This is a genomic window from Phaeobacter sp. JH20_02, from assembly GCF_048056915.1.
GTDB classification, from domain to species: domain Bacteria; phylum Pseudomonadota; class Alphaproteobacteria; order Rhodobacterales; family Rhodobacteraceae; genus Phaeobacter; species Phaeobacter bryozoorum.
Window position 1 is genome coordinate 56311 of sequence record NZ_JAYMVP010000014.1, and the last position, 53448, is coordinate 109758.

A 53448-nucleotide genomic window follows, 5' to 3' on the forward strand; every position below is an offset into this window, starting at 1 on the left:
ATACTTAAGTACCTGCGAGATGTGAATTTCCATTCGAACGGAAATCCAATGGGATGGAGAGTTGCTTCCCACTTTGCCTCCCGCTGCCGAAACAATCTCACCGTCTCCCCAACTGTTAGAAACGGACTGATAGTAGGGTGAAAACGCCATGACCTTTTTAGCAACGGATTGATAATGGACAGAGTACGGGGCCAGTATATTCTTGGTCTTCACCTCTCCCTTTACAACAACCTCTTTAGTCCCAACAACTTTGCGCTTCTCACGAAAATAGTATGTGTTCATGCCATTATGCCGCGAGACAAAGTCAATCCTCGGTCGCCAACCCTGTGTGATGATGATTTCATCGTTCCGAATAGGATTGATGGAACCGTAGTCTCCGTAGCAGATCCCACCATGCGTCTTTTTGATTTCTTCATACAGGAACACCTCTTCGACCCGGAAGATGTCGTGCTCCTCGTCCCCTACGTCAGTAACTGACTTGGGGAAGGACGTGGCGAGGACAATTATCTCAGCGCCCTGCAGCTCTGCGTAGATCGAATTGATCACTTGAGTTGTGCGTTTCGCATGAACTAAGCCATTGCCAGGGCGAACATACTCATGATCCAAGATCACAAAGAAACGTCCACCCTTGTTCATAAAGGCATCAATTTCAGGCTTGAGGGACACAAGGTCGAATAGAAACTCGTCATCTTCAGTAACCGCAACCCTATACGCGATTTCATCAAAAGCGCCAGAGAACGCGGAAAACTGCGACTTCAAGTCAGCAACATAAGCCGCCTCATCGTCCCCCTCCGAAGGGTTTACAATGAGTGTCGGCCTAAGGTTTAGGCCTTCTTTTTGGCGCTCAAGAACGAAGGATGTCCAGTTGCTGTAACCATTCGATGAACTTCCAAGTGCTTCAATCTCTGCACAGCTCAGGCTCGGTTCACGGGTGAGATCAAGGAAAAACCATTCACAGTCGTCCATTAACTCCAGAGATGTTTGCCAGTTTCGCTCGAAACCGTACACGCCGAAGGTTGACAGAAGCTGCTCGGCTGTAAGCGGTTTGCCAGCCTTGTCCTTTCCAGCATTCCTTTTTTTCTTACCCCGTGAAAGCTCAACAACCGGCGTAACGGCTGAGCGTCGTTTTGCGCTCAGGTTCCGCCAAGCCCTTTTCTCAGCGTCAGCCGTCTTGAATAGAAGGAAATAGTTCTCGTCCAAATTAGACACCATGACCTTTCAAACCAAGATTTTTTGCCCGATAACGAAGTGCCAAGGGGGACACACCGAAACGCTTGGAAATCTCCGAAACATCACCTTGAGTGCGACGCACTTCCTCGCGAAAATGGTCTTCCGGCATCAATATCGCCGCCGCAAAAGAGTTTGCTTGGTACTCCAAGTGATTACGCTCATCCGAGCGATGGAGAATTCGCTCCCCCTCGGCCAATCCGTTCAGATTTTCCCTGTGCAGTTGATAGTGAGCAAACTCATGAGCCATTGAAAACCTCTGCCTTGTTCGGCTGTGTTTTGAGTTCACGCCGATTTCGAAGTGGTTCGGTTTTGTTTCTTTAATGTAAGCATCAATACCATCGGGAAGCGTCGTCTTTTTCAGGGTTAGAAACTCATTTCTCTCAATGAGCTTCTCAATATCCAGCTCAACTCCATCAATCAGGTCATGTCGGATGCAATATTGAATAACCCGCTCGGTGGTGTCGAGCGCGTCCACTTCAAGATCAGGCAACGCAGGTACGGGTCGAGCAATAGGCCGCTTTGGAGCTTTTCTCATTCGTAAATCTTCCCGTTTTCCTGATCCGCGTCATCACCCTCAAGGTATCTTTCAAATTCAGCTTGGAGCTGCTCAACATCTCCCCGTAGGCCGTCATATCCAGGCACCAACTTCTCATATACCTGCCTTTGCAGTTCTTCGGTAGCCTTGGCGTCTTCCTTCATCAATTGCTGCAATGCCGCCTTTGCTGCTTCAAGGGAGATTTCCTGCAAAGCATCGCGGATAATGGGGTCCGCGTCCTTTGTCCTAAAGAAGTACGGGATTTCTTTCTCGACCTCTTCAGAAATCGATTGCTTATTCGAACTCCTAATCACCGTAAAAGCCAGCCACGAAACCAACGCTTGGACAGCGACTAGCACTGCAATTAGTGTCGAATAGAACCCACTTACCGCAGCGAGATAAGTCTCTTCGTCCCAGCCTGTACCGTAGAAGCAGTAGGTAAAGCTGTCATAATATCGTGTCTTCGGAACCTCTCTACAGGCCGCATCGGACAAGAAAGATAAGTCGACAATGTGCGTCGCGAAAACGACAAGGATGCCCACAAGAACAACGGCGGTCGAAATGGCTACAAGTAAATAGCCCCAGAAAATACCAACAGGCTTAGACGGTTTTCCGGCGTAGCTGGTGGGTTCGGTCATGCGGTTTGACTTCCGGTAGTTACTCGTTCTCACGAACTTGGGGCCGCATGCATCGAGACGGCCGAGCTTGCCAAGCCTCGCCAACTATATAGCTCTGATAGAGCAAGCGCACAATCGCATTAGGCGTCACGTCGGTGAGCGAACTGAGTAGATCTTGTTCAAGTTGCTCTACCGCCATGACCTCGAATTTCAATGGAATGCTAAGTTTGGGTAACTCCATGCTTTTGAGCATTCGGGCTGTGACCGGCCATCGACCGCGCCTGGTACCAAGGTCGGCTGTGGGCCTAACACGATGCAGCATCTGGGAAAGAGGCTTCCATGCTGCGATGTGCGTGACTGTCTACAATGGTGAAGGTTTCGACATGGGCAAGCCCCGTAAGCGGGGCCGGGCTGCTGAGGCTCCGCCCTGAATTCTGACCTTGCTGTATTCCTGTGCCAATACGTCTTGGCCTGTCTCATCCTGAGCCATCCCAAGACGTTTGCCACATGGTCGCCTTCACGATCCGCTTTCAGCCCTGACGGGTCTGCATCCCTCTTGCAAGGCGGACGCTGCCGCCGGGCGAAGCCGAGGGGCTTTAGTCTTCGCCACCTGGCATAAGATTCCGAAGGGCTATGCGTCTGGCTTCTGGTCGAACAGAATAACGTGCGCGCCTTCTTCACTGTCAGGGTTGCCTACCAGCACGAACGGCATATCCGACCCGTTCTTCTCGTAGAGACGGCGGTATTTCATCTGGCCGCTCAGCGGATCGCGCACTTGGTCATAGCGAAAGCTGTGCTGAACGCCGTCTTCGATCCAGGCCTTGACGCCATCGGGGGTCACCAGTGCAAGCGGCGCGCCGTCCAGCAAGATTGTCTCGCCAACGTTGAAAATCTCTTTCATCTCATGGGTCTCCTATCGGTCTTCTTTGGCAGCGTTACAAACCGTCGTCGCCTTTGCAACGATCTCTGCCCCGCGTGTTCCCTCTCTCGGTGTCATTGGCCCGGATCACAATCGTGTCCTGCTCCGGTCGCTTGCGAGCATTTTAGGGCTGGAGGCGGTCTATCCCGCGTCCTCATAGGGCTCGTACCTCAGGTTCGCGCCGTCCGCCTGATCAAAGTCATCGGACCATCTGGTACGGCGCATGCCGCAGCTCCATTGGAATACGACGCCGACCTCGACGTCTTCACCGTTTACCGTCGTCCAAATGACTTCGACGGGGTATCCCGCATACTTCTTCATGCTCTTCTCCTGACCTCCATTTGGTCGGAGCCGCAGTAATCAGGTGGCAGGTATCTGCCTGTCCCTATATATGCTTGGCCAACACAAAACGGAGTTTAGTAACTTGCTTTACAGGCCTCTACATATTGCGCTCTTTCTGGGCGCGGCTTCATCGGCTGTCGCTGCCGAGTGGGAGATCGGCTTGTCGCGAGGTCTGGAGACCTATGCTGCGACTGCAAACGACGGGACCTTGCTCTTAGTTTGCGATCCTGACCGTGTCTACAACCCAAACGAGAGCCATGCGTACTTTTTGTCGCGTCACAGCGATGACAAAGCGCCACAACGCATTGTCTTTCTCGCGGCGACCGGAGAGCAGGCTGCCTTTTCAGTGCAGGACGGGATCGCAACGCAACGGGATGCTGATCCTGCCGAATGGGCACAGCTCATCGATATGATCGAGGCGGGCGGTCAGATTGCTGTCGTGACCGCACGCGATGCCTTTACGCTGGATCAGGACGCGCTGCCCGGGCTTCGATGCCGCTGATCTTTTGAGCGAGCTCTTCGATCTCGGAGTGCAGCAGCGCCTTACCGAAGGCGGATAACAGCAGCGTCACCCCATAGACGTTGAGCGGGTCATCAATGCTTGTCTGCAACGCCGCCATATGGGCGGCGTCGAGCCTGATCATCGATTTCATGAAGGGTGCACCAGTGCCTTTGGACTCGGCCAGGCGTGGTCGTGCAGCGGAGGCAACCTCATGCCAGGTCGCGGTGTCGCGCAGGTTTTGCATGCGGGCGCGAACCGCTTTGATCAAGGCACGCCGAACGTAGTCCGGATCAAGGCCAGATCGTTCTGCCAGCGCCTCAATCCGTGCCTGATCCTCAGCTCCGATGCGCACGTAATAGGTTCGAGACTGCCCTTCGGTGCGAGTGCTGCAAGCATCATCCGCCACCGGCTGGGTGGATACCCCCGAGTTGATGCGCGCCGTTTCAGCCGCGGCTGCCTTTTCCCCTTTCCGGGGTTCATTCTTGACCACTGATTTTACCGCTGGGCCTTCTGTCGCGACCGCTTCCGCCGTACTCTGATCGAACGCGGCATATTTCGTGGCGCTCGTGGCGAACTGCCGCGACCGCGTCAGCCTGTCTTCGTTCGAGACAGCGGTCCCGGACCGGTTTGGAATCTTCCTAGCCATTGGCAGCATCCACCACGGCCTCGATGTCGCCAAGGATCTCACTGCACAAGGCGAGGGCGGAGGAAAGATGCCCCGCCTGCAACCGATGACGAAGATCTTGTTCATAAATGTCCCGCACATATCCCAGTGGCCCGGTCAGCGGCATGCGCTGGATCGCGGCGAGATGGGGCACCGGCGTGGGCAGAAGTGGCAGGGTTGAAATCACCTCGAAGACCTCAAGGTCCTGCCGGTGAACCCTGCGTCTTGCCGCATCACGCTCAAGGTCATCGCCTGCGGTCACGAAATCGATCGCGCGTTTGTCCGCGTTCATCAATACCGCGGAAAACAGCGGGGCGGGGTCATCCGGCCCGAGGGTCTCGATCATGCGCATTACCCATGTCAGGGTTTTCAGGGCCGCCACGAAATCCGATTGTACCGGCACGGCCGGCACCAGGATCATGTCGCAGGCCAGCGCCAGTGTTTCGGTGTCGGGATGCTCGCCGGGGCGGGTGTCGATCAGAACCAGATCAACACCTTCAGCCTCAAAGCTGTCCAGCGCGTGGTAAAGGCCTTCAACGGTCTCGGGGGCATCGGCCACGGTCAAGCCCGTGGGCCATGGAAGGCGTGGCAGATCACCGAAGTCGGCGCGCGCGCTTTTTGATTCCCATTCGAGGATCTGCTTGTCAGCATCCGCATCCATGACATGCACACGGCGGCCGCGTGCCAGCATGGCGGACGCAAGCATCTGTATGAGAGTTGTCTTTCCCGAACCGCCCTTCGCGGAGATGGCCGTCACAACAAGCATTCAATGTCTCCATAACGTATATTTTGTGCCGTTATGGCGATGCCTCGGGATGGCGTCCAGACCTTGCGCGATACAGGCGTTCAACCTTTGGGTCGGACAGATGTGCAGCTGCTGTGGCGATGTGCTGTTTCGGCGATCATCTGTGTACGCGTTCGGTCAATCGGTCAGCAGGTCACTCACGCCGACCCTCATTGCAGCGTTCATTCTTTTCTCCATCGCGTCGTTGTGACAATTTCCCAATGCTGCCATCAGCCTTCGAGGTGTCGGGTCACCTGACCATCGACTATCCGTATCAGCGCCGAGGTAGTACGCGCGGTACTGCGCAGGCGTTCCAATCCCACAAGGTCTTCTTCTCCTTCCGGGAAAACCCCTTTGAGCATTCAACGCCAATGAAGGGATATCGTGTCGGCTGCGCCGACGTCATTCCCGCGCCTGTTCAGGATCCGGGCTGGGGTCCCGGATCGCGGCGCGGGGGAGGCGGTGTCCCTTCGGTCTGTTCGTTGTCGCGTGGGGTTTACAGCAGGCATGGCCAAGGCCCTGCCTGCTGATCACCGAAGGTGCGACAACGGACCGAAGGGACGTTGACAGGAACGGTATTGTGTATGACAAAACTTGTGCGGCGACTCATTAGAGTTTTCGTGTTTACAAAAACTATCTAATGATAAATCTTGCCGCCCATGTCGAAACGCCTCTCCACCATAGCCCGACAGGAGGTTCTCCGGCTTGCCGCTCAAGGGCTTGGCGATGGGGAGATCGCCGTGCGTGTTGGCTGCTCCCGACCCACTGTCGCCCGCGTGCGGGCGCGCGGTGTGGTGACGGATCGAACCACAAAGGGCCGCGTGCTGCAGGTTCGGGTGTCCGCCCGTGAGGCCGAAGCATTCGAGGCGCTTGTGGCTGAGACTGGCATGACCACGTCGGGTTTGCTCCGGCACATGATCCGTCTCTCATCCGGCATTGTCGCGTTTCGCCGGGACGAGGTCACGGCGCTCAAGGCGTCGGCCAATCAGCTCAATGCCTTGGCGCGCAATCTTGTCCAGATGCTGAAGCTTGCCCATGCGGGCAAGCTGCGGTGGAACGCGCGCGACGCGGCAATGGTCGGTCGGCTTGCGGATCGGGCCGAAGAGGTTGCCCGGGCCGTGCAGGCTTTGCGCGCGGCCTCGCTGCGCGGGTCCTTCGTCCGGGTGTCCGATTTTCGTGACGTTGGGGAGGGGCAGCGCGATGGCTGAAACACGCACCCTCCAGCAGGCGGTATTGGGCGAGATTCTGCCTCATGTGGGGCGGCGGTCTGCAGCCATGGCAGGCGAAGCGCGCGTATCGTCGGGCCGTCGGCGTGGCACGTCCGGCGGGGCAGTTGCGGTAATGTCCTGGAACGCGCTGCGGGTGCCGCAAAGCGTGGTGAAGCGTGTCGGCACGGGCGGGTGTCATTCGCCAAAAGAGTTACGCCGACAGATGAAATACATTCTGCGCGACGAGGCGCGGGTCGCAGCCTGGTCGAACCAGATCGGCATCGATCGTGTCTTTGGCGAGCGCGGCATGGAAAATGTCATTGCCGATTGGAGTGCTTCCTGGTGCGGGGCCCCGAAACGCGGTCACACCGATCACATCATCCTGTCCTTTCCCAAGGGAACCGAGGCGGAGTTGGCGGAAGACATCTCGCGCGAATGGGCGCAGGAGGTGTTCGGCGGGGATTACCGGGATCGATATCGGTATGTGGCGGCCCTTCATTGCAACACAGATCATGTGCATGCCCATGTTATTGTCGACAAGGTCGGGATGGAGGATGGCAAGTTCCTCTCAATCAGCCGCCATTCCGAGATCAGCTATGACATGATGCGCGAGCTGCATGCGCAGATCGCGGGCGAGCACGGGCTGGTGCTGAACGCCTCTTCCCGTCTGTCGCGCGGCATCATGGAAAACGCTCCGCAGGACACCGATTTGCAAGCGGCCCGCAAGGAGGGACGGGAGCCAGTGGTTGCCCCGCTGGATCCTGAAAGCCGCGCTCTGCGCGAGGCCGAGATACGCAGGCACGCTGAGGGGTATCGGCAGCTGGCGCAACTTGCCGGGATGCGCCTGGAGGCCGACACCCCTCCGGATGGATGGATGGGGCGCATCGCGGAGGGCGCAGAGCTTGCCGCCACCAACTTGATGAAAGGAATACCGGTGAAAGAAGGGTTTGCCGAAGGGGTTGATATCCCCGCTGCCGGAGCGGATGTGATCGGTCGTCTGATCGCCGCCCGCGAGACATTGCAGGCGGAAGCCGACACCGCCTGGAGCGCCATTCAGGACATGGCGCCCGGTGCCGAGAAGGTAGAACTGGAACAGCTCTTTGCCGGGCAGGCCCGCGAAATGGGCACGCTTCTGGGCCGCGACTTTCTTGCGGATCATTCTTCATCGGTGTCGTCGGAGCGCGATCCCTACAGTGTGCAGGGGATTGCGGGGCTGGCTGCACGGGCAGGAGACGAGGGCCATCCGCTCTCGGCTGAGGCCGATGCTGCACTGGGTCATTTCAGAGCGGAATTGGCGCGGGTTCTGGCACCGATGGAGGCACGACTCGAGGAGGCCGACAGCAGCGTCGAAGAAGTTGCTGCCCGTTTCACCGCACCCCATCGCAGCGAGGCGCAACTCGAAGCCTCACGCCCAGTGGACGCACAGGAGCGCGCGGACTGGCTTGGGCTGGAACGCGATCTGCAGGCGCGCGCGCGTGATGTTTTTGCGGGGCTGCACATGGATCGTGATCTTTTGGCGGATCTGGCGCGTCAGGACATTCTCGACGCGGGGCAGGGCAGTCGCCTTGCCGACATCGCCACGCTGGACAAGCTGATCTCCGACGTGCGGCAAGACCTGCGCGACGGGGATATGGATCAGCTGGCAGCGGGCCGGATCGATCCGCTCATGGACCGCATCGAAGACCCTGGTCTGCGACAAGCCGTGTTCTCGGAGTTAAAGGCCATCGCCGCAGTGGATCCGGGTGATGACATTGCCGGTCGCGACAGCGAACCCGCCGCCACCTACCGGACCCGTATCGAGACTTTCGAGCGCGCCGAGGAGCGGGGGCGCGACCGGGACGATACCAGTGGCGATTACGGCCTCTAGAGGATTCAAAACATGCTGCATGCAATGGAAAGCCGTTGGCGGTATCCGATCGCCATCCTGCTCGGTCTCGGTGTTGGCACCTGGATCGGTGCCGCGATCGCCACGCTCTATCTGATGGCGCGATTTGGCGAAGACCTGGGTGGGTTCGATATTTTCGAACTTTGGTTGCTCAATCTGTCTGATCCACGGATCAAGGCAAACCCTGCGGTGGAACATACTGCGTGGCTCATCACGGCACTTCCTGCCCTGCTTCTGGCGGCGACAGGAGCGACATCCGTTCATCGCGGGTCGCTCACCGATTATGATGATGCGCATTTCCAGTCGCGTCCCGAGCTCCGCCGCAACCGTATGTCGGCGTCTCTTTCCCAGAACGGCTTTCTGTTCGGCAAGCTCGGGTCACCTGCGTCCCGCGCGCCTTTCGTGTCGGCCACGCCAGATCGCTTCCCACACGCAATGATGATCGCGCCAACGGGCCGGGGCAAAGGGGTAGGCTTCGTTTTGCCAAACCTTTTGCACTTCCAGGGCAGTGCCGTGATCCTTGACGTCAAGGGCGAGAATTTCGAGAAGACATCCATCCACCGCCAAAAGGCGCTGAACAATCAGGTCTGGTACTTTTCGCCCTATGACTACGTTCAGCCCGAAGGTAAAAACGGGCCTGTCCTGACCCGCACGCACCGGTTCAATCCTCTCCAGCGCATTGCCGATCTGCCCAGCCCCGAGCAGCAATACACCGCCGTAAACACCATGGCGGACTTGTTCCTCATCGTCGAAAGCGTGAACGCGCAGAGCTTTTTCCAGGCCGGACGCAGCCTGTTCGTGGCGTCTTGCCTCTATGCCATCGAGACCGGAAAGCCGACGATCGGTGAGGCGTTGCGGATCATGACTGGCGGCGGCAATAAAAAGGAATTCTACAAACGGGCCGCCATGCAGACCGCAAACCCGGTGGTGGCAGAGATTTTCCTGAGCATGGCCGACGAAGTGGATAAGATTCTCGATTCCTATGTCAGTGTGATCCGCGGGGCCGGATTGGAGCTCTGGCTCGATCCGGCGGTGGACCGGGCAACACAGGCAAGCGATTTCGACTTCGGGACGTTCCGACGAGAGCCACAGTCGCTCTATATTGTCGTGCAGCCGGAGCACCTGAAAACACTGGCCCCCCTGATCCGGCTCCTGTTCGCCGATGCCATCGCATGTTTGCAGCGCGCGCATCCCGGACCGGACGAGCCACATCCCGTCATGTTCCTGATGGATGAATTCGACCAACTGGGCAAACAACCCCTGGTCTTGCAGAGCATCAAGACGATCCGCTCCTATGGCGGGCGGCTCTTTATCATCTCGCAGTCGATCCCCGGTCTTGAGGGCATCTATGGCGAAACCGACCGCCGCGCGCTGCAGGCCGGTGCGGGTGTGCAGATCTACATGACCCCGCAGGATGATCGCACCGCCGACGTGCTGTCCGCAGCCCTCGGCAAGCGCACGATCGTGGGCAAGACCAGATCACAGGCAACCGTGCGCAAGCTCTCGGAAAGTGCAAATATCAGCCGTCGCTCGGAAGAACGGGCGCTGGTATCCCCCGCTGAATTGCTGCGTTTCCCGCTCGACAAGGTCCTAGTCCTGCCTGAGGGGCAATATCCAATCAAGGCGGATCACATCCGCTACTATGCGGACCGGCATTTTGAGGAGATCGACAAAGCACGGCAGGGGCATTCCTTGCCCTATCCTCCTGCTGCAGCGCCAGTCTCGAACAGGCCGAAGAAAATCACCCTCGAGCATTCAGAACCTGCAGCACCCGCGGCGATCTCCATGGGCGACAAGGAATTCGAGACTGCGGTGCAGACCTACACAGGCGCGCTACAGGGATACGCAGAAGCCGCGAGGGCACAGCCAAAGAAAACACGATCTGGTCGTAGGCAACGGAGCTCAGGCTTGGCCGGAACTAGTACAGCCTGACCACTTCTAAATCATTAAACAAATAAAAACCAAGGCTTTAGAAGCGCTTACGATCCTAGTCTGGGCTTAGGTAGTGGATTAAGGTGATGGGGCGGCCGATGGCCGAATGCTTGGAGAAGGGCTGACGCTTGGCTTCGCCCAAGGCTCCGAGTTATTCTTTTTGGCAGTGTAAACAGCTTTGCGCATTTATTTTCAAAGCGTTGCACATTCTGCCGCGAGAGTTAGTGTGACATCATTTCCGAACATATGACCTATGGGGGAACTTTTGCGGATTGTCGACAACACAACCACGCTGCTGGGAGATGATCTGAAAAGCGAGCTGTCCGGCGCGTCGAAATTTCGGGTCGCCGCCGCGTGCTTCTCTATTTACGCATTCGATGCCCTGAAAACGGAATTGAGTGAACTAAAAGAGTTCGAGTTCATTTTTACCACACCGACGTTTACCCCAAACGGTGCGATCGACCGCATCAAGAAGGAGAAGCGTGAGTTTTTCATTCCCAAAGGGCGAGCGGCAGAAACGCTTTCAGGCAGCGAGTTTGAGATTCAGCTTCGGAACAAGATGACTCAACGGGCGGTCGCGCGGGAATGTGCCAACTGGATCCGCAAAAAGGCGCGCTTCAAGTCGAACGTCACATCAGCACCGATGCAGCAGTTCGGACATGTGCAGCGGTCCGAGACCGGTGCGGCCTATATGCCGCTGTCAGGGTTTACCGCTGTTGACCTCGGGTATCAGCGCGGGGATGCGGTCTCAAGCTACACACAGGTCATGGATGAGCCCCAGTTTGCGCAGACCTACCTGAACCTCTTTGACCAGATCTGGAATGATGAGGAAAAGCTGCGAGATGTCACGGCCGAAGTCCTTGAGCACATCGAGTCCGTGTACCAGGAGAATCCTGCCGAACGGGTCTACTTCATGATTCTGTTCAACCTGTTCAGCGACTTCCTGAGCGAGATCGATGAGGACGTTCTGCCTAAGGATCGAACCGGTTATCTTGAAAGTCTTGTTTGGCAGAAGCTCTTCAATTTCCAGCGAGATGCCGCCGTCGGCGTTATCAACAAGCTGGAAACTTATAACGGGTGCATTCTGGCCGACAGTGTGGGGCTGGGCAAAACCTTCACGGCTCTGGCGGTGGTGAAGTATTACGAACTGCGCAACAAGGACGTTCTGGTCCTGTGCCCGAAAAAGCTAGCAGACAACTGGCGCAACTATAATGCAAACCTGACCACCAACATTTTCGCCAAGGACCGGTTTCGATACGACGTGTTGTGCCATACGGACCTTTCACGAACGTCTGGCGAGTCATTCGGGATGCGGCTCGATCGTGTGAACTGGGGCAATTACGATCTGGTCGTCATCGATGAATCCCACAACTTCCGGAACAACGATGTCTACAAGGATCGCGAAACCCGTTACCAACGTCTGATGAACCAGGTGATCAAGGCCGGGGTCAAGACCAAGGTCCTGATGTTGTCGGCGACGCCGGTTAACAATCGTTTCACAGATCTGAGAAACCAACTGGCGCTTGCCTATGAAGGGCATTCAGATGCCCTGAGCAAGAACCTGAAAACCAAGACCAGCGTGGAAGAGATATTTCGTCGCGCGCAGACTGCGTTTAACGTCTGGTCCAACTTACCCCCGGATCAAAGGACGCCAGCCTCCATCCTAAGGGCACTGGATTTCGATTTCTTTGAGCTGCTCGATGCGGTGACGATCGCGCGATCCCGCAAGCATATCGAAACCTTCTACGACACGGCGGACATCGGCAAGTTTCCAACGCGACTGAAGCCGTTGTCACATCATCTGCCGATCACGCACCGTGACGACGTCATCGGCTTCAATGAGATATTCGCCCAGCTGAGCGACCTGAAAATGGCCGTCTATGCACCGGTCAACTATATCCAGCCCAGTCGTTTGAAAAAATACGAAGACCTCTATGACACCAAGACGGAGGGCGGCAAAGGCACGCTGAAACAGGCTGACCGCGAGAAGAGCCTGCAAGCCTTGATGACGACCAACCTGCTCAAGCGGTTGGAAAGCTCTGTCCATGCATTCCGTAAGACCCTTGGCGCGCTGTCCGGCAATATCGGCCGGACGCTGGATGCCATTGCCCAGTTCGAGGCTTCCGGCGGTGCAGCGACGGTCGAGGATTTGGACATCGACCTGGAAGCTGTTGCGGACGAGGATGACGACTTCGCCGATTTCTCTGTAGGTAAGAAGATCAAGATTGATCTGGCAGATATGGACGTCACGGCCTGGAAGCAGGAGTTGTCGGTCGACAAGATCATCATCGATGGCCTGATTGCCGAGATGGAGAAGGTCACGCCCGAAGACGACGCGAAGCTTCAGCATCTAATTGCCGAGATCGCTGGAAAGATGGCCAACCCTCTGAACCCCGGCAACCGCAAGGTGGTCGTTTTCACCGCCTATGCCGATACCGCGAACTACCTGTTCGATCAGCTCGCGCCACATTTCGCCGAGGCGCAGAACATTCACAGCGGCATTGTCACCGGATCGGGCAATCCGCGAACCACGCTCAAGAAATACTATGACTTCCAATCCGTCCTGACGCTCTTTGCCCCCCGTGCCAAGGAGAAGGACAAGATCATGCCCGATGATCCGGCTGAGCTGGACATCCTGATCGGCACCGACTGCATATCCGAGGGGCAGAACCTTCAGGATTGCGACTACCTGATCAATTATGACATCCACTGGAACCCTGTGCGCATCGTTCAGCGGTTCGGCCGGATCGACCGCATCGGCTCGCCCAACACCCAGATCCAGCTGTCCAACTACTGGCCCGACATCAGCCTGGACGAATACATCAACCTCAAGGAACGCGTCGAGAACCGGATGCATATCGTCGACATGGCGGGCACCGGCGAGGATAACGTGCTCACCTCCAAAAGCTCGGACGTCGCCTACCGCAAGGACCAACTTCAGCGCCTTCAGAACGAGGTGATCGAGCTTGAGGACGTGAAGACCGGCATTTCCATCACCGACCTGGGCCTGAACGACTTCCGGATGGACCTGCTCAACTACCTCAAGACCCATGATGACCTGCCGCGCATGCCGCATGGGTTGCACACGGTCATCCCGTCGGACCCCAAGCGCGGCCTGCACCCGGGCGTGATCTTCACGCTGCGCAACATCCATGACAGCGTGAACGTGGGCCAGCAGAACCGCCTGCATCCCTATTACCTGATCTACATCGGTCAGGACGGCCAGATCATCGCGGACCAGACACAGGTCAAACGCCTGCTTGATCTGATCCGGTCGGGCTGCAAGGGCGTCACACAGCCCATTTGCGACTTGTGCACAGCCTTCAACGCGGAAACGCAGGACGGGCGCAAGATGGGCACCTACTCAAACCTGCTCAACGACGCCATCCGCTCGATGATCGAGGTCAAGGAGGAACGTGATATCGACAGTCTGTTCTCGGGCGGGCATACCACGGCCCTGACCCAGACCATCGCGGGGCTGGAGGATTTCGAACTTATCGCCTTCATCGTGGTGCGCGACCCATGACGCTGTATCAATATCCAACTCAGACCGCGCTCAAACGCGTGATCCCCAAGACCCGCATCTATGACGGGGCCGCCGCCAGCACGGCGCTGCGCGAGCGTTTCGTGCGCGAGGTGGATCAGATCACATGGGCGCACAAACTCGCTCCCGAGACGCTGAACCTGCCCGCCACGCCTGCGGTGCCGGAAATTCAGGTGTTCCGCGTCACGCTCAAGGGCGACACGCTGCATGACGACATCCTGCGCGCCATGGATCGCGCCATTCCCTTCCCGCTGATGTTCGAGCTAGTGGCGGGGGACCGCATCCAACCCGCCGCCGCCTATAAACGCCCGTCCGAGGCGGAGCGCGGCAAATGGGTGCTGTCCGATCCCTTGCGGGGGGAGTGGACCGCGCATGACGCCCCCCGCGCGCCCTTGCCGGTGGCGGTCAACATGGGTGTGCTCTATGACAGGATGCTGTCCGCGCTGATGCCGGTGGCGCCGGTGCCGGGCGAGGATGTGGAGAGCCGCCTTGCGCGACTGGCGGCAATCAGGGCAAAAGAGCGTGAGATTGCGCAGCTTCAATCGAAGTTGAAACGCGAAAGCCAGTTCAACATCAAGGTGACCCTGCACGGCCAATTGGCCGAGGCTCAGGCGGCCTTTGACCATATGAAAGACCCGGGAAAAGCGGGCGGGGGAAACCATGAGTGACGAGATTGAAAAGCTGAAAATGCACAGCCCCGACCTGACCGCACAGAACGTGGAGCGGATCGCGGCGCTGTTTCCGGGATGTGTAACGGAAAGCAGGGGGCCGGATGGCACGCTGCGCCGCGCGGTGGATTTTGACCTGCTGCGGCAGGAATTGTCGGACAGCATCGTGGATGGCCCGCAAGAGCGGTATCATCTGGACTGGCCGGGCAAGCGGCAGGCGCTGATCACGGCCAATGCGCCGATTGCGAAAACTCTGCGGCCCGTGCGGGCGGAGTCGGTGGAGTTCGACACCACCCGGAATTTGTTCATCGAGGGCGATAACCTTGAGGCACTGAAGCTGCTGCAAGAGACCTATCTGGGCAAGGTCAAGATGATCTACATCGACCCGCCCTATAATACGGGGAATGATTTTGTCTATGACGATGACTTTGCCGAGAGCACGGCAGAGTTTCTGGCCAAGTCAAATCAGGTGGATGAGGCGGGAAACAGGCTGGTGGCGAATACGCAATCGAATGGGCGGTTTCATTCGGATTGGTTGTCGATGATATTGCCAAGGCTTCAACTTGCTCGAACGCTATTGAAAGATGACGGGGCCATAGTAATCAGCATCGACGATAATGAAGTTCATAATCTTCGACGAATTTGCGATGAAGTTTTTGGAGCAGAAAATTTTGTTGCACAGAATGTCTGGCAGAAGCGATACTCGCGAGAAAATAGAGGCACTATTGGTGATGCACATGAGTATGTCATTTTTTACGCCCGAAACTTGGCTGCATTCGCGGGTTCCTGCAACCGAATAGGTATCACTGATGCCCAGAGGAAGGCATATGGTTTTGACGATGGTGACGGTCGAGGCCCTTGGCGCGGGATTCCAATGACTGCGCAGGGCTTTCGCCCAAATCAGATGTATGAGATCACCTCTCCGTCTGGAAAAGTGTTTACTCCTTCAGATGGACGATGCTGGAGCATGGTCGAATCGGAGTTCCTAAGGTTAAAGTCCGAAGGAAAGATTTATTTTGGTAAAAATAATGACGCCCAACCGAGCGTAATTCGATACTTGAGTGAGAATTTGGGTGTTATCCCGTGGACTTGGTGGCCGCATGACGAAGTAGGTCATACAGATGAAGCTCGAAAAGAAATCCGCTCTATCTTTGGCTCGACTGAGGTGTTTGATACACCCAAACCGACAAGGCTGCTTAAGCGGATACTGACAATCGCAACAAAACCGGACGATCTGACGTTAGACTTTTTTGCTGGTTCTGGTGCTTTTGCTGAAGCCGCAATGAAAATTAACGCGGAAGATGGAGGCAGAAGACGATTTATTCTTGTCCAAATTCCTGAGCCAGTAAATGAGCAGCTTGTTGCTGTTAGTTCTCAGTTCGCCACCATCGCTGAAATCTCCAAAGAACGCATCCGCCGCGCGGGGGCGAAAATCCTCGAAGGGGAGTGTCACCCCGACTGGAACCGCGATGTGGGCTTTCGCGTGCTGAAAATCGACAGCTCGAACATGGCCGATGTCTATTACACCCCCGATGCCACCACTCAGGCCGACCTGCTGACCCGCGTGGACAATATCAAGCCGGATCGCAGCCCCGAAGACCTGCTGTTTCAGGTGCTGCTGGACTGGGGCGTTGACCTGACCCTGCCCATCACCCGCGAGAGCGTCGCGGGCAAGACCGTCTTCACCGTCGCCGGCACCGCCCTGATCGCCTGTTTCGACAACGGCGTGGACGAGACGCTGGTCAAAACCCTCGCCACCCGCCACCCCCTGCGCGTGGTGTTCAAGGACACAGGCTTCAAGGACGACGCGACCAAGATCAACGTCAAACAGATCTTCAAATCCCTGTCGCCCGACACAGACGTCAAAGCCATCTGATGACCCCCGCCGAGTTGCGCCTCAAACTGACCGACCTGATCGCCACCTGGGAAAACGAGGTGGTCGAGTTCAAGGAGGCGTCCAATTCCTATTCCACAGGGGATATCGGGAAATACTTTTCGGCCCTGTCGAATGAGGCAAACCTGAAGGACGTGGACGCGGGCTGGCTTGTGTTCGGGGTGAATAACAAAAGCAGGACTGTCGTGGGGACGGATTACCGGCCCGCCCACGACCATCTGCAAAGCCTCAAGCAGCAGATTGCCGAAGGTGCAGACCCGACAACCACATTCCGGCAAATCCATGAGGTGGATGTGGACGGCAAGCGCGTTGTCATGCTGGAAATTCCGCCCGCCCCAAGGGGTATTCCGATTGCGTGGCAGGGTCAGACCTATGCGCGGGCAGGGGAAAGCCTGAGCGCGCTTGGCTTTGCGAAGCAAGATGAGATCCGCAACCAGACCCTGCACGACGATTGGAGCGCGCAGTTGGTGGACGGCGCCACGCTGGATGATCTGGACCCCGTGGCAGTGGAGCGCGCACGCAGTGACTTTGCCCTGAAGCATCAAAACCGGATCAATGCGGATGAGGTGCGCGGCTGGCCGGTGGCGACCCTGCTGGACCGCGCGAAGGTGACCCAACGCGGACAGGTGACGCGCACGGCGCTGTTGCTCTTGGGGCGTGCGGAAAGCGCCTATCTGCTGTCCCCCCATCCCGCACAGATGACATGGAAGCTGGTCGGACCGGAAACGGCCTATGAACACTTCGGCCCGCCATTCCTGCTGGCGACCTCGCAGCTCTATCAACGCATCCGCAACATTCAGCTGCGCCTGCTCCCTGATGACGAGCTGCTGCCGCATGAGGTGTCGAAATACGACCAGAAGGTGGTGCTGGAGGCGCTGCACAACTGCATCGCCCATCAGGATTACCGCCAGAACCAGCGGATCATCGTGACCGAGCGGCCGGATCGCTTGGTGTTGGAAAACGCAGGGCGGTTCTTTGAGGGCGCCCCCGAGGATTATGTGCGCGGCGACAAGACGCCGAGGGGCTATCGCAACCCCTATCTGGTGCAGGCCATGGTCGAGCTGAACATGATCGACCAGATGGGCTATGGCATTCAGCGGATGTATGAAACGCAGCGCAAGCGCTATCTGCCGATGCCGGATTACGAGGTGTCGGGCGATGCAGTGGTGATGACGGTCTATGGTGGGGTGGTCGATCCGGCCTATACACGCGTTCTGATGGAAAACGGCGGCTTGAAGCTGACCGACGTGCTGGCGCTGGACCGGGTGCAGAAAAGGTTGGAGGTGCCGGATGCGGCGATCCAGGCTCTGAAGCGCAAGGGGCTGGTTGAGGGGCGCAGGCCGAACCTTCGTGTGTCGGCCGCCGTAGCAGCCGCGTCTTCCCGGCAGGCCGAGTATATCAAGACCAGCGCTTTCGATGATCAGCATTATGCCGATCTGGTGCTCAAGTTTTTAAGTAAGTTCGGCAGTGCCTCAAGAAAGGAAATCGACGAACTGCTGTGGGACAAGCTCAGTGATGCGCTGAACGATGCGCAGAAAAAGAGCAAAATAGGCAATATTCTCACTAAGTTACGTGTGGATGGGGTGATTTTCAACGCAGGGTCAAGGACCGCGCCGGAATGGAAGGCATGCGAATGAAACGCGAACACCCTAAGAAAGCATCTAAGAAAGAACAGCCCGATTTAAGAAAGCGACAGTCATGAAAATCAAGTTCAAGTCGCAACCCTATCAGACCGATGCCGTCGATGCGGTGGTCGATTGCTTTGAGGGCCAGCCCCGGCAGGATGTTCAGAAATACACCATCGACCCCGGCGCAGACCGGCAGGCCAAGATGGAGGTGGAGGGTTTTGGCAACGCCCCTGTCAAGCTGCCCGAGGACGTCTTGTTGGAGAACATCCGCAAGGTGCAGCGCGGCGCGATGCTGCCCCCGTCGGACAGCCTGACGCATCACACCGATGACAAGGGCAAGACCAAGCCCGCCAGCTACAAGCCCGGCGCGCAGATCAACCTCGACGTCGAGATGGAGACAGGCACGGGCAAGACCTATGTCTACATCAAGACCATGTTCGAGATGCACAAACGCTATGGCTGGTCCAAGTTCATCATCATGGTGCCCAGCGTGGCGATCCGCGAAGGGGTGGCCAAGTCGATCCAGATGACGGCTGAGCATTTCCAGCAAGAATACGGCAAGAAGGTCCGGGCGTTCGTCTATAATTCAAAGCGGCTGCACGAGCTGGAGAGCTTTTCGTCGGACGCGGGCATCAACGTGATGGTGATCAACGTTCAGGCCTTTAACGCGTCAGGGGCGGATAACCGGCGGATCTATGACGAGCTGGACGATTTCCAGTCGCGCAAGCCCATCGACGTGATCGCCAAGAACCGCCCCATCCTGATCCTGGACGAGCCGCAGAAAATGGAAGGGCCGGCGACGCAAAAAAGCTTACCGCTGTTCAACCCGCTGTTCATCCTGCGCTATTCGGCGACGCACAGAACCGTCCACAACAAGGTGCATCGTCTGGATGCGGTGGATGCCTTCAACAGGAAGCTGGTCAAGAAAATCAAGGTGCGCGGTGTGGAAACCAAAGGCCTGAGCGGGACGAACCCCTATCTGTTCCTGCACCGGATCGAGACCTCAAGCGCCGCGCCGGTCGCCTGGGTGGATATCGAGGTCAAGATGCAGAGCGGGATCAAACGTGTCGCCCGCAAACTGGAACAGGGGCGCAACCTGTTCGATCTGTCCAAGGGGCTGGAGGTCTACAAGGATTTCGTTGTCAGCAATATCGACGCCCGCGATGACACGGTGCATTTCACCAATGGTGATGAACTGCACGCGGGTGAGGCGTCGGGCGATGTGACGGAACGCGACATCCGGCGCATTCAGATCCGCGAAACGATCTCGGCCCATCTGGAACGCGAACAGGCGCTGTTCGCGCGTGGGATCAAGGTGCTGTCGCTGTTTTTCATCGACGAGGTGGTGAAGTATCGTGACTACGACCAGGCTGACGAGCAGGGCGAATATGCCAGGGTGTTCGAGGAAGAATACGCGCAGGCGGTTGACGAGCTACTTGCTGAGTTGCCGCTGGAGAATGTGGAGTATCGCGACTATCTGACCGGGATCGAGGTGGGCAAGACCCATCGCGGTTATTTCTCGATCGACAAGAAGGGGCGGATGACAGACCCCAAGGCTGCCGCCCGTGGCGAGTTGGCGGGCCAATCGACAGAACCCAGTGATTACGATCTGATCCTGAAGGACAAGGAGCGGCTGTTGTCCTTTGAGGAACCCACGCGTTTCATCTTTTCCCACTCAGCCCTGCGAGAAGGTTGGGACAACCCCAATGTCTTCGTGATGTGCATGCTCAAGCACAATGAAAGCCAGAACACCATCTCACGGCGTCAGGAAGTCGGGCGCGGTCTGCGGATCGCGGTCAATCGCAATGGCGAGAGGATGGATCATCCGGTGACCGTGCATGACATCAACGTGCTGACCGTAGTCGCATCGGAGAGCTACAAGGGGTTTGTGACAGCCCTGCAGAAAGAGATCGTCGAGAACCTGTCGGCTCGGCCCAAGCAGGCGGATGCCGAGTATTTTGATGGCAAGACGTTGAAAACCGGCGATCTGGAGTTGGTCTTGGACAAATCGCTTGCCAAAAAGTTGGAGCGCTTCCTGATCAAGAGCGACTATGTCGATGAAGATGGCCACATCACCGCCGCCTATCACGAGGCCCGTAAGTCGGAGGCACTGGCAGAGCTTCCCGAGGAGCTGGAAGCCCATCGCGATGCCGTCTTCGCGCTGATTGACACCGTTTTCAATGGCAGGGCCATCGACGACATGTTCAGCGACGGGCGCACCCCAAAGAGAAACCGGCTGAATGAAAATTTCCAGCGCAAGGAGTTTCAAGAGCTTTGGCGCCGGATAAACCGAAAGGCCGTCTATCAGGTCGAGTTCGACAGCGTCGCACTGGTCCAAAGCTGTATTAACCGGTTGGAAAGCGAACTGCAGGTTGCGCCGCTGCAATATCTGGTGACGGAGGGTGCCTTGTCCGATGACGTGACCGATGAAAACCTTCGGGATGGCAGTGCCTTCGTGCAGGGGAAAATTCGGTCTGAGAGCGGCAAGAGTGCACATTCACGCGTGTCATACGATGTCATCGGATCAATTGCTCAGAATACTGATTTGACACGCAAGACCGTGGGCGAAATCCTGGCCGGGATCCAACCGGCAAAATTTGGTGAGTTTGCCAAGAACCCTGAACAATTCATCGCTGATGCCTCGCACTTGATCCAAGAGCAAAAAGCAACCGCGATCATCGAAAAGCTGACCTACGATGCAGTCGAAGAGCGCTATGATTCCGAGCTGTTCACGGCGGGCGAAACGGGCAACGACTTCAAGAAGGCGACTGAGAAGCTGAAGAACCACGTCTATGATTATGCGATCGTGGATTCAAAGGTAGAGCGCGACTTTGTCAGGGATCTCGATACAAGCGCAGAGGTTGTCGTTTACTCCAAACTACCACGCGGCTTCCTGATCCCGACACCCGTTGGTGACTACAACCCGGATTGGGCGATCGCGTTCAAAGAAGGCGGTATCAAGCATCTCTACTTTGTCGCAGAGACCAAGTCTGACCTCCCCTCGATGAAGATGCGTGAACTGGAACAGACCAAGATCAAATGTGCCCGAAAGTTCTTTGACGAAATCGGTCGACGGATTAATGACAACAGCGTCAAGTATGATGTGGTCACCAGCTACTCTGAACTTATGACGCTGGTGAAAGATGTGGGGTGAAGAAACCGCGGTATCTCCCTCGAGTTTCCTGTTGACGCCAAACAGACCATTTTCCGCTTGCAGATCAGGGTGCCCCGTTAAGCATCATCGCTGTGTGCAGGCCCTCTGTGGCGGACTAGCAGATCCCCTCAAGGATTTGAGCTGCCAGGCACCCACACCTGTTCGACCCCACGTCTTCCGTCTTTCCGACCAAGCTGCACCACGACATCGATGCTGGACGCGGCATAGCGCCTTACCTCCTCAAAGCTCATATTGATGCCCACCGACATGACCATGAGGGCAAGGCGGTCGAGCGCCTTCTGCGCGGTATCGGCGTGAATTGTGGTGAAAGAGCCTGAATGGCCGGTGTTGATCGCGTCGAGGAAGGTCTTGCACTCATCGCCGCGCAACTCGCCAAGAATGATCCGGTCAGGACGCATGCGCAAAGAGGTCTCCAGCAATTTGGCCGCGGTGCGCTCACTTGAGGGGACACGGTCAGCCTTGAGCATCGCGCGATTGGGCTGCGGAGGAAAGAGCTCGAATGCGTCCTCGATGGTCACGATACGCTCCGTCTTGGTCACCAGCGCGAGAAGCGCCCGGGCAAAAGTCGTTTTGCCCGTGGACGTCCCGCCGCTGATCATGATGTTCAACCGCTCTTCGATGCAGAGTTTCATGGCGGTTCGAATATCCCCCGCCTCGGTCAGTGCGATCACCCGTTCGGCTTTTGCCTGTCGTTCGGCATCCAAATCCACCAGTCCACCGTGCAACAGACCGATGTCGCCCAAGGTGAGTTGGTCTTCACTGTAGCGGCGCAAGGTGATCGACGGCCCGCCATCCACGACCGGTGGATAGACGACCTGTGCCCGGATCGGCTTGCCGTTCATCTCGATCTTGCCGGAGACGAGCGGCTTTTTCTCGCTGATCTGTCCGTGGGTGGCGCTGGCAATGGATGTTGCAAGGTCCCGAGCTTGGGAAGGGGAGAAAAACACACCTTCGAGGCCGACCATATGCTCAGCCCCCCGGGTTTCCACCCAGACCTTTCCATCGGGATTGACCGCTATTTCGACCACGCAGGGATCGGCGATCGGTGCAGCCAGAGGTTTTAGATAGGTCGAAAGAAAACTGGCTTTTTCTGCCGTCGGGTTCATGGCTGGCCGCCCGTGTGTTTCAGGTTTGTGTTGCTTTGAGACACGCGGCCTCTCCCTTCGGTCGAACGCGTGTTTCGGCACATGATTATTTTGTCGAACCTGAAACGCACTCAATAGAACTCGAGATCACGGTCGACGATCACACTGATCGCAGCACCTGGCTGGACCGAAATAACCGGAGGCAGGGTGGTATATTCGCCGATCACCGCATTGGTGGCCTGCGAAAAACTGCCCGCGACATCCTCGGCAATTTCTGATCCGGTCTCGGAGCTGGCCTCGGATGCGGCGATTGCCGGTCCTGCGCCGATGATCGAGAGCAATGCGGCGGTGCCAAAGCGCAGCCCAAAGCGGGAGTTCACGGAGCCCGTCATGCCCGAGCGGCCCTGATCGTCCGCGCCAAATGCGGCGAGCTGAACCGATTGCCCCTCGGGTGTGACGATGCGTGACCAGCCAACCAGAATGCGGGCCTGGCCCAAAGAGACATTCGAATTGTAGGTCCCGAAGAGGCGGGAGCCTTCGGGAATGAGAACGCGGGACTGATCGAAACTCCAGACCGGGTAGTTCACGATGGCGGTAATCTGTCCGGGCAATGTGGATTCGATGGCGGTTTCCAGTGACGCTTGAATGAGCGTGCCCTGCAGAACCGTATTGGAAGGATTGGCGATTACCTCCGCTGTCGCGACTTGAACGGGCTGGGCACCGTCCAACACGAAGGCGCGCGCCGCCGCATCTCCGAGCGCGGGCCCCCTCTCGGGGTCGGATGCCGGACTGCCCGTCTGTCCGCCCGCATCAAAGATCACCCCTTCGGACCGGATTTGTGTGTCGCGCAGCGCCGCCGCCTCGGCACGCCGACGGTCCAGTTCAGCCCGCCGCGCGGCTTCCTCGGCGGCGAGCTGATCCCTCTCGGTTTGCGCGCGTAGAGCATCATTCATTCCGTCATCGATCTGCTGTTGCAGGGCGTCGTTCTGGCGCTGCAGTCCGAGCATTTGCTCCATCAACTGCTCCATCCGGCCATCGGCAACACGCGCACGTGCGGCAACCTCATCGGCGATACGCTTTTGCGCTTCAAGATCGGCTTCTGCCAACCGGGTGTCCATCTCGCTTTGCATCTGGGCGATGAGCGCCGTGTTCTGTTCCTGGACCGAGCGCAGCGCTTCGGCCAGCTCGGCGGAATTGTCGGGGGCAGGGGCTTCGGCCAGTCTTGCCAACTGGGCTTGTAGGGCGACCACGTCGCTCGCAAGCTTGGCGTTCTGTTCCTCGAGGGCTTGGCGCTGCGCCGCGAGTTCATCCTCGATTGGTCCGGGATCGAATCTCGGCTCTGATCTTTGTTCGGTCGGTTCCGCGTCGGTTGTCATGCGGCCGAACCCGTCACCGTCGACCTGATCCTGAAAGTCGTCGGCTTTCGATGTTTCAACGGCAGAAGTGATGCCGCTGCCTTGCACAAGCGGGTAGGCAATGATGGCGGTCCCTGCCAGAAGCAATGCACCCAAACCAAGCCTGAGCCCGAGAGATGCGCGCCGCTTGGGCGCGAAGCTGTATTCCTTTCCCCCTGTTTTCTCGTCGCTCATGATCAGAACTCCCGTCCACGCAGGGCGGCCACGGCGGCAGCCTCGGTCGTGAACCCACCAGTTTCCCGGGTAATGCAGATATGATCTTCGCCCATGCGGATGGTGTAGGCGTCCCGCACGCCGGTGACCCGCACGACCGCACCTTGCGTCTGGCTGTTCTGGGTGATCTCGTAGCCTTGGGCGTTCAAGCCGAAGATCGAGGGCCGCACGCCGGGCCGGAATTCAAAGAATGTCGAGCGCCCATCATTCCAGACCCTCGTCGGGCGGATCGCACCGCTGCCCGCGAACTGATAGCCGGTATCTCGGCCTCCAGCCGCAAGCTGGCGCCCGGCGGGTCGCTCGTCGGGAAAGTTTACGACGACCCGGAAAGACTGTGTCCGCGAGCGTCCCTCTGTCAGATAGAAGGCGACAGCGCGGCGGTTGGTAAAGATCGTCAGGTTTGTCGCGGCCCGTGCCTCGACAGGCTTGATCGAGATCGTATTGCGGTTTGACAGAACCTCCACTTCATAGGACGCGGAGTCACCGATCAGGACTTGATTGATCCGTTCGCCGGGACCGAGTTCGATTGACGTGTTTACCCGAAGGTGGGTGTCGATCCGGATCACATCCGTAGGGTTGAAGGTCACGTGGCGAACGCGGGCGTCCTGACCCATGGTGACCGGTGCGCGCTCGGCCAAGGCGGGCGTTCCGAGCAACCCGCCGACCGTTGCGATGGCAATTATGAAGGTTTTCATGAACTATTCTCGTGTCAGTGTTTCGGCATCGACCCGGTAAGCGGTCACCGAGAAGCCAAGGGGATTTTCCCAAACGCGTGTCAGGGAGCGTTCGCGGCGGGGGGCAAACTCAAACCCTACGGTGGCGATGAATGTTTGCGTGACGGGGGTCTGGTTGGGTCGGGTGAGGCGTTTGTCGAACCGGATCTGAGCCACTTCGTCCTGCAGGAAGGTGATCGCCCGCACGCGGACATCGACCTGCGCATTCGCGCCGTAGCTGCGCGGTGGATAATTCTCGGCCCCCGCGGTCCAGAGTTCTATCAGCGAGGCGCGGGCGGGCCCGCTGGAGCGCCGCTGGACACTTTCGAGCCGTTCTTGAATGCCGTTCCTGAAATAGCTTTCGCGGTCGCTGATATAGCTGACAAGCAGGGATTCCTTGATCGCTTCCTGGTCAGTGATACCGGTTGGCTGAACCTGGTAGATGCGTTCTGCTGCACCCGACGTGCTGTCGACGAGGACCGTAAACACTTCGGTTTCGCGCAGGGGCAACATAACCGTAATGGTCAGGGCCAACAGCACGGATACGGCGCAGGAACAGCCCGCAACGATCCATGCGGCGCGCGCTGCCCGGCGCGGACCCATCACCAAATCGATATCGAAATCACTCATGACTATCCCTTCTTCATCTTTCCGGCGAGCTTGACCGCACCGCCCGCATAGCTCCCGGCGCGGGCCGCGCTGGACGATCGGTCGGAGACGCCTTGTCCCTGAAGTCCTGCATTGAAGCCCCGTCGCATGTCATCTCCGCCCCGGATCGCGGCACCGGTATTGCGCCACGCGTTCCCGGGCATCCGCGCGGCATTTGCACCGATCGAGGCGAGGCCGATGTTCGTGGCGGCAAGCCCTTGCGCGAAAGTTGGCACGAGCAACATCAGGCCGGCGCCGATCATCATCACCACGACGAACGAAATCGCGTCCCCGAGTGTTTCGACGCTGTCGAGGCTCCCCGGCGCGACGGCGTTGCCAGTGGCAATGGTAAATCCTGCCATGGCAGCCACGAAAAGCGGCACAAAGGAAAAACCGATGGCGAGTTTGACCCAGGCCTCGAACAGCGGCGCGGATTGTTTGAACAAGGTGCAGGCCACGGCCACAGGTGCGATAGCGATCAATACCGCCAACATGATCTTGGCAGCCGACAGAACGATGATGGTGATCGTCGCCATGGCGGCGGCCACAAGAAACATGACCACGCTGGTCATGGCACCGGCCAGCCAGCCTCCATTCTGGCTGATCGCCTGTCCGACATTCAGGGCTTGGGAGTACAGATCGTCGATTCCATCATAAAGGTTCCCAACTGTGCCGCCTGACAGTGAGTTCAGTATCCCCGCGCCGAGCTCCGCCGGGGCGTTTGTCAAAGCGTCATAGGGGACAGAGAGGTTCGCGAAGGTCAGGAACACGTTCACCAACGCCAAACGCAGACCAAGGGCGACGATCGTTGCACGCGTAAGTTCAACGCTTTGGATCAGCAAATTAGCACCAACGAGGATCGTTACTAATACGGACGCTGCTCGCACCACGGGGCGCACAGCTGCAACGGTGTTGTCATAGGTATCAGCTGCGACACCTGCCACAGTCGCGTCGACCATGGTCAATACGTCCGCGATGATCGCCATTACGCGCCACAGCTTTCTTCGCGAAAGGTTGCATACCGTTGATCAATGGTATTCCAATCAGCGTTTCGATACCGGCGCATGGTATTGAAATCCGCCGCTGTGAGCGCATGCGCAGGCTTGTCGACCCGTTCTGTTGTGAACGCATCGAGCGACCCGAGATCATAGATGCAGCCGCAGAAGCCCTGCGACATTGCAAGCTCTCTCAGGTCGGTGCCGAAGCCCCATCGAACCGCTCCACGGAAAATCTCGTTGCCGAAAAACTCAGTGTCCGGATAGCTGAAGGTGCAGGTTTGCGGCTTCGGGAACATCAAGAGCCCTCTTGCCTGTACCTCGCGCATGAGATCGAGGAGGCGCTCTTCCTCCCCATTTTCGGTGGCAGTGACGACCTCCCCGAGCAACGTATCGTCGGGCAGGTCTTGCAAGTCTTCCGCCCAGGCACTGCCTGCTAGGGCGATGAAAACTGCAAGTGCTTTGAGTGATGTATTCAAGGGTCAGTCCTCGGCGCCGGAAAAATCAAAGAAGGAGCGTGTGCGGGCCTGCTCGGCCGCGAAATCAATGCCGTTTTGACCTTGCGCCAAGCCTTGGGCGGCATTCAGGCGCCACATCTGGCCCAGCATGTAATTCGTCTCCGCGGCCATACGCGTGTTGAGATCGATCGATTCCTTGAGCGTTTCCTGATCGCCAATCGCTTCCACCAGCCCATCGATACGCTCGATGCTCTGGGCGGCTTCCTCGTAGGAAATTTGGGCTTGCCCGATAACCATGGCATTGGCAGCCGCCAGATCGGCTATGGAAGCGCCTTGCGGGTTCCCAGCGTCGTTCAGCTCGGTGAGTTTTTCTGAGGTGAACCCCGCACTGGCCATCGTCTCGCGCATGGCATCGGCGGCCCGGCGCTCTCCCATGGTGACGTCGCCATCGAGCAGATCGTCCAGCAGGCTATCAAAATCCCCGAGCGACAGACTGTCCATGAAACCCGATAGATCGGTGATCTTCTGGGCGCGGGCACGCAGGTCCTCCACATCGTTGTAGAGGGCTGCGATTTCATTCAGGCCGGTAATTGAACCCAGGACGTCATCAAGAAGGCCCTGAATATCAGTGAGGCGCTCGATCTGGGTACGCAATTCCTCGATTTGCTGAAGCTGGTTTTCCGCATCGCGCAGCGCGGCCTGCAGCTGCTCGATATTCTGCGCGAGGTTCGATCCATCGATCACAGGCACACCCTGAGCGAAGGCAGGGGGCAGGTGTGCCGCCATGAGTGTGCCCGCGACAATAATTGCGGCAAGGCGGGTGTCAGCCCTCATCGGAATACCTCCAGAAAGTGGATTGCTCCAGGTGATCGGCGGCCTCGGTCAAACCTTGTGCCGCTTCGACTTTCACGTGGGCCGCGCGCAGACGCAGCGTCAGCGCCATGAGCCGCGCCCGTTCAGCAAGCATGTAGGTGGAGCGGTCCAGTGCCTCTTTTGCGTTACGGGGCGGATCTTCACGCAAAAGCGCCGCGATCCTCGTCATGGCCTGATCGATCTGGGTGCCCATGTAGGCGCTATAGCCGACCGAGGCATCCGCCCAGTTGCCCCAGGCGGCCGAAGCGCCATCGAAGCCCGCCAGTGACCCCGTCATATCGACGCCGGTGATGGTGCCAAGATAGTCGTTGTAATAGCCGTTGATGCGCCGGACGTAGGTCTGGGTTTCCTCGAAAGGAGGCACACCACCATATTCGAGAACACGGCCGGGGCCTGCATTATAGGCCGCCAGAGCGTGATCGATCCGACCGAAGCGGTTCAGTTGCGTGAGAATGTAGCGTGCGCCACCGTCCAGGTTTTCCCAAGGATCATACGGGTTCACACCGAGATCCGATGCTGTGCCCGGCATCAGCTGGCAAAAACCGCGCGCACCCACGTGGGAGACGGCTGCATTGTTGAAACGACTTTCCTGCTTGATCAGTGACTGAAACAGGATACGCCATGTCAGCGGCGTCAGACCGGCGGCCGCAACACCGGGATGACCCTCATAGCGCCGCGCCACCGTGATGATCATGCGCTCCACGTCGCTTGGCTCACCGAAGAGGCGATCGGCGTCAGGATGATCTTCCTGGGCTGGGTAAGTCTCTGCAGCGCTCGCCCAGCCAGGCCCACCAGCCTCGAACCCACTCAGGTCGGTGACACCGGTGGTCTCCGCCAGGAAACGCTCATAGGCTTCAAGCTGCTCTTGATAGATATCCGCTTGTTCCTGGCGGGCGTCGCGCTTCTGGCCCTGCCGCAAGGCGTCGCGTGCGAGCTCTTCCACGCGAGACACAGCGCGGGCAAGGTTGGAGCCATCGACCACTGGCACGCCCTGCGCGGAGGCAAGCGAGCCAAGACCCAAGGCCAACGGAATCGCCATTCTAGAAGCTCTGGAAATCACAATGCGCATTCCGTGAAACAAGGTCGGGAGCAGGGGCCGAGAACGCCATCGCGGGCCGTTCAAAACAGGGCGATCGCACGCCTGTTGATGCACCTTCGCAAGCGCTCAGGACCGTCATGGCGACCAACAGAAAAAATCGTGCTTTCACATCATGTCCTTCCAGAATTCTTCTTTCTTGCGCCAATTGGCAGGCGCCTTTTCCTCGCCGGTCTTGCCGCCACCAAGAACAGTAACCAGACCGCCCAAGCCTGCGAGATCGGTATTGACGAACACGCTGTCGGCGCCAGAACGGATCAATGCCAGCCGCAACCCGGCTGTCGGGCTGGAAAGAAAATCCGCCTCGCGCGCATTCAGGCGCAGGATGCTGTAATCCTCCGGATTTGCCCGTGGATTGGGAAACAGGATCTGGGTTGCCACACTTTCTGCGATGATCTGGCCGACCGAACTTTGGTCCAGATGGCCCGGTGTCTGGGTCAACATCATCACCACGCAGTTGCGCTTGCGCATGGTAACCAGCCAGTCATGGAGGCGCTTGACGAAGATATCGTCAGCCAACATCTTCCACGCCTCGTCGATCACAATGATCGTTGGTCTACGATCCTCGATCACGCGCTCGATACGGCGGAAGAGATAGGCGAGCAGGGCGGAGCGTTCTGCGTCCTGGTCCAGAAGTTCGGTCATGTCGAGACCAAGGACATCCTCGCCAATGGCAATCGACTGGGCACTGGGCCTTGAGAAAAGCCAACCGTACCGGCCGGCTTCTGTCCATTCCCGCACGCGGGACACCAGGTCGCCGTCATCATCGGTAGATGCCACGAGGCTTGCCAAACCGTCAAAGGTTCTAAGGCCCGGCTCCGCAGCGGCAATCTGACGAACCGCCTCGTTCAGTGCTGCGTTCTGGACCGTCTCAAATGGACGGTGACGGGCCAGAATGTCGCCGAGCCAATCTGTCAGCCAGGCGGCCCCCCGCGCATCGGTCTCCGTGGTCATCGGGTTAAAGCCGGTGGGTTTGCCCACCTTGATTTCGCTGTAGCTGCCACCCAAAGCGCGGATCGCCATCTCCAACCCCTGATCCTTGTCGAAAACGATGACTCGCGCACCCACTCTTCGGGCCTGTGCCATGAGAAAAGCCGTGCCGAGTGTCTTGCCGGACCCGGTGCGGCCCAGAACAAGCGTGTGCCCGACGCTTGGTTCATCGGTCCGGCGCCCCGCTTCGTGAAAGTTGAACCGGTAGAGGCTGGAGGTCACGGTCGGGAAGGCCGTGATCGTCTTGCCCCATGGGCTGGCCTCAGGTCCGCGCCCTGGCCGTGTCTTGTGAAAGGCCGCCAGTTCCGCGAAATTGTGCGACGAAACGATCCCGTCACGGATCCGGTAGGCCCAGTTTCCAGGCGCTTGCGCGAAATAGAGCGCCTTTGCGGCCCAGGATTCCCGGACCAGAACGGCACCGGTCTCCTGCCCCGCCCGCCAGATCTCGGAAGCTGCCTGTTCCAGTTCCTCGGCGCTGTCACAGAAGACCTGCACGGATGCATGGTGTGTCCCAAAGGTCGACCGGCCGGATGCCACGGCGTCGGCGGCTTCGATCAATTGCTCTGTCAGGCTGACACCAGCATCCTCGGAGGCACCCCGCTGGCGAAAGGTGCGTTGAATGCGCTCAACCATCTCATTGGCGCGCCGCGGCGTGAAAGAGTTGGTGATCGTGATGTCATAGGGCAGTTCCAACGCGTCAAGCATGGTTGGCCAGGTGCGGCTGGGATAGGATTTCATCCCGAAAATCGCGCCGTATCTTGGGCTGCCGCCGCTTTCCAGCCGCATGGTTTTGCCTTGAAAGCTGACGTCGAAATTGCTCATCGTGTCAGCCAACAGTTGCCCGGGGGCCGCGATGATCTTGCCGTAGCGCTGTCCGTGAACCGCGGCCAACACTGCAAGCCAGTCCCCGCTCGAGACGGTCAGGCGCGCTGCGCCTGCGTCGGAATACATCGCCATGAGCAGCGTCATGGCCTCTTCCAGGGCAACAATTCGCGTATCGATGTCTTTCTGGAAATCGCGGCCGCCGCCAAGGGCGCCCAGAACCTTCGAGAATGCCTGCGGCATCGACGGACGCATCAATACTGTCAGCATCAAGGTGCGGGCTTTCAGGTCACGTGCGCGCAGGCTTCTCTGCCACGCCGCGTCTACCGCATTTGCAAAAGGCATACCGTCAGGCGCAGCAAGGTCCGCGACATCCGGGCGTGATACCTTGTTGATGTGGAAACCGAAACGCTCGCCCAACTGACTGACGATCCGGGCAAAGCCTTCACTGATCTCATCGATCCGGGCGTCATCGCTGGTGAAGCTGTCGATCCCGCCAAGCGTGACCGACGCCATCAGATCACCCTGCCGCGTCAGGATGACATTGTCTCGCACCGCAGCAATGTAAGGTAGGTGCCGCCCAAGACGCTCGGCTTTCAAAACCTTGTCCCCAAGTGCATCCCGAACAGCGCTGCTGGCAATTAACCCCCGAAACTCACGCGACATAGAGATCGCCCCCATTACAGGATCGCACACTCGTTCGCGGGGTGCGCGACATCACCACGTTCAAAATCTGAAACAGATGTGGATTGCGGTCTGCGACCAGCCAAAGCGGTGGGTAGCCCGCGAGGAAAACCAGCAGGAACCGCATGTCGTCAACCAGAATGAAAGGGATCACGGATGCGAAGACCAGCGCCACAAAATATCCGATCGGGAGACCGAATATCCGTGGCGGCTTGGTCAGCCCCAGAAAGAGTGGTGTGTCGCGCATGGAGGTCTCTGCGGTCGGTCAGATCAAGGAGCCGCAAAGCCGTCGATGATGGTCTCGGCCGAAAAGATCAGCACCACGCCGACAAACACGGCGACGAAGATCGGCCAGTTGAGACGCCCGAAAAACATCATGACACCCGATCCCACGAGAGCGAGCACGCCGAGGCCACGACCGATCGGACCCGTCACCGCGTCGATGATGTTGTCGATCATGTCAGAGACCGGGCTGAGGTCCTGTGCAAGCGCCGGGGCTGCGGCCACTATCAGCAACGCGGCCAATGCCGCCCGGGTATAGTCGATGCGTTTCATATCTGGTCTCCGATGGATTGGGCATAGACGGCCATGACCTTGCGGACATGGCCTTGGGTTTCGCGGTAGGGGGGAATCCCGCCATGGCGCGCCACGGCTTCGGGGCCGGCATTATAGGCTGCAAGCGCAAGCTGCGGCGTGCCGAAACGATCAAGTTGTGTCAGCAAGTAGCGGGCGGATCCATGCAGGTTTTGCTCAGGATCATGCGGATCGACGCCAAGCACGCGCGCAGTGTCCGGCATCAACTGCCCAAGCCCGATTGCGCCGACATGCGACCGCGCGCCTGGATCAAATGCGCTTTCAATAGCGATGTTGGCGCGAAAGAATGCGAGCCAATCGCGAGAGGACATCCCGGCCCTGCGCAGGGCCGGGTGGTCCACGTAAACCGACCCCACATCAAGGATCATAGTCTCGATCGCAGGGCGGCCCGATGGGACCCGAGGCGGAGACAGGCGTGGTGAATCAAGAGGGACGACCTCAGAGCGTGCGACACCGTCGCTTTGCTCGGGTTGGGGTCTTGCAAAGTCGAGAACGCTACTGGTCAGTCGACCAACACGGTCTGGAGCATCGAGATCGATAACGGATTGTGCATAAGTGGAAGGGCCTGAAAGCCCCCAGAGAACGAGGCTAGCCGCTGGTAGGATACCTTGTCGTCTCAAACTCCCACGTGCCTCTCTCACCTTCTCGGAGAGGGCAGCTGAATACCTTTGCGTCGAGCTCCAGGCAGAAGCTCATGAGCCCTGCTGCGGTCTTGAAGACGCGTGGTTTAAGATCCCGGTTGGTCACATAGACCGACCGGTGCACACCGCCTTGACCGTCATTGGAGCAGACGAAAACCGTCCAGCCACCCCTATGCGTGTTGCCGCCCTTTTCCGGGGCTTCAACGCATTCCACCTCGATCCATGCCCCACCCTCGATCGCCTCTTGCATGTGCGATGTTAGGATCACGGGGTATTTTGTTCCTGCCATTTTGCCTCCGAAGGAAAGAAGTTCCTACGGAAGTAACCTGCTTTTGCACCGCTTCAAACAGTGCATGTCACAAGATATGCGGCGACGTAGCGGAAAACCCTTTATATGGTCAATAGATATCTTTTGATTGATTAAGATATTTTTTCGGTGATAGGTCCGACACACGATTCGCCCCCAGATTGTCGGGAGACCACCAGATGTCGCGGTTGCTGGCATGTAGCACATTCATCGCCCTAGCGATCCCAGCAAATGCCGAGACGCTGGCGATGGACTGCGTGTTGCCGTTGCGGCCGGAGCTGGCGGCCTCGCCTGCGCTCCTGAACGAGTACGGCGACGACATCAGAGCCGCGTTCAACACCTACTTCGATGAGGCACAAACCTATCTGAATTGCCTCGCCGCAGCATCAGCTTCCGCGCAGGCTGAAGTCCGTCTTGTGCTTGACGCTTACCAGGAGATGTTCCAATGAAACGACGCGCAAAATATGTCAGCAATTATGACACAATTAACATAAGTCTTATTATACGACAACGGGTTAGCGGCGGCGCTCTGTCATGAGGCGGCTTCTGTCAACTGCCGCGATCATCGCGATCGGGCTTACACCGCTTGCTGCCAAACCTGCCGCCGCACAAGGCTACCAGATCGATTGTGCGATCCTCCTGTGCCTCGCAGGCGGTTGGCCGCCTTCGGTCCCATGTGCCCGGGCGCGCGCGGAGTTTATCCGCCGGATCACGCCCTGGCCAGTCGAACCACCGCTGCAGATCTGGCGTTGTCCAATGCGTGCTGAGTTCGAAGCGCCGAACCCGGTTGAGCGCCTCTACAGGTTGGCGGGGTTCAATCCGGGTCCAGCAGTCTCCCTGCCCCGAGAGCGAGAAACGCTCCAACTCGCCCAAGCTGTCGGGCGTGCCGCCGATATCGATGTGACGGACCCTGCTTTTGATTTCATCCGCTCCATAGATGTCTTTCAGGTTACGGCACGTCAGAGGGAGGGCCGTGACGATTGCAACAGATATGCTTCCGTGCGGCGTGGCACGTATGATCAGGACGGCCAATTTCGGTGGCAAAACAGCTCGATAAGTGCCCTTCCTCCAGCCTTCCGAGGGGCCGAGCGATACGGCCAGAACTGCCCCGATATCTGGGTCCGTGCTGTGTTCGTCGATTGGGAGGATTTTGAGGGCACCTATGGCTTCGAACAAGTCAACTACTGATCTCAAACAGTCACAGGCAAACGATAAAAAAGAAGAAACCCCCGCAAGGCGGCAACCAAGCGAGGGGCTCAAAGAACAACGGAATTGGCGTTCCGTCAGATCAAATCAAACTGTGATCTCGTTCTAGCAGTCACGACAGTCAAGGCAATGAAAAAACGTGTCGCTCGCGGGGACACGGATGCCCTGTTGCAGCCTTGTCCCAATTCACAAGGACTAGACATTGAACGTGATCCAAACCCAACTCACCCTGCCGGAAGGCTGGACCAAAGGTGCTGTCATGGCGCTAATTTCAGAGGTTGCCCCGCATATAGGCCTGCGCCCGGCGCGCTTGGCAGTTCTGAACTACATCATCGGGCGCACCCGCGCATCCGACTGGACCTCTCCCCATCGTGAACCGGTGTTTTTTGGCGCGCAAGATCTCGCAGCGGTCGAACTTGGCAAGACGTCGCGCCAGTTGCGAACGGATGAGGCCGCGCTGGCCAAGCTTGGGCTGATCGTGAAACGTGTCGCGGCGAATGGGGCCCGCTATGGTCGCGCTGGTCTAGGCTTGATACTGACTCCGCTGATCGCGCGACTGGAAGAGTTCATAGCCCTTCGCGATCGGCTCCGTGCGGAACGGAGGCATTTGCGCGCTTTGAAGGATCTTCGGTCCCTTCGTTTGCGTCACATGAAACGGTGCATCGCCGCCCTGCCCTCCTCGGCTATCAACGATCCTGAGATCGCCAGGATTCTGGCCAGTTTCGATAAATGGCCACGCAGCGATGCGTTAAGCCGTCTTGGTCTGGAGCGGCTCAACGCCCATTTGAAGGCCAGTTCCGATCTGTGCAACAGCCTTGAAGATTGGCTTGAAAAACGTAGGCTTTCTTCCGACCAGCCAGCGGAAAACTTCCGGCCCTTTACACAAAACACCAGAGAAGAAACTCAAACTGTAAAGACGCCGCCCGCTGTGGATAACTCTGGAAGACATGCGGAAATCGCACAGAGTGAACCGCCATCATCAATTCCCTGCCCCGCGCCACCCGCTCTGACGCCAGAGAATCTATATCGCATTGCCGGCGACGGCTTACGCATGATGCTTGACGCGAGCCGAGATCAGAACCGACCTCTCAAAGAGCGCGACATCATCGAGGCTGCCTGGGCGTTGCTGCCGATGCTCGATATCCATGCTTCAGTTTGGCATGAGGGCCAGAGCACCTTGGGCGACCACGGGTTGGCTTTCTGCCTACTATTGGTTGATGCGCAGCGAGATCACCCGAGCTACCCTGTTCGCAATCCTGGCGGTTTGATGCGCGAACTGATCCGTCGAGCCAAGGCAGGAAGGCTGGACTTCGATGCAAGCGTTGCGGCTCTGCAAAAACGGCGCAATGGGGTGAGGTAGAGTTTCCAACCCGCAACTGAACTTGCCCAAAAACGCGCTGAAAATCTCGTAATGAAGTTTATGTTAATGAATTGCTGGAATTCCCTGGATCATTAGGAAGCCACTAGTTTCCGATCGGCGATTCCGGCAAGCCCTTGCCGGGCCAGTTCGCCGGCCAGCGCCGCGCCATTTACATCCTGGACCCGCAAAGCGCCCTCGAGTGCCATCGCGGCAGCAACACCTGTCGCCTGCCCCATCGCCATGCATTGTGGCATGCCCCGGACCGAGGCAAAGGCCACCGGATCGGCACAGATGAGGCGACCGGCGAACAGCAGATTTTCGATAGTTTCGGGGACCAGCGCGCGGAACGGGATGGTGTAATAGGCACCCTGGCTGACCGCCGCCTCATGGGTCATCTCGGCGCTGTCGCGCATTACGTCGTCAATCGGATTGTCGCAGGCGGCAATGCCGTCGTCGAACTTGACCGCCCGGGCAATGTCGTCGCCCGTAATGCGATAGATCGCCTGCAATCGCCGGGTTTCCCGCACACCGACGGATGGGCCCAGTCCCCACATGCGCGCGTCCCGGAAGCCGGACACTGCATCGACAAGAAACCGCGCCACCTGGTGGCATCGACGGCGGCCCTCTTGTGTGGCGCGAGTGACGGAATCCGGGTCGGTGCCGTCGACGCCCCGGATGGTGACCGTGTTGCAAAAGACCGAGCCGGTGTGAAAGCCGCGCATCAGATACAGCTTGTGCAGATCGGGATGCAGGCGCCCTTCGGCGATGCCTCGGGCAGCAAAGCGGCGGAAATAGGGGTCACCTTCGGCAAAGACTGCATCGGTATCGGCGCCGACCATGTGAAAGGTCAGGCTGACGGCCATCATGTTGCCCTTGCCGTCGCCAAGCGTGTGCGGCACGCCCGCCCGGGCCGACAGGTCGCCGTCACCGGAACAGTCGATCACCATGCGCGGTTGAAAGCGGAGCGGGCCGAGCCGGTCATGAGCCGAAACTGCGCTGATCCGGGTGCCGTCCATCTCGGGTTCGCCTGCGATGGTGTTGAGGTGCAGGGTCGCACCCGCTTCGTCGAGCATATCGAACATCAGGAGCGTTGCGGCCTCGTGGTCGTATTGAACCTCGGGGCCGAAGTTTTCCAGCGTACAGGGACGGACCTCGGCAGCGGGCGGCACCATCGCTGACAGCCTGTCCGTCAGTTCGGCAAAGATGCCACCGATGCTGTGGCCCAGCGGATAGCCTCCGCCCCACGGCATACCTGGACAGGATGCCATCACGCCGCCGATCTTGGGCCCGGCCTCGATCAGGCGCACGTGCATGCCTGACCGTGCTGCCGCGAGCGCCGCCGCGAACCCGGCGGTTCCACCACCCACAACCAGCACATCGGTTTCGATCTCGCGGTTCGGCACTGCCATGGTCAGGCGATCCTCACGCCCTGGCGGACCAGTTCAGCCTGAACGCCCGCCATGTCGACCTCTGCCACGTCGCGGCCCGACCGGACGGCAAGCGCCGCGGCCACGCCCGCACCCTGTCCCGCCACAGCGCAGCAGACCATGTTGCGGGTGGCCGCATGGGCGATCCGGTCGCCGCCAATGGCGCGACCCGCCACCAGCAGGCCCTTGACCCTGCCGGGCAGCATCGCCCGGTACGGGATCTGCATATAGCGCCCGGTGGTCGGGATAATCAGCACGCCAAAGCCGTCGATGAACTCGGGGTAGATGCCGATGGAATCCTCGAACCGGCCCTGCTGGCGCACGTCGGTTTCGGTGATGTTGTAGGCCGCATCGATCTTGCGCGTGTCGCGGATGCCGATGGTCATGCCAAAGTTGCGCAGACGCACGCCACCGCAGCCCGGCATGAACCGGCGCAGCGCATCGATGGCCAACATGGCCTGTTTACGCCCCTCGATTTCGCTCCGCGTCAGACTGTCGGGGTCAGTGCCGTCCACCCCCGCCAAATGCACAAGGTTCATGTAGGTCAGCTCGCCGGTGTCATGCATGGCGCCCCACGTCCCGGCGATCGTGTTCAAATGCGGCGGGATCACACCCTCTTCGATAGCCTTGGCGAAGGGTTTCTTGAGGAAAGGCGAGAACATGTCGTCCTCTTTCCCATCGGTTTCCACCGTCCATTCGCCGGTGGACCAGTCCTTGTAGGTCTGCGGATCGCGGCGCACTTCGTCCATGAAGGCGGACTTGTCGACACCGGCCAGGTGGAACATCACGCTGGCCGCCTGCATGTGTTCGGCGGGCGTCTTGTGGGTGGGTGCACCAGCCCGGTGCGCCACATCGGCGTCGCCCGTGGCGTCAATCACCACGCGGGCCAGGATCGCTTCGCGCCCGGCCTTGGATTCGACGATGATCCCGGCGATGCGGTTGCCCTCCATCACCGGGGCCACGAACTGCCGGTGCAGCATGGCATGGATGCCCGCCGCTTCCACCAACCGGTCGGCGACCAGCTTGAAGCCTTCGCTGTCTATCTCGTAGCTCAGGGATTGGCTTTCCGGTACGGCGGCACCCACCTCTTTGGCGCGATCCTCAAATTCGCGCCCAATCCCGCCTGCCTCGATAGTGGCTTCGTGACGGTACCAGGCAAAGCCCTCGACGCCGACGACGGTGATGTTACCACCGAAACATCCGAAGCGTTCGACCAGACAAACGTCGACATCCGCCCGTGCCGCGGCTAACGCTGCGGCAAGCCCCCCGGGGCCGGATCCGACCACAAGGACGTCCGTGGTATGGATGACCGGCGTCTGCCGGGCGGGTTCCGTGATGACAGTTATGCTCCCCTCAAAGGAATGGCAATTCACACAGGGTGCCTTCGACGGGCCCCGCCGCGCGCCTCACGACAACCCGGTCACCGGATCTTGCCGAGGTCGCCACAAGGGCGAACCCGATGTTTTTCTTCATGCGGTAAGACCAGACACAGGTGGTCATGTTGCCGATGCGCGCACCGTCCATGTCGATGTCATTCCATGTGAACTCCGGCTTGACCGGTTCCGAATTGTCCAGGATAACACCCAGCTGATGCCGTTTCGGACCCTCGGCCGCGATGCGGCGCAATGCCTGGATCCCGATCGTATCGTCAGGCACATGAAGATCGACATATTTGTCCATCCGGACCTCGAACGGATTGGTCTGCCCGTCCGAGTCGCCGCCATAAGAGACCAACCCGCTTTCAACACGTTCGCACCAGTTGGGGTTGCCGGGGCCGATCCCGTGCGGCTGTCCGGCTTCCTTGACAATGTTCCAAAGCGCGCTGCCTTTGGTGCCATCCATCAGGTAGATCTCAAACCCCCCTTGCTTGGACCAGCCGGACCGGGCCACTGCCACGGGGATTCCGTCGATCTCTGTCTCGCGGAACCAGAAGTACTTCAGGTCGCGAACCCAGTCGCCGAAGATCGAGGCGACAACGGTTTCTGCCTTCGGCCCCTGTACCGCAAGGGGCGACACGTCAGGCTCACTCACCTCGACATTCAGACCACGTTCGCGCGCGATGGCTTCGGCCCAGAACCAGATGTTGCTGTCGGCAATGGACAGCCAATAGCGATCCTCGTCCAGCTTCAGCAGGATAGGGTCATTGATCAACACGCCGTGATGATTGCACAGGGGGACATATTTGCCCTGCCCGATCTTGCATTTCGACAGATCACGGGGCGCAAGGATCTGCGCCAGCCGACCAGCGTCGGGGCCTTTCAGCTGAACTTGCCGCTGGACCGCAACATCCCACATCGAAACGCCGTTGATGATGCGCCAGTACTCCTCTTCGGGATGGCCGTAAGAGGTTGGCAGCAGCATGTGATTGTAGGTGGTCATGGCGCAGACGCCGTCGGCGAGCGTCGCCTCGTAGAAAGGTGAAGGACGCAGACGTGTGGAAGGCGAGATCGAGAACATGATTGCCCCGGTTGTTGAGTGGAAGGGAAAGGAAAGGCCGCCGATCCGGACGGACCGGCGGCCAAAAGTCAGTCGGCAACCGCCTCTGACAGAGAGAATAGCGGCTTAGGCGAGCCAGACGTTGCGCAGTGTCTGGCCGAAACCACCGAGACCGCCGACGGAATGCGGCGTGAAGCCCATGACGTTCTTCGCCGTCGCCTCTAGCTGGTTCTGGAACACCGGGTTCACGAAACCTCCGTCATCGTTCATCATGTGTTGCATGTCGCAATACATTTGGGCGCGTTTGGCCTCGTCCAATTCGGCACGGGCAGCAAGGATCATGGCGTCGAATTCATCCGACCCCCACATGGTTTCGTTCCAGCTACCGCCGTTCATGTGCGCGATGGTCAGGAAGGCATCAACCGTGGGTCGAGCCTGCCAGCCCGACATGGTCATCGGCTTCTGCATCCAGATATTTGACCAAAAACCATCAGATGGCGTCTTGATGACGTTGATTTCCGCTGCGCCCTTGGCCGACTGCTGGAAAGTCAGCGCGATATCGTTCGCCGAGCTGCCTGCGGTTTCCGAGGTATAGAGGTCGATCGCGTTGACGCCCGCTTTGTCGAAATAGAACTTCGCCTTGTCGAGATCGTATTCGGCAGGTTTCACATCCTCGCACCAGTACTTGTAGGTCGGTCCGATCGGCGTATCTGCCGAGATCGTGCCGATCCCCTTGAAGACCTGGTTCAGGATCAGTTCCCGGTCCAGCGCGTGCTTGATGCCCTTGCGGAAGTCCGCGTTGTCGGTCGGCGCGCGGTCGACCATCATCACGATATTGGTGAAGCCACCGGTGGGCGTGTTGTAGAGCGTCACGGCGTCGTTGCCGCTCAGTTGTTCCACCGCGAAGGCCGGCACATCGCGGATAGCGTCCACGTCACCGGCCAACAGCGTGCTGAGCGTTGCGTTGGCATCCGGCACCGGGATGAAGTCGATCCCGTCGAGATAGGGCTTGCCCTCTTCGTAGTAGTTGTCGAACCGCTCAAGAACCACGCGCTCACCGGGGATGAACTCCATCACCTTGAACGGGCCGGAACCAATGGCCATGGAGAAATCGGCATGTCCTGCCGGATGGATGGCAAGGTGATAGTCGGACATGATCACCGGCAGGTCAGCATTGCCCGAGGACAGAGTGATATTCACCGTCATGGCGTCGGGCGCCTCGATTGCGGTGACAGTCGAAAGCAAGGCTTTTGCGGGCGATTCCGATCCTTCGGCGATGTGCCGCGACAGGCTTTCGACAACATCCGCTGCGGTAACGGTCTGACCGTTGTGGAATGTCAGGCCACTACGCAGCTTGAAGCTCCACTCGGTCGCGGCGGCGTTCACGCTCCATTCCTCGGCCGCGTCACCCTCGACTTCCAGCGTCGGCGCAAAGCGGGTCAGGCGCTGATAGACGCAGTTCGAATAGATGCCGTCATCGGTGTCGACCATGCGCACCGGTTCGAGCGTGTTGTCCGTGTTTCCCTGCGCAATCCGCAGCCATCCGCCGCGTGACGGGCTCTGCGCATGGGCCGGACCTGCCATTGCGAGAATGCCGCTGGCGGCAGGCATGAGCAAACCAAATGCGCCAGCGCGTTTAAAGAAGCCACGGCGGCTCAGCGCGCCGGCCTTATATTGACGTACCAGACTATCGATGTCGGACATTTCTTTCCTCCCAGATGACCGATGACGGGCTGTCCCCGCTATTGACTGGACATTGCGGGGGACTGACACGGCGCACAAACAACCGATTTCATGACTTTGCCATAACTGAGGTTATGGGTAGGACTTGCCTCGTCAGCGCGTCAAGAATGGGCTCGCAGTCATGCTCGACGGAACGGGCACGCCCATTCGCGTCAGGATGGACGGTGCCAGAGCGAGTTGGTCAAGCAACGCATCCTCTTGCGGCAGGTCGCAGTCACCGAAGTAGTAGAAGGCGACGTCTTGTTGATCTTCGCCGGCACCGCCGTGATGGCCTAGGTCGTCCTGACCATGATCTGCCGTGATAATGACGTCATAGCCAAGGTTGCGCCAACGGGTCACGTAGGGCGCAAGTGCTGCATCAAGATAGTAGCAGGCGTCGCTCATCTCCCGCTTTCCGTGGCCAAAACGATGCCCCATGCTGTCAAGCGTCGAAGTATGCAACAATCCGTAGTCGATCCCCTTGGCCTCGCAGAGATAGGTCAGTGTCGCGAACAGATCCGCGTCGGACGGGCTCATCTGGTTGGCGTCGGTCGCATCGGCCATGGTGTGGAAGCGGCCATGGTGGATTGGGCCCTGCGGGCTGTCGAGTTCGATGTCCCGCACCGGGTCGAACGGCATCCGGTGGAACAATTCGCTCCACCAGCTTAGTGCCACGGCACCGGTCTTGCGTTCAGCCCCGGCCAGTTCGGAAAACACATCTGGGACCTGAAGCCGCTGTCGGTGCTTGTTGCCAAAGACACCGTGAACATGCGGCGGCAGGCCGGTATGCATCGAAGCATAGCAGGCCGAAGAAGTGGACGGCAGAACCGACCGCATCCGACGCACGCGGGCCTCGCCCGAGGCAACCCAGCCTTCGAGATTGCCGAACAGGCGCCGGAAATTCCGGTAGGGAACGCCGTCCAGGATGATGAGAAGTAGCTTTTCGGGATTGGTCATCAGGCCACCTCGAACAACCCGGCAGCCCCCATTCCGCCGCCGATACACATCGTGACAACAACGTAGCGGACGCCGCGCCGTTTGCCTTCGATCAGCGCGTGGCCAACCAGCCGCGCACCGGTCATCCCGTAGGGGTGCCCCACCGAAATGGCACCGCCGTTGACGTTCAGCCTGTCAGGGTCGATCCCCAGCTGATCACGGCAGGGAATGGCCTGCGCGGCGAAAGCCTCGTTCAGTTCCCAAAGGCCGATATCATCGACCTGTAGGCCTGCCCGCTCCAACAGGCGCGGCACGGCATAGACGGGGCCCATGCCCATTTCCTCGGGCGCGCAGCCTGCCACGGCCATACCGCGATAGATGCCGAACGGCTGGAGCCCCCGTCCTTCGGCCATGCGTGCATCCATCAGGACACAGGCCGAGGCGCCGTCCGACAGCTGGCTGGCATTGCCCGCCGTGACAACACCGCCGTCCACAACGGGCTTGAGACCGGCAAGCGTTTCCGCCGTTGTGCCGGGGCGATTGCCTTCGTCCCGTGTCAGCGTGACGATCTCTTCATGCACCTCGCCTGTCTCGCGGTTCTTGACCAGCTTGGTCGCGGTCACCGGCACGATCTCGTCATCGAAAGCGCCTGCTGACTGCGCGGCGGCCGTTCGCGCTTGCGACAGCGCCGCGAACTCATCCTGCGCCTCGCGGGAGATCCCGTGTAGCCGCGCCACGTTTTCGGCTGTGTGAAGCATCGGCATATAGGCGTGCTCGGCCGCCCGGATCACGGCCGGGTCTTTTTCGGCCATCACCCAATCGAAATAGCGCGCCTGAACGGCTGATATGTTCTCTTGCCCACCGGCCACAACAACGCCCATGCCGTCGACCGAGATCTGCTTTGCGGCCGTCGCGATCGCCATCAGACCCGAGGCGCATTGCCGGTCGATGGTCTGGGCGGCGGCCGTTGCGGGCAGCCCACCGGCCAATGCCGCCAGCCGCGCGATGTTCAAGCCCGCGGTGCCGACGGTCAGGACCGAGCCCATCACCACGTCCTCGATCTCGGCCGGATCGACGCCGGACCTCTCGACGGCCGCGCGGATAGCGTGCCCGGCCAACGTCGGCGACTTGATGTTGTTAAAAGCCCCCCGAAAGGCAGTGCCGATGGGGGTGCGGGCGGTTGATACGATGACGACGTCTTTCATGAAGGCGGTTCTTTCCTAGCAATAGCGGGTTCTCAGGGCTTTCTTGTCCAGTTTCCCAACCGAGGTCTTGGGCAGCGCCGCGACAATCTCGATCCGGTCCGGCACAGCCCATTTCGACAGCACGCCATCCGCGACTGCCGCAGCAAAAGCGGTGTGAAGCTGCGTCACGGTTTCATCCGCGGCATCGGTGCAAGCGATCACCAACAGCGGGCGTTCGCCCCATTTGGGGTCTGGAACGCCGATGGCGGCGGCTTCTGATACACCCGCGACCTTGCTGGCCAGGTTCTCCAGTTCCAGCGAGGAAACCCATTCCCCGCCGGTCTTGATCACGTCTTTGAGCCGGTCGGTGATCCGCAATGTGCCGCTTTGGTCGAACAGCCCCACATCGCCGGTGTGCAGCCAGCCCCCTTGCCAGAGTGCCCGTGTGCCTTCGTCATTCTTCAGATAGGATTGCGTCAGCCAAGGCGCACGCGCGACGATTTCGCCGGTCGACTTTCCATCTCGCGGCACGTCGTTCATGCCGGCATCCACCACCCGGATCTGAACCAGTGGCGCGGGCTTGCCTGTCGCGGTCCGAACTTCGATCGGTGCGTCGGGGTCACGGGTCGCCATCATGTCGGCCACGGTCAGAAACGGGCAGGTTTCCGACATCCCGTAAGCCGCGTGAACATCGACGCCTCTGGCAAGCGCCTGTCGCGCCAGCCCTTCGGGCAGGGCCGAGCCGCCGATGATGATTTTCCAGCGGCTCAGGTCCGTCGCTGCCGCTTCCGGCGCGTTCAACAGCATCGCCAAAATCGTCGGCACGCAATGCGAAAAGGTCACGTCGTGCTCGGCGATCAGGCCCAGCAATCGCGCGGGATCGTAGCGCCCTGGATAAACCTGTTTGAGGCCCATCAGGGTCGCCACATAGGGAATGCCCCAGCCATGAACGTGAAACAGCGGCGTGATCGGCATATAGACGTCGCCACGATTCAGACCGCCTCCGGGGATCGGGCCAAGCCCGGCGGCAACTGCCATCGTATGCAAGACGAGCTGACGCTGAGAGTAGCTGACCCCTTTCGGATCGCCCGTGGTTCCAGTTGTATAAAACAGCGTCGCACGGATGTTTTCATCGAAGTCCGGGAACTCGGTGACAGGTTCGGCGGCGATCAGCAGTGCCTCGTACTCGCCGTCGGACGGCAAGGGGCTTTCAACCGTCCCGTCATCGCTCAGGATAACCAGCCGCCACGGTCGCGCGATCCGGGGGGCGATTTCGGCCAGCAGAGGCAGGAAATCGACATGGCACAGGATCAGGTCGTCTTCGGCATGGTTGATCGTGTAAAGGATCTGCTCCGGCGACAGACGGATATTCACCGTGTGCAGCGTCGCCCCGATCATCGGCACGGCGAAGAAGCATTCAAGATAGCGGTGGCTGTCCCAGTCCAGTACCGCGACAACGCTGCCCTCTCTTGCGCCGAGGGCGTGCAAGGCCCCAGCGGCACGTCCGATACGCTCTCCGAAAGTGCGGTAGTCGTAGCGCATGGTGTCGGCATGAACGATCTTCTGGCTCGGGGCATGAGCCAGCGGCGCGGTCAGGATCTGTTTGATCAGCAAAGGATAGGCATAAGCGGTCATAGGCATCTCCGGTTGCAAGGGTTTTGCCGCCTTTCGGAACGTTCGGGCAAACAACAAAAAACCGGTCTTTGCCCGAACGTGAAGCCACGCATGCCATAGCCATAACCAAAACGCACCCATTAGGGTCACTATGGTTGTTTGTCCGAACCCGTGCTTGCGTCGAATATGCACCCAGCCTTGAGGGAGGAACGGGGTGTTTCGCATCATACTGACGCGCTTGGCGCAGGGACTGCTGACCCTGCTCCTGGCATCCATAATCATATTCGGAGCGACAGAGATCCTTCCGGGTGACGTGGCCGAGGCGATCCTTGGTCAAAGCCGCACGGAAGAGGCGCTTGCCAGCTTGCGCGAGGAAATGGGGCTGAACCGCCCGGCGATCGTGCGGTATTTCGATTGGCTCGGTGGCATGGTGCAGGGCGATCTCGGAACGTCACTCGCGACCAAGCGCCCCGTGGCCGACATGATCGAAAGCCGGATGTGGAACACGCTTCGGCTTGCGCTTCTGGCGGCGGCGATCTCGGTTCCACTGTCGCTTGCACTTGGCCTGTGGTCAGCGATGCGGGCGGGCGGAAAGGTGGACAAGACACTGGCCATGACCACGCTCGCACTGATCGCGGTACCGGAATTCTTCATCGGCCTCATCCTGATGAAAGTCTTTGCGGTCGAGTTGAAATGGTTGTCCGCTTCGGCCAACACGCGGCCCTACTTCGACTTCTGGCAAAATTTCCGCGCCCTGGCGCTGCCCGTCGCCACGCTCAGCTTTGCGGTTCTGGCACATATGATGCGGATGACCCGGTCATCGGTGATCAACATCTTCACCTCGCCCTATATGGAAATGGCCGCACTCAAGGGCTTGCCGAAACGCCGCCTGGTGATCCGCCATGCGCTTCCCAACGCGCTTTCGCCCATCCTCACCGTCATCGCGCTGAACCTCAGCTACATGGTCTCGGGCGTGATCATCGTGGAAACCGTCTTCGGGGTGCCAGGGCTGACGCGTTTGCTGGTCGATGGTGTGAGCCTGCGCGACATTCCCCTGATTCAGGCCTGCGCGATGATCTTTGGCGCGGTCTATATCCTGCTGAACCTGCTGGCCGACGTCCTGTCGATCATGGCCAATCCGCGCCTGAGGTATCCGAAATGAGCGACACTTCCGAAATCGTGGCGCCACGCGCGTCGGTCTTTGCCGGTCTGCGCCTGACCTGGACCGCTGTCATCGCGGGGTCGGTCCTGCTGTTCTGGTTTGCGCTCGCCCTGTTCGGTCCATGGGTCGCCCCGCATGGCGAGGCCGAGATAATCTCCGCCACGACCTTTGCGCCGATTGGCGAAGGCGGCCTGCTGGGGACGGACAAACTGGGGCGCGACGTGTTCTCGCGCCTGATTTACGGAGTGCGCACCACCCTGCTGCTCGCGCTGATCACCACCGTGATTTCCTTTGCCTTCGGCGTGACGCTCGGCTTTGCCGCCGCGATCCTGAAAGGCTGGTTCGACATCATCGTGAGCCGCATCGTCGAGGCGTTCATGGCCTTCCCATCGACGCTGCTCGCGCTTGTCGTGATCGGTGCTTTCGGCACCTCTATCACCGTGCTGGTGCTGACAGTCGGGCTGGTTCTGTCCACCAGTGTCTTTCGCGTGTCGCGCGCGCTTGGCTATGACATCGGCGTCATGGATTTCGTCGAGTCCGCGCGCGCCCGTGGCGAAGGCACATGGTGGATCCTGACACGTGAAATCCTGCCCAATTCCATGGCCCCTTTGATCGCGGAATTCGGCCTGCGCTTCACCTTTTCGATCCTGTTCCTCTCGGGCCTGTCCTTCCTTGGCCTTGGGGTGCAGGAACCCGCCGCCGACTGGGGTTTGATGGTGCAGGAAAACGTGGGCGGCCTGTTCCTCGGCTCCTCTGCCGCGCTGATCCCCGCCGCATGCATCGCGTCGCTGACTGTTTCCATGAACCTGCTTGTCGACTGGTTCCAGCAGCGCCAGCAGGGTGAAACCGTTCTGGAGAAGATCGACCAATGAGCGATATCCTGACCATCAAGAACCTGCGCGTCGAAGGTCGCCCACCCGGGGGTGCCTATGTGCCGATCGTCAAGGGCGTATCGCTCAACGTGGCCAAGGGCGAGGTGCTGGCGCTGATCGGCGAAAGCGGCTCGGGCAAGTCGACGATCTCGCTTGCCTCCATGGGCTTTGCCCGCCCCGGCTGCCGCATTTCAGCCGGCGAGGTCTGGCTCAATGGGCGGGACATCATGGCGCTGTCGCCGCAGGAACGACACGCCTTGCGCGGTGACGAGGTGTCCTATGTGGCTCAATCCGCCGCCGCCAGCTTCAACCCCGCGCTCAGGATCGGCCGGCAGGTGATCGAGGCCCCCTTGTGGCACGGCGCGGGCGATGCCGAAACCCTGACTGCGAACGCTATCGACCTCTATCGCAAGCTCGACCTTCCCGGCGCGGAGACGGTGGGCGACAAGTTCCCGCACCAGGTCTCGGGCGGGCAATTGCAACGGCTTATGGCAGCAATGGCCATGTCCTGCGGGCCTGACCTCTTGATCCTCGACGAGCCGACCACGGCGCTCGACGTGACCACCCAGATCGAGGTGCTAAAAGCCTTCAAGGACATCATCCGGGATCAGGGCACGGCGGCGATCTATGTCACCCATGACCTGGCCGTTGTCGCGCAGGTGGCTGACCGCATCCTTGTCCTGAAGAATGGCGAGATGGTCGAGGAAGGCACGACCGCCCAGATCCTGCATGATCCGCAGCACGAATACACAAAGACGCTGATGGCCGCCGTCCGCCCCGCGCCACACCTGGTGGAACATGTCGAAACCGCTGCCGCGCAGGAGCCGGTAATCTCGGCCCGCAATGTCACGGCCGGTTACGGCGCATTGACGATCCTTTCGGACGTTTCGGTGGATGTGCCCGCGGCCTCGGTCGTGGGGGTGATCGGCGAAAGCGGCTGTGGTAAGAGCACGCTCGCACGCGTCGTGGCGGGGCTTACCCCGTTGAAAGAAGGCGAGATCCATCTTGGCGGCAAGATCGCCGCGCCGGCGTTGAAGGACCGGTCGCGCGAGACGCTCAAGGATTGCCAGATCGTGTTCCAGATGGCCGATACCGCCCTGAACCCGCGCCAGCGGATCGGCGACATCCTGGGGCGCCCATTGGAGTTCTACCAAGGGATCAAGGGCCGCACACGGGCCGAAAAGGTTGGCGACCTGCTGGAATTGGTCGACTTGCCCCGCGAATTCGCGTCGCGTTATCCCGGAGAGCTTTCGGGCGGGCAGAAGCAACGTATCAATCTTGCCCGCGCACTGGCTGCCGATCCCAAGGTGATCTTGTGCGACGAGGTGACCTCGGCTCTGGATACCGTGGTTGCCGCCGGAGTGATCGAGCTTCTGAAATCGCTCAAGGACAAGCTGGGCGTCGCCTACATGTTCATCAGCCACGATCTGTCCACCGTGGCGTCCTTCGCTGACGAGGTTGTCGTTCTTTATGCCGGACGCGTGGTGGAGAAAGGCCCGTCAAAGGCCGTCTTCAGCCCGCCGTTCCACCCCTATACCAAACTCCTGCTGTCCTCGGTTCCCGAGATGCGGCAGGATTGGCTTGAAGGTGTGGCCGATACGAGCGAGGCCAAGGCGGCCAGCGCCGGTAGCGTGATTATCGGTGCCAAGGGCTGCCCCTTCGCCAACCGCTGCACCCGTGTCATCGCGGGAACCTGCGACAGGCAGACACCTCCCCTGCGCAACCTGCCCGGAGGGTTGACCGTCGCTTGCCACTTGGCCGAGGCAGACCTGCCTTTGTCCTGATCGCGCCTCAATCCACCAAGGCCTGATAGCTTAGAACCCTTAACTGTCGCCGCAAGGAATAGGCGCTGGAGGGGACAAGCTGGGTCATCAGGATCACGGTCATCTCCTCGACCGGGTCCACCCAGAAGGCGGTCGAGGCCATGCCGCCCCAGGCGAATTCACCGGGCGATCCGAGGATCTTCGCCTTTGCCGGGTCCAGCATGACCGACACACCAAGGCCGAACCCGATGCCTTCGAAGGTGGTTTCGCTGAAATGCGCCTGCCCCCGGCTGGCCAGATCGCCGCCCATGTGGTTGGACACCATCAGATCGAACGTCTTGCGACCCAAAAGCCTGCCGCCGTCATGCACGCCGCGCCGCAAGAGCATGGTCGCAAACCGTTGATAGTCATCCATCGTGGAGACCAGCCCGCCGCCACCGCTTTCCAGCGTGACAGGTGCTGCGCAACGATCCTGATTTGTTGAGGCGACAAAGCCGCCCTCCTTGTGATCGTAGAGCGTTGCCAGACGCTTGGCCTTGTCCGATGACACAGAAAACCCTGTATCCACCATGCCCAGCGGATCGAATATCCGTGATTTCAGAAACGCGCCAAGGGACTGGCCGCTGATGACCTCGATCAGTCGACCAAGGACATCGGTCGACAACCCATAGAACCAGCGGTCTCCGGGGTGAAAGGCCAATGGAAAACCCGCGAGCGCATCAACAGCCTCGGCCATGCTCTCAAATCGGCGATCGAAATCGAGCCCGGCTGCCGACAGGGCCTGCTCCAGTGCGTTACCCTGCGGGTCTCCGTAAACGATGCCAGCCTGATGGGTCAGCAGGTCATGGATGGTAATCTGGCGTCGCGCCGGCTCGGTCGCGTCCAGCGCATGGCCCGGCCCCTTCCAGACACGGATGCCAGCGAACTTTGGCAGGAAGTCAGCAATCGGTTGATCCAATTGAAACGCCCCCTCCTCATAAAGCATGAGCAGGGCAAGCGAGGTCACCGGCTTGGACATGGAATAAATCCGCCAAATCGTATCCGGCGCGACCGGCTGGCCGTTTGCGGTGCCGGAATACCCCGTGCGTTCGGAAAACGCGATCTCGCCACGTCTTGCGATCTGGACGGCCAGACCGCTCAGCCGCCCCTCGCGGACATGTGCCTCCATCCATCTCGAGATACGCCGCAGGCGCTGCGGGTCAAAACCCAGTTCGCTTTCGATGGGCAAGGCGGCACCTCCGGTCGTTTCCGGCATCATCTTGCGTCCATTCTTTCCTGGCTTTCAAGCAACGCATAATCCCCCTATAACCAAATAAATATTATGCATGAGTTGGCCATGAGCACCCGACGACTACCACATCTGACCTGGCTGCGCGCTTTCGAAGCGTCGGCGCGGCATCTGAGTTTCACCAATGCCGCCCAGGAACTGAACCTGACGCAGGCCGCGATCAGCAAGCAGGTCAAGCTGCTGGAACACTACCTGCGCGAACCCCTGTTCGAGCGCAAACCGCGAAGCCTCGTGCTCACCAAGGTCGGCGCGGCCTATTTGCCCAAAGTCCGGGACGGTTTTGAACGTCTGGCCGCAGGCACGGAGGAGGTCTTTGGCCTCAGGCGCTCCGAGGTGCTGACCGTGCGCGCGCCGGTCGGCTATTCAGTCAACTGGATCGCGCCCAGGCTTCAGGGTTTCTTTGATCGCCACCCTGATACCGAAGTCCGTCTGGTCTCCAGCGTCTGGGGCGACCAGTTCGACAACGAGCGATTTGACCTGGACATCCAGTACGGTACCGGAAGATGGCCCGGTTACAAGGCCGACCGACTGACCTGGGAAGTGATCAAGCCGGTTTGCGCCCCATCCCTTCTGGAAGGCGAAAAGGCCATTCGAACACCAGGCGACCTTGTCCATCATCGCCTGCTGCATGTGCTGGGATATGAAGAAGGCTGGGCAACATGGCTGCGCCACGCCACGGCCACTGGTGTGAACGCTGGACAGGGGCTTCAGTTCGATACATCGCTGCTGGCGTTTGAATTCGCGTCGCGCGGCGGCGGCGTGGCCTTGGCGCGATCTTCGATGCTTGGCATAGAAATCGAGCGCGGTCGTCTGCTCAGCCCATTCGAGATCGAAGCGCCGTTGCACGAGGCATTCTATCTGATTTCGCCCGAAACGGGCCGCGATCATCCAGATGCAGAAAAGTTCAGAGCCTGGCTCATCGAAGCCGCCGAGAACGACGCCGAGAACCAACGAATCCGGGAGGCTTATCGCGCCTGAAGCCGGACGCCTGCGTCCAGACGTATGATCTCGCCATTCAGCATCGGATTGCGCACGATGTCGACGGCGAGGCGACCAAATTCCGAGGGGTCCCCAAACCGGTTCGGAAACATGCGGCCATCCAGCATCCCGTCGATGACCTCCTGCGGAATGTGATCGGCAATTGGTGTCTTGAACAGACCTGGGGCGATCGTCATGACCCGAACCCCCCGCGGCATGAACTCCCTTGCGGCTTGCAGGGTAAGGCTGGCGATTGCCCCCTTGGAAGCCACATAGGCCCCCTGCCCGATTTGCCCTTCAACGGCGGTGATCGACCCCGTATTGATGATGATCCCGCGCTCACCATCGTCGTTCAACGTCTCCAGCGCCATCATCCGGGCGGCACATTTCGTCATGACGCTGACGGTTCCCATCAGATTGATGTCGATGACACGAGCGAAAGCCGCCATGTCCACCGGTCCGTCGCGGCCGACAAGCCGCATGCCACCGGGAATGCCGGCACAGTTTACATTGATGCGGATCGGCCCGTTTTTCCGTTCGGCTTTCGCTAACGCTTCGACCACAGCGTCCGGGTCGGTAACGTCACACGCGATACCCACGCCGCCGATCTCATTGGCCGCCAGCGACACCTTCTCTTCGTCCCGATCCAGAAGGGCGACCTTGGCGCCGGCCATTTTCAAAGCTTTGGACGCAGCCAGCCCCAACCCCGAAGCCGCACCAGTCACCAGCGCGGAAAGACCGTCAACCTGCATCGCACATCACTCCTGTTTGTCGTGATGTGATAGCCCGACGTCTCGAGATATTCACCCGATGAGAATTCACCCTTTGGCCAACCAGAACCACTGGGACGTGATCGAACATAGGCTAACCGGGCAGATCAGGCTCCCGAAAGGTCCTCGCGGTGGCACCAGATTGAATGACCATCGGAAAACGTCCTGCGCGGCGGGGAAACTTGCTCGCAGACAGGACCAAGACGTTTCGGACACCGCCGTTGGAAGGGGCATCCCTGCGCCGGCGGGCTGAGTTCGACCACGTCGCCAGCCGAAAGGGTGGGGGCAAAGTCCGGATCGGGCTCCAGCACAGCGCCCAACAGGACCTCGGTGTAGGGATGCGAGATGAACCCATAGACATCACTGGTCGCGCCGAGTTCGCACAGGCGCCCCTGATAAAGGACAGCGACCCTGTCGGACAAAGCCTTGACCACCGCGAGGTCGTGGCTAACGAAGATGTAGCTGGTACCCTTGTCACGCCTCAGATCGTCAAGCAGTTCCAGAACTGCAGCCTGCACTGATACGTCGAGCGCTGATGTGATCTCGTCGCAAAGAACCAGTTCGGGCTGTGCGGCGAACGCGCGCGCCACGGCAACTCGCTGTTTCTCACCGCCTGACAGCTGGCTTGGCAACGGGAGTGGGCAAAAGCTGGGGGTTAAGCGGCCATCTCTTGGTGTGAAACGGACAATCGACCATCGAGAACGGCTGCTCTGGTAACTGCGACATTGTGCGCGCCACTCGGTGACCATCGCATCCTGCGGCTCTTGCCCATCCGTGCGTTGCCGATGTCGTCGACACAGCCCTCCGCCCGAGACGATGAAATCGAAAACCCGTTGCGGTGTCGCCAGCCGTAGTTGGTGAGAGCATCCCAATTGTTTGCCAAGTACGTGTAGAGTTCTCGACAACGTGCTTGGACTCTCGCGGCCGCCGCCCTGATTGCAGCGTCTTCCGTTGTGACCCTGCCGGAATCAATCATTAATAGCTTGAGGCGCGTACCAGCGGTCATGATTTTCCCATGCCACAAGCACCATCGAAGTGTTTCCGCTGGGCGTTTGAATAGTTCAGGAAATCCCGGAAAACTCTCCGTCTGCAAAAGCCCTTTGACGGCATTTTCAATATGCTGAACGCGCATCGAAATATGCCACCAGTCCAGGATATGGCGCACACGCCCATCAACGGCAGCACGGACCAGATTTGGCAGCGCGGGTTCTCCATCGGAGATGACGGTGACCGGCCGCTGACCGTCCCAGCCGAGCGCGAGCAAGTGTTGTCTGAGCTGTCCACTCGGTGACGGCCCCGCTTGCGCGACAAGGCCAAAGCGACGGCACATATTGGGACTTTCGACCTTACCCACCACCACATCAAGGTGCCGCTTCTGGTATTCTGGCCGACAACGGATATGGTCACCGTCTAGAAACACGGTCAGCGGAGGCGATTGCGCATCTTCATCCACACTGATTTGCGCGGGTTCACGGTCAATAAAGTTCTGTGCGACTCGGCCCAGGCGGTTGCGCACCGTTGTGTTAATCTGCTTCGCGCAGGGAAGAAAGGTCTCCATGATCCGTGCCGTTTCACGAAATGAATGACGCGACCCAAGCTCGGTCTGAAGGCGGCATAGCTCTGGTGTCGCACGATCTGGGAATATCTTGGCTACGGGCGACTGCTCGCC

At 59.3% G+C, this 53448-nt stretch carries 46 protein-coding genes (1 of these 46 only partly in view); 16 read left to right on the top strand and 30 right to left on the bottom strand.

Annotated features, from left to right (window positions below; all coding sequences use genetic code 11):
- The 5 genes from VWY34_RS03945 to VWY34_RS03965 all read right to left on the bottom strand — a co-directional run.
- Positions 1–1200: the 5' portion of a beta family protein gene (locus VWY34_RS03945; protein ID WP_416548838.1), read on the bottom strand. The gene continues 21 nt to the left of window position 1, outside the view; the window shows 1200 of its 1221 coding nt (coding positions 1–1200); its start codon is at positions 1198–1200; its stop codon lies beyond the left edge, outside the window.
- Between the two features lies 1 nt (position 1201).
- Positions 1202–1705, bottom strand: a complete 504-nt coding sequence (locus VWY34_RS03950; protein ID WP_416558530.1) for an ImmA/IrrE family metallo-endopeptidase — start codon at positions 1703–1705, stop codon at positions 1202–1204.
- A gap of 56 nt (positions 1706–1761) precedes the next feature.
- A complete protein-coding gene (locus tag VWY34_RS03955; RefSeq protein ID WP_416548842.1) occupies positions 1762–2403 on the bottom strand; it encodes a hypothetical protein in 642 nt (213 codons plus the stop codon).
- Positions 2404–3013: 610 nt separating this feature from the next.
- Entirely contained in the window at positions 3014–3283 is a 270-nt protein-coding gene (locus VWY34_RS03960) for a hypothetical protein (RefSeq protein WP_072506879.1), read from the bottom strand.
- Between the two features lie 159 nt (positions 3284–3442).
- Positions 3443–3622: a hypothetical protein gene (locus tag VWY34_RS03965; RefSeq protein WP_068247264.1), complete on the bottom strand. Its 180-nt coding sequence runs from the start codon at positions 3620–3622 to the stop codon at positions 3443–3445.
- Positions 3623–3692: 70 nt separating this feature from the next.
- Between VWY34_RS03965 and VWY34_RS03970 the strand changes: the two genes are divergently transcribed.
- Positions 3693–4145, top strand: coding sequence for a hypothetical protein (locus tag VWY34_RS03970; RefSeq protein ID WP_416539513.1), 453 nt, complete (start codon positions 3693–3695; stop codon positions 4143–4145).
- Here VWY34_RS03970 and VWY34_RS03975 read toward each other — a convergent pair.
- The gene (locus VWY34_RS03975) at positions 4102–4791 is read right to left on the bottom strand and encodes a hypothetical protein (RefSeq protein WP_348429831.1); all 690 of its coding nucleotides are present in this window, start codon (positions 4789–4791) and stop codon (positions 4102–4104) included. The two genes, VWY34_RS03970 and VWY34_RS03975, sit on opposite strands and share 44 nt — an antisense overlap.
- The gene (locus tag VWY34_RS03980) at positions 4784–5575 is read right to left on the bottom strand and encodes an AAA family ATPase (RefSeq protein WP_317389025.1); all 792 of its coding nucleotides are present in this window, start codon (positions 5573–5575) and stop codon (positions 4784–4786) included. The genes VWY34_RS03975 and VWY34_RS03980 overlap by 8 nt, the downstream gene beginning before the upstream one ends.
- Positions 5576–6252: 677 nt before the next feature.
- Here VWY34_RS03980 and VWY34_RS03985 point away from each other — a divergent pair.
- The 8 genes from VWY34_RS03985 to VWY34_RS04020 all read left to right on the top strand — a co-directional run bounded on the left by VWY34_RS03985 (position 6253) and on the right by VWY34_RS04020 (position 21506).
- Positions 6253–6801 (top strand): helix-turn-helix domain-containing protein, encoded by a 549-nt coding sequence (locus tag VWY34_RS03985; RefSeq protein ID WP_121066454.1) that lies wholly within the window; start codon positions 6253–6255, stop codon positions 6799–6801.
- Positions 6794–8668 carry a relaxase/mobilization nuclease domain-containing protein gene (locus VWY34_RS03990; protein ID WP_416548845.1) on the top strand — a complete coding sequence of 625 codons (1875 nt, stop codon included), beginning with the start codon at positions 6794–6796 and terminating at the stop codon, positions 8666–8668. The genes VWY34_RS03985 and VWY34_RS03990 overlap by 8 nt, the downstream gene beginning before the upstream one ends.
- A gap of 12 nt (positions 8669–8680) precedes the next feature.
- A complete protein-coding gene (locus tag VWY34_RS03995; RefSeq protein ID WP_416548847.1) occupies positions 8681–10618 on the top strand; it encodes a type IV secretory system conjugative DNA transfer family protein in 1938 nt (645 codons plus the stop codon).
- Between the two features lie 265 nt (positions 10619–10883).
- The gene (locus VWY34_RS04000; RefSeq protein ID WP_416548849.1) at positions 10884–14144 is read left to right on the top strand and encodes a helicase-related protein; all 3261 of its coding nucleotides are present in this window, start codon (positions 10884–10886) and stop codon (positions 14142–14144) included.
- Positions 14141–14830: a DUF4391 domain-containing protein gene (locus VWY34_RS04005; protein WP_416548851.1), complete on the top strand. Its 690-nt coding sequence runs from the start codon at positions 14141–14143 to the stop codon at positions 14828–14830. Before VWY34_RS04000 ends, VWY34_RS04005 begins: the two co-directional genes overlap by 4 nt.
- Entirely contained in the window at positions 14823–16706 is a 1884-nt protein-coding gene (locus VWY34_RS04010) for a site-specific DNA-methyltransferase (RefSeq protein WP_416548853.1), read from the top strand. Before VWY34_RS04005 ends, VWY34_RS04010 begins: the two co-directional genes overlap by 8 nt.
- Positions 16706–18361, top strand: coding sequence for an RNA-binding domain-containing protein (locus VWY34_RS04015; RefSeq protein ID WP_416548855.1), 1656 nt, complete (start codon positions 16706–16708; stop codon positions 18359–18361). Before VWY34_RS04010 ends, VWY34_RS04015 begins: the two co-directional genes overlap by 1 nt.
- 61 nt (positions 18362–18422) lie before the next feature.
- Positions 18423–21506: a type III restriction-modification system endonuclease gene (locus VWY34_RS04020; protein ID WP_111550063.1), complete on the top strand. Its 3084-nt coding sequence runs from the start codon at positions 18423–18425 to the stop codon at positions 21504–21506.
- Between the two features lie 128 nt (positions 21507–21634).
- Here VWY34_RS04020 and virB11 read toward each other — a convergent pair whose 3' ends face one another.
- The 12 genes from virB11 to VWY34_RS04080 form a co-directional block, all read right to left on the bottom strand.
- On the bottom strand, positions 21635–22633 hold the full coding sequence (virB11, locus tag VWY34_RS04025; protein ID WP_416548857.1) for a P-type DNA transfer ATPase VirB11: 999 nt from the start codon (positions 22631–22633) through the stop codon (positions 21635–21637).
- A 110-nt stretch (positions 22634–22743) separates the two neighbouring features.
- Positions 22744–24201: a TrbI/VirB10 family protein gene (locus VWY34_RS04030; RefSeq protein WP_416551703.1), complete on the bottom strand. Its 1458-nt coding sequence runs from the start codon at positions 24199–24201 to the stop codon at positions 22744–22746.
- Positions 24202–24203: 2 nt separating this feature from the next.
- On the bottom strand, positions 24204–24935 hold the full coding sequence (locus VWY34_RS04035) for a TrbG/VirB9 family P-type conjugative transfer protein (protein WP_416548861.1): 732 nt from the start codon (positions 24933–24935) through the stop codon (positions 24204–24206).
- 3 nt (positions 24936–24938) lie between these two features.
- Positions 24939–25583, bottom strand: coding sequence for a virB8 family protein (locus VWY34_RS04040; protein WP_416551701.1), 645 nt, complete (start codon positions 25581–25583; stop codon positions 24939–24941).
- A gap of 2 nt (positions 25584–25585) precedes the next feature.
- Positions 25586–26587, bottom strand: a complete 1002-nt coding sequence (locus VWY34_RS04045) for a type IV secretion system protein (RefSeq protein WP_224557930.1) — start codon at positions 26585–26587, stop codon at positions 25586–25588.
- Positions 26587–27075 carry a hypothetical protein gene (locus VWY34_RS04050; RefSeq protein WP_416536828.1) on the bottom strand — a complete coding sequence of 163 codons (489 nt, stop codon included), beginning with the start codon at positions 27073–27075 and terminating at the stop codon, positions 26587–26589. Before VWY34_RS04050 ends, VWY34_RS04045 begins: the two co-directional genes overlap by 1 nt.
- Before the next feature lie 3 nt (positions 27076–27078).
- On the bottom strand, positions 27079–27888 hold the full coding sequence (locus VWY34_RS04055) for a type IV secretion system protein (protein ID WP_416551699.1): 810 nt from the start codon (positions 27886–27888) through the stop codon (positions 27079–27081).
- Positions 27878–28966, bottom strand: coding sequence for a lytic transglycosylase domain-containing protein (locus VWY34_RS04060; protein WP_416551697.1), 1089 nt, complete (start codon positions 28964–28966; stop codon positions 27878–27880). The genes VWY34_RS04055 and VWY34_RS04060 overlap by 11 nt, the downstream gene beginning before the upstream one ends.
- 165 nt (positions 28967–29131) lie before the next feature.
- Complete coding sequence (locus VWY34_RS04065) at positions 29132–31390, bottom strand: VirB4 family type IV secretion system protein (protein ID WP_416558531.1); 2259 nt, start codon at positions 31388–31390, stop codon at positions 29132–29134.
- A gap of 100 nt (positions 31391–31490) precedes the next feature.
- Positions 31491–31766, bottom strand: coding sequence for a type IV secretion system protein VirB3 (locus VWY34_RS04070; RefSeq protein ID WP_037239481.1), 276 nt, complete (start codon positions 31764–31766; stop codon positions 31491–31493).
- Between the two features lie 23 nt (positions 31767–31789).
- Positions 31790–32074: a TrbC/VirB2 family protein gene (locus tag VWY34_RS04075; RefSeq protein ID WP_037239483.1), complete on the bottom strand. Its 285-nt coding sequence runs from the start codon at positions 32072–32074 to the stop codon at positions 31790–31792.
- Positions 32071–32619, bottom strand: a complete 549-nt coding sequence (locus tag VWY34_RS04080) for a lytic transglycosylase domain-containing protein (protein WP_375342699.1) — start codon at positions 32617–32619, stop codon at positions 32071–32073. The genes VWY34_RS04075 and VWY34_RS04080 overlap by 4 nt, the downstream gene beginning before the upstream one ends.
- Before the next feature lie 621 nt (positions 32620–33240).
- Here VWY34_RS04080 and VWY34_RS04085 point away from each other — a divergent pair.
- From VWY34_RS04085 to repC, 3 genes are all read left to right on the top strand, one after another.
- Positions 33241–33510 carry a hypothetical protein gene (locus VWY34_RS04085; protein ID WP_416551695.1) on the top strand — a complete coding sequence of 90 codons (270 nt, stop codon included), beginning with the start codon at positions 33241–33243 and terminating at the stop codon, positions 33508–33510.
- Positions 33511–33595: 85 nt separating this feature from the next.
- Positions 33596–34249 (top strand): hypothetical protein, encoded by a 654-nt coding sequence (locus VWY34_RS04090; RefSeq protein WP_416536824.1) that lies wholly within the window; start codon positions 33596–33598, stop codon positions 34247–34249.
- 226 nt (positions 34250–34475) lie between these two features.
- On the top strand, positions 34476–35627 hold the full coding sequence (repC, locus tag VWY34_RS04095; protein WP_416536850.1) for a replication initiation protein RepC: 1152 nt from the start codon (positions 34476–34478) through the stop codon (positions 35625–35627).
- A gap of 92 nt (positions 35628–35719) precedes the next feature.
- On the opposite strand, the gene VWY34_RS04100 is transcribed toward repC, so the two are convergent.
- The 7 genes from VWY34_RS04100 to VWY34_RS04130 all read right to left on the bottom strand — a co-directional run bounded on the left by VWY34_RS04100 (position 35720) and on the right by VWY34_RS04130 (position 44973).
- The gene (locus VWY34_RS04100; protein WP_416536823.1) at positions 35720–37036 is read right to left on the bottom strand and encodes an FAD-dependent oxidoreductase; all 1317 of its coding nucleotides are present in this window, start codon (positions 37034–37036) and stop codon (positions 35720–35722) included.
- 2 nt (positions 37037–37038) lie between these two features.
- Complete coding sequence (locus VWY34_RS04105; RefSeq protein WP_416539520.1) at positions 37039–38400, bottom strand: FAD-dependent oxidoreductase; 1362 nt, start codon at positions 38398–38400, stop codon at positions 37039–37041.
- A 7-nt stretch (positions 38401–38407) separates the two neighbouring features.
- Entirely contained in the window at positions 38408–39511 is a 1104-nt protein-coding gene (locus VWY34_RS04110; RefSeq protein ID WP_416536822.1) for a glycine cleavage T C-terminal barrel domain-containing protein, read from the bottom strand.
- Between the two features lie 105 nt (positions 39512–39616).
- Positions 39617–41194, bottom strand: coding sequence for an ABC transporter substrate-binding protein (locus VWY34_RS04115; protein ID WP_416536821.1), 1578 nt, complete (start codon positions 41192–41194; stop codon positions 39617–39619).
- A 132-nt stretch (positions 41195–41326) separates the two neighbouring features.
- On the bottom strand, positions 41327–42169 hold the full coding sequence (locus VWY34_RS04120) for an alkaline phosphatase family protein (protein WP_416536820.1): 843 nt from the start codon (positions 42167–42169) through the stop codon (positions 41327–41329).
- Complete coding sequence (locus tag VWY34_RS04125; RefSeq protein ID WP_416536819.1) at positions 42169–43353, bottom strand: acetyl-CoA C-acyltransferase; 1185 nt, start codon at positions 43351–43353, stop codon at positions 42169–42171. Before VWY34_RS04125 ends, VWY34_RS04120 begins: the two co-directional genes overlap by 1 nt.
- A 15-nt stretch (positions 43354–43368) precedes the next feature.
- A complete protein-coding gene (locus tag VWY34_RS04130; protein ID WP_416539517.1) occupies positions 43369–44973 on the bottom strand; it encodes a fatty acid--CoA ligase in 1605 nt (534 codons plus the stop codon).
- A gap of 187 nt (positions 44974–45160) precedes the next feature.
- Between VWY34_RS04130 and VWY34_RS04135 the strand changes: the two genes are divergently transcribed.
- From VWY34_RS04135 to VWY34_RS04145, 3 genes are read left to right on the top strand one after another with little or no spacing between them, the layout of a single operon-like run.
- Positions 45161–46108, top strand: coding sequence for an ABC transporter permease (locus tag VWY34_RS04135; RefSeq protein WP_416536817.1), 948 nt, complete (start codon positions 45161–45163; stop codon positions 46106–46108).
- Positions 46105–46980: an ABC transporter permease gene (locus tag VWY34_RS04140; protein WP_416536816.1), complete on the top strand. Its 876-nt coding sequence runs from the start codon at positions 46105–46107 to the stop codon at positions 46978–46980. Before VWY34_RS04135 ends, VWY34_RS04140 begins: the two co-directional genes overlap by 4 nt.
- Positions 46977–48764, top strand: a complete 1788-nt coding sequence (locus VWY34_RS04145) for an ABC transporter ATP-binding protein (protein ID WP_416536815.1) — start codon at positions 46977–46979, stop codon at positions 48762–48764. Before VWY34_RS04140 ends, VWY34_RS04145 begins: the two co-directional genes overlap by 4 nt.
- Positions 48765–48771: 7 nt before the next feature.
- On the opposite strand, the gene VWY34_RS04150 is transcribed toward VWY34_RS04145, so the two are convergent.
- A complete protein-coding gene (locus VWY34_RS04150) occupies positions 48772–50001 on the bottom strand; it encodes a serine hydrolase domain-containing protein (RefSeq protein ID WP_416536814.1) in 1230 nt (409 codons plus the stop codon).
- Positions 50002–50079: 78 nt separating this feature from the next.
- Between VWY34_RS04150 and gcvA the strand changes: the two genes are divergently transcribed.
- Positions 50080–51009: a transcriptional regulator GcvA gene (gcvA, locus tag VWY34_RS04155; RefSeq protein WP_416536813.1), complete on the top strand. Its 930-nt coding sequence runs from the start codon at positions 50080–50082 to the stop codon at positions 51007–51009.
- On the opposite strand, the gene VWY34_RS04160 is transcribed toward gcvA, so the two are convergent.
- From VWY34_RS04160 to VWY34_RS04170, 3 genes are all read right to left on the bottom strand, one after another.
- Positions 50997–51761 carry an SDR family NAD(P)-dependent oxidoreductase gene (locus VWY34_RS04160; protein ID WP_416536812.1) on the bottom strand — a complete coding sequence of 255 codons (765 nt, stop codon included), beginning with the start codon at positions 51759–51761 and terminating at the stop codon, positions 50997–50999. The genes gcvA and VWY34_RS04160 overlap by 13 nt on opposite strands.
- Before the next feature lie 125 nt (positions 51762–51886).
- Entirely contained in the window at positions 51887–52411 is a 525-nt protein-coding gene (locus tag VWY34_RS04165) for an oligopeptide/dipeptide ABC transporter ATP-binding protein (protein ID WP_416558532.1), read from the bottom strand.
- 23 nt (positions 52412–52434) lie between these two features.
- Positions 52435–53448, bottom strand: a 1014-nt coding sequence (locus VWY34_RS04170; RefSeq protein WP_416536810.1) for an ISKra4 family transposase, incomplete at its 5' end; no start/stop codon positions are given.

Bases quoted from the DNA above. Each gene is read 5' to 3' on its own strand.
- VWY34_RS04030 (WP_416551703.1), bottom strand. From the start codon at position 24,201: ATGAGCGACGAGAAAACAGGGGGAAAGGAATACAGCTTCGCGCCCAAG.
- VWY34_RS04005 (WP_416548851.1), top strand. From the start codon at position 14,141: ATGACGCTGTATCAATATCCAACTCAGACCGCGCTCAAACGCGTGATC.
- VWY34_RS04125 (WP_416536819.1), bottom strand. From the start codon at position 43,353: ATGAAAGACGTCGTCATCGTATCAACCGCCCGCACCCCCATCGGCACT.
- VWY34_RS03985 (WP_121066454.1), top strand. From the start codon at position 6,253: ATGTCGAAACGCCTCTCCACCATAGCCCGACAGGAGGTTCTCCGGCTT.
- VWY34_RS03995 (WP_416548847.1), top strand. From the start codon at position 8,681: ATGCTGCATGCAATGGAAAGCCGTTGGCGGTATCCGATCGCCATCCTG.
- VWY34_RS04035 (WP_416548861.1), bottom strand. From the start codon at position 24,935: ATGAAAACCTTCATAATTGCCATCGCAACGGTCGGCGGGTTGCTCGGA.
- VWY34_RS03965 (WP_068247264.1), bottom strand. From the start codon at position 3,622: ATGAAGAAGTATGCGGGATACCCCGTCGAAGTCATTTGGACGACGGTA.
- VWY34_RS03980 (WP_317389025.1), bottom strand. From the start codon at position 5,575: ATGCTTGTTGTGACGGCCATCTCCGCGAAGGGCGGTTCGGGAAAGACA.
- gcvA (WP_416536813.1), top strand. From the start codon at position 50,080: ATGAGCACCCGACGACTACCACATCTGACCTGGCTGCGCGCTTTCGAA.
- VWY34_RS04055 (WP_416551699.1), bottom strand. From the start codon at position 27,888: ATGAGGGCTGACACCCGCCTTGCCGCAATTATTGTCGCGGGCACACTC.
- VWY34_RS04160 (WP_416536812.1), bottom strand. From the start codon at position 51,761: ATGCAGGTTGACGGTCTTTCCGCGCTGGTGACTGGTGCGGCTTCGGGG.
- VWY34_RS03960 (WP_072506879.1), bottom strand. From the start codon at position 3,283: ATGAAAGAGATTTTCAACGTTGGCGAGACAATCTTGCTGGACGGCGCG.
- VWY34_RS04145 (WP_416536815.1), top strand. From the start codon at position 46,977: ATGAGCGATATCCTGACCATCAAGAACCTGCGCGTCGAAGGTCGCCCA.
- VWY34_RS04020 (WP_111550063.1), top strand. From the start codon at position 18,423: ATGAAAATCAAGTTCAAGTCGCAACCCTATCAGACCGATGCCGTCGAT.
- VWY34_RS04150 (WP_416536814.1), bottom strand. From the start codon at position 50,001: ATGATGCCGGAAACGACCGGAGGTGCCGCCTTGCCCATCGAAAGCGAA.
- VWY34_RS04115 (WP_416536821.1), bottom strand. From the start codon at position 41,194: ATGTCCGACATCGATAGTCTGGTACGTCAATATAAGGCCGGCGCGCTG.
- VWY34_RS03975 (WP_348429831.1), bottom strand. From the start codon at position 4,791: ATGGCTAGGAAGATTCCAAACCGGTCCGGGACCGCTGTCTCGAACGAA.
- VWY34_RS04045 (WP_224557930.1), bottom strand. From the start codon at position 26,587: ATGGCGATCATCGCGGACGTATTGACCATGGTCGACGCGACTGTGGCA.
- VWY34_RS04130 (WP_416539517.1), bottom strand. From the start codon at position 44,973: ATGCCTATGACCGCTTATGCCTATCCTTTGCTGATCAAACAGATCCTG.
- VWY34_RS04110 (WP_416536822.1), bottom strand. From the start codon at position 39,511: ATGTTCTCGATCTCGCCTTCCACACGTCTGCGTCCTTCACCTTTCTAC.
- VWY34_RS03955 (WP_416548842.1), bottom strand. From the start codon at position 2,403: ATGACCGAACCCACCAGCTACGCCGGAAAACCGTCTAAGCCTGTTGGT.
- virB11 (WP_416548857.1), bottom strand. From the start codon at position 22,633: ATGAACCCGACGGCAGAAAAAGCCAGTTTTCTTTCGACCTATCTAAAA.
- VWY34_RS04040 (WP_416551701.1), bottom strand. From the start codon at position 25,583: ATGAGTGATTTCGATATCGATTTGGTGATGGGTCCGCGCCGGGCAGCG.
- VWY34_RS04085 (WP_416551695.1), top strand. From the start codon at position 33,241: ATGTCGCGGTTGCTGGCATGTAGCACATTCATCGCCCTAGCGATCCCA.
- VWY34_RS04075 (WP_037239483.1), bottom strand. From the start codon at position 32,074: ATGAAACGCATCGACTATACCCGGGCGGCATTGGCCGCGTTGCTGATA.
- VWY34_RS04140 (WP_416536816.1), top strand. From the start codon at position 46,105: ATGAGCGACACTTCCGAAATCGTGGCGCCACGCGCGTCGGTCTTTGCC.
- VWY34_RS04070 (WP_037239481.1), bottom strand. From the start codon at position 31,766: ATGCGCGACACACCACTCTTTCTGGGGCTGACCAAGCCGCCACGGATA.
- VWY34_RS04100 (WP_416536823.1), bottom strand. From the start codon at position 37,036: ATGGCAGTGCCGAACCGCGAGATCGAAACCGATGTGCTGGTTGTGGGT.
- VWY34_RS04120 (WP_416536820.1), bottom strand. From the start codon at position 42,169: ATGACCAATCCCGAAAAGCTACTTCTCATCATCCTGGACGGCGTTCCC.
- VWY34_RS03970 (WP_416539513.1), top strand. From the start codon at position 3,693: ATGCTTGGCCAACACAAAACGGAGTTTAGTAACTTGCTTTACAGGCCT.
- VWY34_RS04010 (WP_416548853.1), top strand. From the start codon at position 14,823: ATGAGTGACGAGATTGAAAAGCTGAAAATGCACAGCCCCGACCTGACC.
- VWY34_RS04090 (WP_416536824.1), top strand. From the start codon at position 33,596: ATGAGGCGGCTTCTGTCAACTGCCGCGATCATCGCGATCGGGCTTACA.
- VWY34_RS03990 (WP_416548845.1), top strand. From the start codon at position 6,794: ATGGCTGAAACACGCACCCTCCAGCAGGCGGTATTGGGCGAGATTCTG.
- VWY34_RS04015 (WP_416548855.1), top strand. From the start codon at position 16,706: ATGACCCCCGCCGAGTTGCGCCTCAAACTGACCGACCTGATCGCCACC.
- VWY34_RS04060 (WP_416551697.1), bottom strand. From the start codon at position 28,966: ATGGCGATTCCGTTGGCCTTGGGTCTTGGCTCGCTTGCCTCCGCGCAG.